Raw genomic sequence first — 45,378 nt, 5'->3', positions numbered from 1 at the left:
CTTGCCAAGCCAAGGAGCGAGTGTTCTGGGGGAGGACATAGAAAGGATTGTAGCACGGGAGAGTGCATGGAATCAACGATCCTCTGTATTTAGTCTGTCTAATATAAGAAAAGAAAGTGGATGCGTATGACAATGTGGGGTGTCTCGTTGTTAGAGGGTTTCGTGCTGATCAGGTTGACTCTCTGTAGAGTGGTGTCATTCTATTTTTGTGGCTTGTTACGGCATTATTTTTCCTCATCAATTATTTTCGCATCATCCCCTGCTAGAGGGTGAACTGTCTTGTGTGTTGGTGGATTCCTCTTGGTTATACGAGGGGAAAGGCCAGTGGGTGATGAATCCGCATTTTCAGCGCCTTTTGTTGGTGAAGGCTTCAGTGCTGGCGTATGTGGCGGAGTGGCAGTCGAGGGGGAGGGAGCTCAGCCGTGTAGCCGAGTTGGATGGGGTGCCTCACGATGCCTCTGAGCTTGTGGTTTGTCGGCTCTATGATGATTTGTTGGAGCGCGAGTTGTTGGAGTTTTGCGAGCGTCGAGATCTTGAGCTGCGATGGCTTGATTCACCTGGCTTTGTGACTCCCTATAATTGGGGGATGGAGTTTTTTTCTGACGGTAAGAAGCCTTTCATGAAGACGTTTTATGAGGCGCAGCGCAAGCGTATGGGGCTCTTGCTCGAAGCGGATGGCAGTCCAGTGGGTGGCAAGTGGAGCTTTGATGATGCGAATCGTAAAAAACTGCCGAAATCGGCTCTGGTGCCGCAGGAACCAAAGGCGATTCACGGGGTGGAGGAGCAGCGCTGGATCGAGAATGCGTGTCAGGAATTGCGAGCAAGAGGGCTGTGGGATAGAGGTTCTGAGGATTGTTTGGAGTTACGATACCCGATCACTCATGCAGGAGCGATAGAGTGGCTGGAGCAATTTTTAGAACAGCGGTTTTTGGGGTTTGGTACCTATGAGGATGCTCTCAGCACACGAGGTGACTTTCTCTATCATAGTGTTCTAACGCCAATCATGAATATTGGTTTGTTGGAGCCTGGTCAGGTGGTGGATCGAGCCATGACATTCGCCATGGATCGCGAGATCCCGCTCAATGACCTGGAGGGTTTTGTGCGCCAAGTGATTGGCTGGCGCGAGTTCACCGCATTAGTTTATGAGTGCCATGGACGCTGGATGCGCGCGCAAAATTTTTGGGGATTTGACGAAGAAATTCCGGAGTCGGTGTGGAAAGGTGAAACTGGTTTGGAACCGTTGGATTTGGTGATTCGTAAAGTGCAAGAGGAAGGCTATGCGCACCACATCGAGCGCCTGATGGTATTGGGAAGTTTTTTCATGATGATGCGGATTAAGCCAGACGCCGTTTATACTTGGTTTATGGAGATGTTTGTTGATGCCTATGATTGGGTGATGGTACCGAATGTCTATGGTATGAGCCAGTTTGCCAGCGGTGGCTTCATGGTGACAAAACCCTACCTATCAGGATCTAACTATTTGAAGAAGATGTCAGATTACGCGAATGGATCGTGGAATGCAGTTTGGGATGCATTGTTCTGGAGTTTTCTCGATGATCACCGTGACTTCTTTGCTGGTAATTTTAGGATGAAGATGATGTTGGGGCATCTGGATCGCATGGGGTCGGCGAAGCTTGCGGAGCATCATGAGCGGGCTCTGGCTTTTCGTGAGACGATGCGTCGTGGAGAACGCTGGGATGGAGGTTACTTATTGTAGAACAATTGGCGCGGCATGCATTTAGTTTGGTTTAAGAGGGACCTGCGGGTATGTGACCACCGTGTGCTGCACGAAGTGGCAGCGCGATGTGCGGCTGGCGAGCAGATGCTGGGCGTCTATGTGTATGAGCCTTTGGTGTACGAGGCGCCTGATTTTGATGTTTGTCACCTCAGATTCATCAATGAATGCCTTATAGAGTTGCGGCAGAATATTGAGGCGCTGGGGGGGACATTGTTGATTTTGCAGGGCGAAGTGCTGCGGGTGTTTGAGCAAATTCGTAAGCACTTCGGGGTGACTAAGCTCTGGGCGCATGAAGAGAATGGTAATGCGCTGACTTTTGCTAGAGATCTCAGGGTGGCAGAGTGGGCGGGTGCTCAGGGGGTAGAGTGGCAGGAGTTTTATCAAAATGGTGTGGTGCGGCGTTTGCGGAATCGCGATGGATGGGCGGATCAGTGGCGAGAGCGGATGGATGAGCCCGCCTACGCTGTCCCAGAGCGCTTGAGTTCGCCGACTACCAATTTCATGGGGGATGTTCTGAATCCGGAGGCTCTGGGGCTCAAGGCTCGTGAGATGACTGAACGTCAAGTGGGCGGTGAGTCACAGGCGCACGATTTGCTCGATAGTTTCCTGCATGAGAGGGGGATGGAGTATCGGACGGCGATGAGTAGTCCGGTGACGGGATATGATGCATGTAGTCGTATCAGCCCCTACCTGAGTTACGGTGCTATTTCTGTGAGGCATGCTTACCAGATTGGTAGAGCTCGTTATCGATCGATCAATAAGGAAACAGTGGCGAAGGGGACGGTGACACTTTGGAAGGGTAGTGTGCGTTCGTATCTTTCGCGTTTGCGCTGGCATTGCCATTTCATGCAGAAGATGGAGGATCAGTGGGATATTGATGTGGTGAATATCGCACGGGCCTATGATGGGTTGAGAGGCGATCATGTGGAGTGGTTAGAAGCTTGGGCAGAGGGCCGCACTGGCTACCCTATGGTGGATGCATGCATGAGGGCGTTGCGAGCTACGGGGTGGCTCAATTTTCGTATGCGGGCGATGGTGATGTCTTTCGCTAGTTACCATTTGTGGTTGGATTGGCGAGCCACAGGCATCGTTTTAGCACGCTACTTTGTGGACTATGAGCCGGGGATTCACTGGAGCCAGGTGCAGATGCAGAGCGGCACGACAGGAATCAATAGTGTGCGGGTGTACAGCCCGATCAAGCAGGTGGAAGATCAGGATCCCGAAGGTGTGTTTATTCGCAAGTGGGTGCCTGAGCTGGCCAATGTGCCCAGTACTTATTTGGCGCAGCCTGAGCTGATGCCGGAGCTTGAGCAGCAATTTTGTGGTTGCGTGATAGGGGTGGATTACCCTGCGCCGTTGGTAGTGCACGCGGAGGCATATAAAAAGGCGCAGCAGCAGATTCGTGCTGTGCGAGCAAATCCGGATGCTCGAGCTGAAGCGCAGCAGGTGTACCAAAAGCATGGCAGTCGATCAAAGCGACGCCGTTAAGGGATCTGAGTGATCACTTGTGGTTGATTCTATTGGTGGAGGTCGAGGAAGGTGCGTGCGGCCTGGAGGGTGTCGAGGCTGTTGGGGCTGTCAGAATGGACGCAGGCGGTGATATGGTCGTAGTCCCCAGAGAGTGGGAGTGCGGTGCCATCGATAGCTGTTAGCCTGTTGTGTTGGAGGATTTGTTCTAACCTTGCAGTGACCTGGGCTGGCTCGTGAATGATCGCCTCGGGGTGTTGTCTTGGGAGCAGTTGGCCGTTGGCAGCGTAATTACGATCGAGAAAGATTTCGGGAGTGACGGGGAGGTCGCGTGCGCTTGCTGCGGCTTCTACTGCGCCGCCGGCTTGGCAGACGATGGTGATGAGGAATTTACGCTTCACACATTCGAGGAAGGCGTGGCGGAACTGGGGATCGTTCTCTGTGAGGTGGTAGAGCGCGCCATGGAGTTTGATGTGATTGAGGTCGGCATTGGTGATGAAGCGATGCAGCTGGAGTTCCAGAAGCTGGGTGAACTGCTGGACTGTGAAGTCATCTGGTAGGCTACGACCACGATCGGGGCTAAGCTCGGGTGGGAGTCCGGGGTGGGCGCCGGTGCTGACGGCAATCGGGCGCTGGGTATTCGCGAGGTGCGAGCACCGAGCGATGGATGCAGCATCTCCGGCGTGGCCGCCGCAGGCGATGTTTGCCATATGTAGGAAGGGCATGAGAGCGGCGCTTTGTTCATGGGATTCCCATTCGCCGAGGTCGCAGTTGAGGAAGATTTCAGGCATGATTGAAGGTGATTTGTGTGTGTGCGTGGCGCTGGGTGAGCCAGCCAATGTCGTCTGGGTGGATGCGAGCAATGATCGGATAGCCGCCCACGGTGGGGCCGTCGTTGAGCGTGGTGATGAGTTGTCCGGTGCTGAGAACTTGCACGCTGCCGGTCAGGGTGGGTGTGCTGTGGATGCTGAGTGAGTGTTGCAGCGGGCTAGATTCTGATTCTAGCCTATACCCGCTGCGGTCTGAACGAGCAGAGATTCTCCAGGGGATGTCTTTTAATGCGTTCCAGGCTTGGTCTGAGAAGAGTTGGCGGTGTGGGCCGGGGAAGATCCGAATCGATGGTGGGCTTGTGTGGTCGCGTTGATCAGCTACAGGGGTGCGCCGTGGGAGTTTATTCAGGTTGGGTGATGGGTTTGCCACATGGATGGTGTCGCCAGCCTTGATTTCTTGTCCAACATTTGAGCGTTGGTGGTAGGAAGAGCTGCCGAATTGTTGGGCAGCAGCCCAGCCTCCGGTGACCGCGAGGTAGGACCATGCGCCATCCTTGTTAGGTGTGAAATGGATAGAGCTGCCAGCGCGGAACCAGCCTCCACAGTGCGGGGGTAGTGCCTCGCAGCGCAGGGTGCCGACATGGGCGAGGTAGCAATCATTCAGTACTTCTATCAGCGCGCCACCTAACATAACTTCCAATAGCGTATCATTGCATAGGTTATGGGCGAGCAGGTTTGCCTGCTTGGCACTGTATGGGTCGATGGATCCCGCGGGAGGTACGCCAAATTCTAACCAACTGTTGGGGTGAGTACGTCCTTGGTCTTGGAAGCTAATTGTCGCTCCTGTTTGGATGACTTGAATCATGAAATTGGGCGAAATTCGAGGGTGTCGCCAGGGTGGAGCGTGAAGGCTGAGTGGTCGTTGCGGTCGGGGTGGAAGAGTGGGTAGTCTGTATTGCCCAACCAATTCCAACCACCGGGGCTGGGGGTGGAGTAGATGCCGGCGTGTTTGCCTCCGATGGCTACGGCGCCAGGTTCCATTTTTGGGCGTGGAGTGCTACGGCGTGGGAGTTGGAGTGGCTCAGGTAGGCCGTCGAGGTAGGCGAAGCCTGCGCTAAAGCCGAGGAAGCGCACGCTATAGATGGCGCTGCTGTGGAGTGTGATGATTTCCTGAATACTCAGCTTGCTGGCGGTCGCGAGATCCTGCAGGTCTGGGCCGGTGTAGTGGACTTCGATCACATGGTGGCGCTGCTTGTTGTCTGGGCTAGTGTGCTTCTGGAGGGTGTCATGCACCAGGGCTTTGACTTGCGACTGGGTCAGAGGGCTGGAGGTGGTGAGCAAGAGGGAGTCATATGCGACCACGCATTCTTGGATATGCTGGAAGCTTGCCTTACGGAGGGTGTGGAGTGCTGCGATGTCGTCTGGATTGTCTAATTGTAGTAACCACGCATTCGGCCCGTAGGGCAGAATCTGGTAGCTGATGGACGAGGACCTTGGCACGTGACGAGGCTAGCGAAAGAATTCGGTTTTGACGAGTCGCGATGTGCGATTAGTATTGCCTGCTAGATGGCCCAAACTAGTGAATCAGAAACTCAACGCGTCCTTGTCACTGGTGGTCAGGGCGGGCTAGCGATGGCGTGCCGCGAGGCGTTTGAAGGACTCGGCTGGGAGGTCCTGGCCCCTACACGGTCTGAGATGGATGTGGCAGATAGCGACTCAGTGGATCGCTATATCAGTGGAAGTGGTGCGATTGATTTACTGGTTTGTGCGGCGGGTTCCATCGACGATGCCTTGTTGTTAAAGCTCAGCGAAGATGCTTGGGATGGGGTGTTGGATGCTCATTTGTCGGGGGCTTTCCGATGCGCTCGAGCGGTTTCGCGCGGGATGTTGCGGCAGCGTTCGGGTCATGTGGTGTTTATTGGGAGTTATTCTGGGTTTCACCCGCCAGTGGGGCAGGCGCATTACGCAGCGGCCAAGGCCGGATTGAGTGGGATGATGCGGTCACTGGCCCAAGAATGGGGGGGGCGCGGTGTGCGCTCGAATCTTGTGGTGCCTGGTTTTTTGGAGACAAAGATGACCTCGGGCTTACCGGCATCGGTGCAGCAGGCCTCTCTGTCTAAGCATGCGTTAGGGGCATTCAACACCCCAGAAAAGGTGGCGCAGTTTATTGCCTTTCTCCACGCGCAGATGACCGCCACCTCCGGGCAGACCTTCAATTTGGATAGTAGGATTCTCTGATATTTAAGAGGTTCGGACGTTTCAGAAAACTGGAAAAAAAGGGTTGCCATCGCCGAATATGCGGCGTAAGAGCCCGCCGCTCGATTGGCGAAGGCAGTGAATAACCTATTTAGCCTACGCCGATTGAATCTCCCGCATCCTAGTATTATGAAACTTTTTTCAGTATCCAAGACGAAGCAGCCAGCGGCTGTGCTCCTATTGACTGCATTGGCAGTTTTATCGATTCCAGCTGCCCACGCTGAGCTTCCCGCGAAGCCTTCGCAAAAAATTGTGGCAGATTCTCAAGGTCGCAAGACTGACAAGCATGGGATGGCGAGCTACGCAGACGGTGAGCACACCCGCCACGTCCGCACCACTGCATATTCGTGTATGGAAAATGAACCGGGAGCGCATGGGAACCTCAATGCTGCTGGCACGGTGCTGAAGTATGGTAAGACGATCCGAAGTGCGGCCGCTGATTGGTCGGTGTATCCGCTGGGTACGAAATTTAAGATTAAAGGTCTCCCGTACACCTATGTGGTGGAGGATTACGGTTCGGCCCTCACAGGTACCAATACCATTGATATCTACAAGCCGACTCTACGCAAGATGAACCATTGGGGGACACGCAAAGTCGAGATCACCGTGGTGAAGTGGGGGTGTTATGATAAGAGCCGCCGCATACTCAAGCATCGCACTGGTTATTGGCATTGTCGTAAGATGTACAATGAGATCAAGCGCAAGCTCAGCAGCGAGGCGCTTGCAAAACTCTAGATTGATCTGGGGTATCCATTTTCGAAGAAGCGAGCGGCTGGAGACAGCTTCTCGCTTTTTTTATTTGGGATTAGAGGGTGGATTGGCTGTTTCTGAGTGGGAGTGATCTGCGGATCGCATCGCTGGATTGTGTCTTGAGTTTGGGAGCTTGAGCGCTTAGTCCTAGGGGTATGTTGAAAGCGGAGCGAGCAGCCTATGTGATGGAGCGGTTGGAGGAATTGTACCCTGAAACACCCATTCCGCTAGACCACACAGACCCTTTCACCTTGCTGGTGGCGGTGCTGCTTTCGGCCCAGTGCACCGATGCGCGAGTCAATACCGTGACGCCAGAGTTGTTTGCGCTGGCCGACAACCCGCATGAAATGGCGCAGCAGCCAGTGGAGGCGATTCAGGCAATTATTCGACCTTGCGGGCTTTCGCCTCGGAAATCCAAAGCGATATCTGAGTTGTCAAAAATTCTGGTAGAGAAGTATGATGGTGTCGTTCCGAAGGAGCTGGAGTTGCTCGAGGAACTACCGGGGGTGGGACACAAGACCGCGTCTGTGGTAGTGGCTCAGGCATTTGGGGTTCCTGCATTTCCGGTAGATACGCATATTCATCGTCTGGCGCAGCGCTGGAAGCTAACTGATGGCAAGAATGTGGTGAAGACGGAGAATGACCTGAAGAGCTTGTTTCCGCCCGAGAAGTGGAACAAATTACACTTACAAATTATCTTTTACGGTCGAGACGCCTGCACAGCGCGTGGCTGTGATGGGCGTGTTTGTGAGATGTGCCGCACGATGTTTCCTAGAAGAAAATCGCCAGTTATTTGGAAAAAGTAGTGGTCATGACTGGGATGGCGTGGTCTAAGAGTGGGTGACACGGTTGTGTGTCACTGTCGGTCAGTGGATTGTGGGATTCATGTAAATGAAAATCATGAATTTCTTAAATTTGATCCTTTACTGATCGCAATCGATTCGCAGAATTACAGAATCTCAATTGTATACGAGCAATAAGCTACATGAAGCTCGTAGATGAAGATCCAACAAAACTATCACTATGAAATACCGTTCGACCCAAACGTTAAAATCAATCAGCCTCACCACACTTGGCTTCCTCGGCGCGAGTGCCAGTCTGATGGCGCAGGACACAGTATCTGAGTCCAGCGCATTAGAGAAATACCTTACAGATGGTGGCGCCTTGACCATTTTCATTGTGGGGGTTGGCCTTACCTCATTGATTGGTCTCAGCGTATACAACTTCATTAACTTGGCGAAAGCTAAGTTCTGCCCAGACGATCTCAAAGCTGCCTTGCTTGATCACATGCAGAACTGCCGAGTGCGTTCAGCGATTGAGCTTTCTGCATCACACCCAAGCTACCTTGGTCGTATGCTTGCCTACTCACTTCCCAACATCGACGCCACTCAGCCTGAGACACTTGGTCGTGATAGCGTGGAAGACGCGATCGCAGACTTCACAGTAAACGAGAACCGCAAGCAGATGCTCTGGATCAACCTCATTTCTTTAGTTGCTCAGTCCGCTCCGATGCTCGGTCTCTTCGGTACGGTTTTCGGTATGATTGCGGCATTCGCCACTTTGAAGGAAGCTGGTGCTGAGCCATCCAAGCTTGCGGGAGATATTTCCATCGCACTATTGACCACCATGTGGGGTCTTGTGGTAGCGATCCTTTCTGTGGTAGCCTACTTCTTCTTTAAGTCACGCTACAACAACCTCGTGGCTGAATGTCACGCAACTGCTGAAGCACTCGTAGACGCTTCCCTTGATACTGTGAATGGTGAGGGTCGCCTTGCTAAGATTCCAGAAGGTATCGCAGTTTAGTTGATACAAGCGCCGGAGCTCGTAGGAGCTCTCACATTTTGACTACTGCGCTCAGTTATGGGCGCAGTATTTTGACCTTCAGAACCCAATCTCACCCGAAATAGGATGTCTAAAAAACTAAGTAAGCTCAACGCCCAAGAAGACAAGGAGTTGCAGATGGACATGTCGCCGATGATCGACATGGTTTTCCTTCTCTTGGTGTTCTTCATTGTGGTGTCGACTCCGATGATCGTGAAGATGGATCCCGAGGTGAAGCCCGCTGTGGCGTACAACTCAAAAGATCCAGAGGATAAGCGCGGCCGCATTGTGGTAAACGTGCGCTCGGATGGCTCAATCTTCCCGGTGAACATCGAAGATGGTGAGATCACTGACGAAGATGACATCACAGCCTACGTGAAGTCACTACGCGATAAATACAAAAACCAAGGGATCGCCTCCCGCTTGCACCTACGTGGTGATAAAGACGCAGTGTTCAAGCACTCGCGCAAGGTGATCAAAGCCGCCGCTGATGCCGGTGTGAATGAAGTGCTTTTCTCAGCCTACAACTTCGAACAATAAACCAATCCTGCCCCACCCACTATGTCTAGACGTAAGAAAGCCCAAGCGCCTGAGGAGGATGAACCGTTATTGGATATCTCCTCATTGATTGACGTTTGTTTCCTATTGTTGATTTACTTCATGGTGACCGCGACGATTCAGCCACGCGAGAGTGATCTCGGGCTTAATCTCCCCACGACTGCATCAAATTCTGACAGCCAAACAGAGATTGACCCGATGTTTATCGAGGTGAAGGAAGATGGATCCATCGTGGTGAACCGCGAGGAGCAGATGGATCAGGGGGCCGTTGGTCGTCGTCGTAATCTACCAATGCTCGAGGACCGCCTATTGATCTACAAGGAAGGTGCTTCTGCAGCAAACACTGCACCTCTTGTGCAGGTGGCTGTGGACAGCGAAGCCCCACACGAATCAGTGGTCGATGTGCTCAACTGTTTGGTTGGACTTGAGATCACCAAGGTCACTTTTACCGATTTTGCGAACTATTAAGCGATAGCCACTTGGCTGCTGAATTGGGGGCGCTTTGAAGACCCCCACATTGAGGAAACTCAAACCCAATATCCACACTTTACAATGAAACACCAGGGATCGATTTACCCAGCAATGATGGCAGCAACTGCTGCATTGGTCTGTGTTGCCCCAACGCAGGTCTCCGCCCAGAGCATTCAGGAAGTAATGCCAAAAGGCTTGAAGGCGATGCGTGCCGGAAAATTCGCTGAGGCGAACCAAATCTTCGGCGATTTCACCAGTAATTTCGATAAGGAGCGTGGTACCCGTCTGTTTGGTGGGCACTTTGGTTCTGCTTATTACTACAAGGGCCGTTCAGAATTCAGCCTAGGCAATGAATTTAGCCGGCTCGGTGGTGAGAAGAATGCGGCTAAGGCCAAGGAGTTCTTCCAGTCTGCGAAAGAATCATTCTCCAATAGTTACAGCATCTCCGGTGAGGGAGGTAAGATAAATAAGCAACAGAAGATCTCGTTGTTCTATAAGGCCCAAGCCTGCCAAGCTCTCGGCGAATACCGCGAGGCCATCACGCTTTACGAAAAGTTTTTGGCGGAGCGTAACGATAGCGACAAGTTCAGCATTGGAATGTACCACGTGAACTTGGCGACGTGTAATTTCAAGCTTCCTAAGCCTGACCTCAAGGCGGGTATGACGGCTTTCGAGACGGCACTCAAGAATCGTGAGCGCTGGAAGATCAACGACATGGCGATTGTGAGCGCGTTCCAGGCGTTTTCCCAGGCAGTAATTGCAGCCAAGAGTGAGAGTTCCATGGTGGACTTCCTCAATCAGAATCGTGCGGTCCTCACGCTCAAGCCATACCAGATGGTAGAGTTTACTCCATTTTTCCAGAAGCTAGCCTCTGAGGCGATCAAGGCGGATATGCTGGAGGCTGGATTCAACCTCCTCGCTTTGGTGCCTAGCTCTGAAGTGGCGCTCGCGGATATCGAGCAACTGAGTAAGCGCATCAAGAATGTGCCCGTGAAGCAATTTCGGGACGGTGGTGACACGATCAACAAGCAACGTCTAGCAAGTTCTAAGGCGCTTTTAGAAAAGCGTATCGCCAAGGGGGATCCACCTGAGGTGTTGGCCCTCAACTCCGCAGCTGTGGTGCACGAGAAGGCTGGATATCTACGTGGAGCCTACGCGGTGTATCAGCAGCTTGAGAAGAATTACACTAAGTCGAGTCGCCGTGAGAACTACTTGTTCCAGTTGTTCCGCATTGGTTCTGAGCTCGGTCGTGCAGCTGAGAGCGAAGCCTACGGCCGTAGCTTCCTCAAGAATTTCCCGAAATCTGAGCGCGCTGAGACGGTGCGCGTGTTGATTCTATCAAGTATCTTCAAGGCTCGAGACTACGAGAAGGCTAAGGCGACTGCGTCGGAGTGGATCGATCAACTACCAAAGAATTCATTGCAGCACGATGTGTGTTTGCACGTCATTGGTGGTTCTCTCTTTTACCTTGGGGAGTATGAGAAGGCGAAGCCGTACCTGGAAGAGCATTGTAAGCTTTACCCAGAGAGTAAGTTTGCAGCGACAGCAGGCTACCTTCGTGCGGCGAACTACAGTCAGCTGGATGACTACGAAAATGCACAGAAGTATCTCGAAGGTTTCATCAAGCAATTCAGCGACCCGAGCAAGAACATCTACTTGTCATACGCGCTCTTCGATCTTGCCAATGTGCACTTTGTGCAGCAGGAGTTTGACCAATCATTGGTCTACCTCGACCGTATCGAAAAGGAATTTGGTACTGCGCCAATCGCTGGTGCAGCATTCAACCTCAAGGGTAGCATTCTTCAGTCACAGGAAGGTGGCGAGGAAAAGGCGCTTGCCTATTTCAAGAAGTCCTACGACATGGCGAAGAAGGGCGGGAGCTCTTCTTCTGAGTCCGAAGCATTGTTCTACCTCATTAGCCTCCTAGGTGACAAAAACGCGGCAAAAGCTGCGGGGGCCAAACAGGAGGATGTGTTGCCATACTTTGATGAGTTCTGGAAGAAGTACCAGAAGAGCCCTTACCTTGCCAATGTGGTGGTTTCATCCGCTGAAGCCCTGGCAAAGGCGGGTCGTTATGCCGTGCTCCTTCCAGCTCTGGAGAGCTCCATTGCATCTACAGCGAACAGCAAGAACACCATCGTGCTCGTGACCGCGATCGACAACTATTCCAAGTATTACATCGAGAACGAAATCAAGAATGGTGCCTCAGCTGAGGCTGCTGGCGAAAAGCTTAAGACGGTTTATTACAAGTTTCCGAATGTGGATACCAAGAACGCACGGACACAGGCTATGCTCCGTGTCGCGCTCATCGGTGTGTATGAAGAAACCTATCAGCACGCTAAGACTGAGGAGAATAAAGACCTGATGGCGAAAATGCAGGGTCGTATCACGACGACATTCAAGGATCTCAAGGCTCAGTACCCAGTGGAGCAGCTTTCCGACTTCGTCTTGATCAAGGTGGGTGATTATCTTCGCACCAAGTCCTCAGCACCGCGTCAGGCGCTCCCGTATTATCAAGAGCTGCTCAAGCGCAAGAAGGGCGACTACACGCTCGATGCTGAATTTGGTGTGGCTGACGTCTACGGTGTGGCTGGGTCTAAGGATGAAGCTGCAAAGGCGATCCAGTTGCTCTCCGATATCGAGAAGAGCAACCCGGAAGACACCAAAATCGGTGGCCAGGCAGTGGCTCGTATCGTGCAAATCTATGCGACTCAAAAGAACTGGCCTAAAGTGATCGAAGCGGGTCGTGATTACCTCAAGAAGTACCGCTCAGAGAAGCTCATGGTGCAGCTCTTGCTCGCTCAAGCATACGATCAGACGAAGGCATTCAACGACGCAATCGCCATCAATATGGGTATCTACAGTTCCAACACGAGCAACTGGGGTGTGTCAGTGCCAGCCATCAGTCGCGCTACTGAGTTGATGTGGGAACACGGTGCCGAGAAAGAAGGTAAAAGCCGTAAGCAATCAGCCTACGAGGTGGCCGCGCGCTACATCAAGAATTCCCGAGCTTCCTTTGATAAGTTCAAGGACAGCATGAGTGAGGACGTGCGCACCACGTGGCGCGCACTGGACCGCCGTGTTCAGCAATGGGAAGAAGGTGGTGAAATCAAGACCTTCAAGCAAATCGAAGCAGAGCAAGCCAACCAGTAAGGTTTAACAACAAGCATTTAGAAAGAGATGAAACTATTTACCGTATCAGCACTCATCGCATGTGGTCTCGCAGGTCTGGCTCACGCGCAGCAAGCATCCCGCACGGCCATGGAGGCCTTCTTGCTCCGTCCGAAGCAGAAGCCGGTGAAAATCTACGTGCTTAGCGGCACGCCCGCAAACTTCAGCTTTGTCAATACGCTGCAGTCTACTCAAACACGCAACGGCAAGGTGTCTGGTGGTGCAAGCCTGTACTTCATGCAGCCTAAGGAATTTGTGGCAGCCATGGATCTCTTTGAAGGTCGTAAGTACAGCGAGGCTGCTGCTGGTTTCGGAGCCTTCGCGCAAAAGTACGCTAGCTTCAAGGCATTCAAGGAGAACTATGCGACGCTTGCGAGTTACTATGAAATGGAGTCTCTACGGAAGCAATTCGATGTGGCGGGCCTCGTGGCTAAAGCCGCGAGCTTTAACTCGAAACCACTCGGTAATGCAGAGCAGGTGCAGCAAGTAGAGATCTACAAGTTCTGGGAGCTGCTTCATGCGAAGTCTTGGGATCAATTGGTGACACTCAGTGAGGAATGGCAAGCAAAGTCGATCCCTGACACCCACCGTGCACAGATTGCTTATTGTCATGCCGTGGCTTTGAAAGAACAAGGTAAGCTCGATGCTGCCATTGATGCATATAGTACCGCCTTCACCGTCGATACCTTTAAGTCTCATGAGCTGGTGAATCAGGCTGCGCTTGAAGCGCTTGACCTCTATCTCAACCAGAAGGAAGTAGCGGCTGCGATCAAGGCCTGGGGTACTGCCAAGCAAGACAAGGCGGGGCAGGGTTACAAGTGGTTGGTGGAAGCCAATGCACTTGCCCGGTTGTACAACACAACGGGAATGGGAGGCGGTGTCGATCTCGATGCACGCTTTGCTCCTATCCTGAAGTGCACTCCTTCGAATTAATTAACCTTGAGCCTTCTTATTTTCTGAACCTAGAGCCCCTGCATGGAGCTCTAGGTTTTTTTCTGGCTGTGAGCTTAGGATTCCGTCTGTTTTTCGTCCTTGTCACTTGGTGTGAATCTGTCGCATCCTAGCAGAAACCCACACACCCCGAAGAAATTGCGTAGTATTGATCCAAGACTGTCCGTCAATGTGGCACGGATGATGTATCTGCTTGTCTGTGAGATCGCAGGCAGCACGCTTGCGTTCAAGATGCTGGGGCCTGACAAATTATGGATTGGTGTGGTGGCTGGTTTTATGGTGGCGATCCTCTTTATCATGATCGACAATATCCTGAAGGAATTCACGATCCGCCACCTATCGACCGCGACGCTTGGGCTCTTATTAGGACTGGCCTGTGCTTGGCTGCTGCAGACGATCCAGCTGACACAATTGTTCACGGCAACTTTCGGCGATAGCTTTACAGAGATGGAGAATTTGGATCTCACTTTGCGCGTCTGTACATACGCGACGATGGGATTCATGGGAACGGTGATCGCTCTACGCAGTAGCCCGGATGACGTTGCATTGGTCATCCCTTACGTACAATTCCGTGCAGAATCACGGCCTGATAAGTCAACGGTGGTGGATGCTACGGTGCTGGTGGATCCTCGGCTTACTGGAATTGCGAATTCGGGCTTCTTTGGGAGTCGGTTTGTCATTCCGCGTTTTGTGCTTAATGAGCTTCAGGAGATGAGGAATTCGGACGTGAAGAGCCGCAGTCAGCGCGGTGAGCGAGGGCTGGAGCTCTTGAGGGAGTTTCAAACCAACCCTAAAGTGGATGTGCGTATTCATGATGGCTCGATGGATGTGGCGGAGGAAAATCGTATCCTGCATCTGTGTAGTTTTTTGCAGGCGAGGCTCTTGACCTGTGACGATGCGTTGTCGAAGCTGGCCAAGGTGCAAGAAATTGAGGTGATGCATTTGAATCAAATAGCTGAAGTGCTCCGTCCACAGGTTGAGGTTGGTTCGAGGATGCAGCTCTCGATTGTTCGCCCCGGAAAGGAAGATCACCAGGGGGTTGGTTATCTTGATGATGGGACGATGATTGTGGTCAATCATGCATACAACAAGATCGGGAGTGCCCTCGATGTGACAGTAATCTCGACGATCAATACGTCTGCGGGTACCATGGTCTTCGCTGAGGAGACGAAGTGATCGACATTGCGGTGTCACCTGAACGCGAAGGCTGCACAGTGATTTGGAGGAATAGAGGCCAATGCTGGCCGACCGATTCATGGGTTACTTAGTCCTGTGTATACTGGGTGTTTTGTTTTGTTCACAGTGTTACTGTGTTATACACCTTGGACATACAGGTGTTGTAAATGATGAAATTTGAGATGAAAAAATATGTTAAATTGGCGGCACTAGGGATCATGGCGTTATCAACGATGGTGTGTCACGCTGCTGGAGAATGGGTCAGTATCCAGGATGGCGGCAAGTCGATGTCGGTGCATGTGGAGGGAGTGGCCAGGTTTAATATGATTTCCTCCGCTGTCTTGAAGGTGGATGGCGAGGTTCGCCGCCTGAGGATGAATGGGATGGAGTTGAGTGCTCCAGTCGCTCACAGCGTGGCAAACACGCCATTCGGTAAGGCAGACATGAGTACGGTGACATTGGAGGCCGAGCCCTATGGATACACGGTTCGGTTGAAGCGTTTGCGCAATATGCAGGCATTCACGATACAGGCTGAATTCCACAACCGCAGCGAAAAGGATGTGAAGCTGCGCGCCTTTGACCTTATTGATGCGATGCACAACATGCCGAATGGTAAGATTGTGGAGGATCCATCAACGTTCTTGGTGACGCCGTTGATGCGGGATTTTCCAGCACAGCCATTGAGTGAGATGGAGAAGAATGCGACGGACGCAGCTATCATTTACAACCCAGAGGGGAAAGGGTTTCTTGTTGGACCGATTGGTCCAGCAGAGGCTTACACGACGGTCGAAATTAGAAAAGGTTCCTTTAAGTCCTTGGTTGGCATGGACGACGTGCTCGTGCGTGCTGGTGAAAGCCGCCGAAGTGAGGAGGTCATGGTTTCATTTGAGCCAGCCAAAGAATCAATCGATATTTGGACTCAATGGGTGGCGATCACTCATGGTGCCCGCCGTCACCGCGGTGCAGTATACGGTTGGTGTAGTTGGTATGATCGCACCACCAAAATCGATGCAGCGCACATTCTCGATGTGACGCAAACGATCAAAGATAACCTAAACACCTTCGGTAAAGGAATCATCCAGATCGACGATGGTTATCAGAAGATGGATGGTGACTGGAGCGGCAATGAGAAGTTCCCACAAGGGATGGCGACGATCGCCAAAGAAATCCGTGATGCGGGTTGTATTCCCGGGGTCTGGTTTGCACCACTCATGATTCACCCGGACCACCCGTGGGCGAAGGCGAACCCAGATGCGATCCAGAAGGATGCGGGGGGGCTTGAGCGCTTCAGTAACCCGAACCCATTCCACCCAGCTGGCGCGAAGTGGATTGTACCAGATCATCCAGAATCTAAGAAATTCCTCTTTAACATCATTCGAGACGCCCGTGAACGCGGTTATGGCTACATCAAGATCGACTTCAATGGCATTGGAAATAAATTTTACGATCCGACAAAGACAAGGCTGCAGATCTTCCGCGAGCTCTACACTTTGTACCGCGAAGCGGCAGGAGAGGAAATGTACATCCTATCGTGCCTGGGTAGTCCGACACGTGGCGTCATCGGCTATATCGATGCGGCGCGCGTGGGGCCTGATTCCCACCCAGCGGGCTTCAAGCATTGTTTGGATTCGGTGCTTCGTTTCCAGATATTCGATAATGTTTGGTGGCAAAACGATCCTGATGTGACTTACCTAGCTCCCAAGCTCAAGAGTCGCCGTGTTGGTCATACCCCTGAAGGTGAAGGTATGTGGAGGACCTGGCACGCCATCAATACCTTGGTTGGTGGCACCGCCATGATTTCGGAGCCAATCCAATTCCCAGATGTGAAAGAAAAGTGGCGCAACTACGAGATCATGCGCCCTGGGAGTGCCGAACCAGCACGCTTGCTTGAGCTAGGAAATTCTCCGCACAATACCACACTTGGCTTCTCCGCAAACCGTCCCTTTGGAGACTTTGCCGTCTATAATCTGTACAATGTCACAGAAGGGAAGAAGTCGCTCTCCATTGATTTTGAAGCGGCTGGTTTACCGGCTGGTGTGAAGTGTGCTGTGTACGACTATTGGGAGAATAAAGTGGTTGCTTATGCAAGCGATTCCTACACCACAAAGGACTTAGAATACCTCTCCTCAGCGTTGTTGCGCTTTACTCCGATCCAATCTGATCGCCCAACATTGGTTGGTTCTGACCTTCATTTGTCGATAGGTGCGACAGAGATTGAAAATATTTTGACTACGGATTCAGCGATTGAGGTGGTACTCACTGATGCTGGCGCTCAAGAAGGATCTCTGACCTTCGTGTGTGAGAAAGTTCTCCAGAAAGATAAGGCGGAAAACTGTACCATTCGCTCTGTGGAGAGCCTGGGGAATGATCTTTGGAGAGTGCACATTGCCGATCGAGTCTGGAATGCCGATCAGAAAATCTGCTTGAAACTAAAGTAAGCGAAGTTGCGGACTGTTTGAACCATTGGGAGGCTGTATGCTAAGCTTGTGTACCAGTTTGGTGGTTTCGAATGCAAATTTCGTTAGAAAATCTGATAGAAAGTACTGATTAGACTTCCATTCTAGAGGGTAGCTTTTGTAGTTTGTGTTTTCTATGCGCAGAGTACTTCACGCTCTGCTGGCGATTTTTTTGTTCATTGGTCCGCTCAACATGGGGTCATACTGGGGCAATTATCGTTGGCCCCTTTTGATTTTGGCAACCTTGTACGGGGTGCTTGCGATAGCTTTGCCTAGGCGGAGCCTGATGGGGCAGGATTCTAATGTGCGCCTCAATCGAGTCTGGTGGGTGCTGGCTGGTCTGTTAATAGCGCTCGGGGTGCAAGGTGGCTGGATGTGGTTCAATGCGAAGTCGACCTTTTATTTTAATGAAGTGCATGAAGGGGTGCATTATTGGTGGGAATTATTACCGAGAGAGGGGGTGCCATTCCCTGATTTTCCCGGAGCCCCTGATCGGGGAGAAGCCTGGGATCGACTGAGCTACCTGATTCCATGTGGTTTGGTTTTCTTGGGCACCTTGCGCTTGCTTCACCTGAAGGTCTTGAGCATGCGCTACATTGTAGCCTGTATTTTCTGGGCGGGGGTTGCTGTCGCTACCTTGGGGTTAGCTCAGCGAATGACCGGGGCGTCAGGCATTTATTGGAATCCTGAATTTAGCTGGTCGAATCGGCATTTGTTTTTCGCAACATTTCGGAGTCCAGCCATTGCTGCTGCATACCTGAACCTATGCTTTTCAGTGGGTTTTGGTTACCTCATCGCTACTGTGGATAGAGCGAGTAAATCTGAAAATGCCAGCCCATGGAGGACGGTTAGTGTCTTGATCGGATTGATTGTGGTGTTCGCAGGGGCGGTCGCAGCTGGTTCAAAGGCCGGAGTATTTTTTGCGGTGCTCTCACTCTTGTTGTGGATTGTCTTTGGGTGGCGGATGATACTAACTGCGTATCGTCGAGCTTCGAGCATTCTCCCAAGTGGTAGCCCTCATGAAAGGAATATCATTCTGTTGGCTACGGTGGGAGCGGGTTGCTTTGCTGCCTTGAGTTTTAGCAATATCGTGGCTGATCGATGGGGGCGTTCGATTCATAATGATTATGGGACGATGCAGATCAGAGTTGAGCTCAATAAGATTCAATGGAAGATGGTGCATGAACCTGATTTTGGTGCAGTGGGGTATGGGCCTGGGAGCTTTTATCCCATGTTTGAGATCCGTAAGAACCAGAATCTCGTCGATGGATTACAGCATCACTACTATGTTTACGCGCACAATGATCATTTCCAAACACTATTAGAATGGGGGTATTGGGGCTTTTTCATCTACTTGTCTTTTTTCATTGGAGCTCTTGTATTGTGTATTCGGGCATTGGCTCAAAGGCGCCGAAAGATGCGTACGACGAAGCAAGCAATCTACTTATCGGCAGCGATAGGAATAGGAATTATGTTTACGCATGCTTGGGTTGATTTTCCATTGCAGATAGAATCCATTGCTATTACCTTGGCGTGTGTCCTAGCTGTCACATGGTCATCATTACGAGTGGGATAGAAGACGGGTGCGGTCATCCCTAAGGAGGGTTTCTAGGGTTTATTATATCTAGGGGGTGTTCGTAATTTACTTGACTTAACTGTTGGAAATAGGTCACCTCACCAATACACTATACATTGAAATTATGAAAAATTCCCCAAGAAAACTATTAATAGCAAGCGCCTCAATGCTGGCAGCGACGTCGTTGATGGGGCAAGATTTGAACAGCGATAACGATCTGCAAGGTTCTTATGCCGCGTTTACCCGTTCGCAGATTGAGGCTGCTGCTTTTGACGCATTCGATCAGGGCTTTGAAGATGATGTTGCTGGTTCTGTGCTTGATTACTTTAAATTTGGCGTCCGGGTATCAACCGACTTCAATAGCAATATTTTCAACTCGAATACCAATGAAGTGGAGGATGTGATCATTCGCATGAGTATCCCTATTTCAGTGGAGAACGAAGAGTTTGCGAGGCACCACTGGGGGATTCATTACACCCCAAAGATTAATGCCTACATTGACAACTCAAGAGAGGATGGTGTGGATCATTTTTTGAATGGTAACTACACTGCGACACTCGAAAAAACCGTGATTGATGTGAATGCGGGCTTCTCTAAAACACGAGGAAGTGACCGATTTGCCTCAGGCAATATTGCCAAGAATACCTACACCCTAAGAGGTTCTATCTATCACCAGCTCACAGGTAAAACTCGTTTGGATCTAGATTTGGGTGCTTATGCTGATGATTTCAAGTCAGAGAGCTTGTTTGATCGCGAAAGGTACAATGCTCGATTGGCATGGCAATATCAGGTGACTGGCAAGACGACTCTCGGGCCGTATGTGGGATATGAATTTGTGAATGTTGAACAACAGCCAAACCATAAAGCCTATTCAGCTGGTGTTAAGGCGACTTATCAGGCATTGCAGAAGACGACCTTTAGTGGTTTTGCTGGTGTTGAAAACCGTCGCTACGAAGGAGGTGGAGTTGAAAATACGACGACCCCTACATTTGAGTTCGCAGCGAGTTATCAGTTGACTGGTAAGACAAATATCGTGGGTACTTTATACAACACGATACGTGCGTCATACAGTGACTTTGGTCGTTCCTACAAGGCTTTTGGTCTGAGCGCTCAGGCAAATTACAAAATGAGCCACCGTGTTCACTTCAATGCAGGCTTGAATCTGGAAAGAGATGATTATTTTAGTACCATCGCTGGTGCGACTGGTAATCCTGACTCTGATTATAGACGTGTTTATGTTGGAGGGAGCTATCGCACGCCAATCGGTTTGACTGTTGGTTCTAGGCTTAGTTACGCTAACAATGACGCTGGTGACAACACTCGAGATTACGACACCTGGGTCTTCAGTCTAGACGCTGGCTACGACTTCTAAGTTGCTGCTAGATTTAGAAACTTGTCTGATGTCTCACGATGAGGCATAATCCTCTCTAAATAAGTACTTAATTTATGAAAATATTGATCAAAGCGTGTGTCGCCTGCCTAGCCTTACTCATTGGTGTGAGCAACACTGTGGTAGCGCAAAACAATGCTGCGGCCGCGGCTAAAGCAAAGAAAGCACCATCATCCCTGTCAATCACCGCTCCAAAGGACGGTAGCCCAGTGAGCTACAGCTCTGGAGGGAAGACATTCACGGTCAAGCCTGGTGAGACTGTGACTCTGCCCGCTGGAGCCAAGGATATCAAGGTGCCTACTGGCGCTGTACTCCAAGCTGTGCATGTGAAGAAGAATAAGACCAAGACGGTTGCAAAGATGTCTGTCATGGAGAATGTGGTGCTACCACAACTCACCGCAAAAGACATCAAATCCAAGCTCAATGTTGCGAATTGTGTCATCGTCAGCTTACTCATGTTTGAGCCCAAGGGGAGCCTTAAAGAATACGAGTTCAAAAACCCTTTCAAGAAAAACCAGGTGATCCTGGCAACTGAGATTGATAAGAATGGAGTTAAAAAGCTCACCAAGATCTCAGGTGGTAAAGTGGTCGTGACGATCACAGACCTGAATGGCTCTGAAAGGAAGGAAGAGCTTCCTAGCGAATATGCGCTAGGTACGGGTACCGCTATTTCTGAAACAATCGCACTTACTGGTTTTCAAGCTGTCAATCAAGCTGTTGATCAAGTTCAACAAGATGCTCAAAATAATGATGGCCTCGCGGGCAGCAATGCAGTCACGGGCACGCAGGCCACAAGCGCAGCAACTGACGAATAATGCATTGAACTTCGATGCCTAACCACGCAAGAGTAGCACCTAAGCAGTACGTTCTAGGTGCTTTTCTTTATATTTAGGCAACCAATGAAAACTACCATGTTGAAAAATCTTTTAGCGGTATGCATCGCCATTACGGCTATGTTGTTTCCCTCACTGCTCAGTGCGGCTGATGCCAAAGAATACCAATTGCAGAAAGATGACACGGTCAAAATGATCGTTTTCCAAGAAGAAGAGTTGTCGCGCGAATCCCAGATCGGGAAGTCTGGGTTTGTATCATTCCCTTTGATCGGGAACGTTAAACTCATTGGTAAAACCCTCAAGGAGGCCGAAGCAGAGATTAAAGGCCTCTATGAAAAAGATTACTTGGTCAATGCTCAGGTCAATTTGTCAGTCGTTGGTTACGCTGACAAGTGGGTGATTGTGGGTGGAGATGTGCGATCGCCAGGTACCATTCGATATCCTGAAGAAGGCGCGCTAGACCTTCGAGGCGCAGTAGCCCAGGCCGGAGGTGTGACAGAAACAGCCGATACTTCGAGCATTGTCGTTCGGAGTAAAAGTGGGGCGATTGTGCGGTATAACCTTCAATCCTCAGGCAGCAAGGTTTTGAAGCATGGTGATTCGATCACTGTGCCCCGGAGTACACTGAAGCAATCCTCCATCACTGTGTCAGGAAATGTCAGGAACCCCGGTATCGTGAATTTCCCAAAGACTGGTAAGTTGGATATCCTAACTGCAATTGCGCAAGCTGGTGATTTTGACCGCATTGCAAACAAGAAGGATGTGATTGTGAGCCGCAGTGGTAGAAGGATCTTGGTAAGCCTTCGAGACATCAAAAGTTCAAAAGCGAAGATGTTTTATATGCAGCCTGGTGATATCGTAATCGTTCAGGAATCAAGATTTTGATCGCCCAAGATTAATACGAGCAGCCCTTACCGTATAGGTGTTATTATCTAAATTAGCAGATATTCCTCTACAGAAGTAATGTCACCTCATTAGTTTTCAACTAATCACCGAAAAAATAAAATTATCTATTATGTCAACAGACATCGAGCCATTTGCTGATCAAACGACTAGTGTAATCTCAGAAGAGAATCAGAGTAAAGATAACTTCATTACGAATAGATTGGGGATGAGTAATGTCCGACAAGCGCTTAGCCGTTGGTGGATGATGCTGATTTTTGGTGTGCTCGGCTATTGTGGTGCGTTGTATTACATGTCGATTGTTCCTCCCAGCAACGAGGCAGTCGCGATCATTGAGGTAAGCATGGAGAATAGCCAAATTTTGGGTAAGGGTGTGACGGTTGATCGTATGACACCAGCCATTGTCCTAGCGACTGAGGCCAGCAAATTGCTGGGGCCAGCAATATTGGCGGAAACAGCACGCAGCCCTGAAGTGCAGGCGTTACAAAATGCGATCCCCCCAAAGTCATCATGGAAGCCAAGGTACATGTTGACCGAAGAGGAGTTGGCTTTTAAGCCTGCTAGCTCTGTCGAAACATACAAGTTAGTGAATCGTATGGCGCGTGGTTGGTTATCCATTTCGGGTATTCGCGACACCTCATTGATTGAGGTGCGCTGTAAACACCCAGACCCTGAGACTGCTCGAGTGATTGCGGATACCTTGATTCGCGTTTATAGCGAAAAAGAAGAGGATTTGGCTCAGGTCGGCTCAAATGATGTCTTCAAAATTCTTAAAAAAGAAGGAGACGCAGCGAGGCAGGAGATGGAAGATGCTGAAAAGGCTCTCCAAGTGTATGTTTCAGCCCTAAAGTTGAGCGAGGATATTCAAGCTGATCGGGCCAATGTGATTGCCATCCGCCAGCGCTACTTAAGAAAGCACCCTGCTCGGATCCAATCTGAGGCAGTATTCAATGATTTATTAATGCGTTTTGCCCGAGAGATTAAACGTTCCTCAGCCAGAAAATCAGAAGCACCATACTGGATCGAGTATAAAGACCAATTGGATGCGTTAGAAAAAATCATAGACACCAATGACGATGAAGATGCGGTCATGGAGGCTGCTGACGAGTGGGTGTTGCTGGCACAAAGTGCTCTTGCAACCCGTGCTAGTTTGTTAAATACGACTATTGATCAATCAAGAGCTCAATACCAGCTGATCACTAAACGTATGACTGAGATTGATGTGGCTGATAATCGCCCTATGAGTAACATCAGAATTATCGAACCAGCCTTCATCGGATTAGCGAAAGATTCAGTGCGGTTGATGTATCTGGCAGCAGGCTCGATCATGGGGGCTGTAGCTGGATTTTGTATCGCATTTGCATTGGCTGTGATTGACTATAAAATTTATGATGTCCGCTCAGCTGAAGAGGCAAGTGGCTTGACATGCTTAGCTGCTATCCCGTCTTCTTCTACATTTAATAGGCACAGTAAGGGGAGTAATTGGTCTTCGGTGCTTCAAAATGACTCCAATTCACCTAATGCAGAATCAATAAGAAACCTGAGGGCATCGATCATATTGATGGGTAAGAAGGAACGCAACAAAGTTCTTCTAGTCACTTCGTCGATTCCTGGCGAAGGGAAAACAACGATCTCAGCAGAGATTGCTTCAGCCTTTGCAATGAACAAGGAAAATACCTTGCTTATCGATATGGATCTGAGAAGACCCAAGTTAACCGAACATTTTCCAAGTTTAAAAGATGCGCCAGGTATTACGGAGGTCTTAGCTGATCAAGTGTCATTAGATCACGCGATTCATACAAGTCCCATACCGAATCTCTCTATTATTGCTTCAGGTGGTAAGGCTCCCAACCCATCAGAATTGATGCATGACTCTGAGATGCATGATTTAATTGAAAACTTAAAAGGGCGTTTCGATCGTATTATCATTGATTCTGCACCGGTACTTCCGGTCGCAGACTCTAGACTGTTGTCGAAGCATGTGCATGGTGTGTTGTTAGTTGTTAGATCGAGAAAGACGCCTATCGGCGCGATGTTGCGTGCAAGGGATTTATTGAATTCTGCAGGAGCAACAATAGGTGGTGTCGTTGTTAATGGGATGAAACGCACAGGGGGAGGTAAGTATCATGGTTACAAAGGCTTTGGTGAATACGGACAAGAGGACTATGGCTACTACGGTAGCGATGAAAAATGATCGATATTTAGGTTGTTAACCTTCTGGAGTTATTTTGAGTGAATTAGCAAAAAAAACAGTATTGTTGACTGGTTGTGCAGGCTTTATTGGTGCGCGCACCACGGAACTTTTCATAGAGGCTGGATTTAACGTTGTTGGAATAGACAACATGAATGATTATTATGATCTACGCCTCAAAGAGTATAGATTGTCCCGTCTCAAAGAGCTTGGAGGGTTTACCTTCGAGCATGTGGATATAGAAGACCGTCAGACTCTCTCCGAGGTGTTTGAACGTTACCCTATTTGCTATGTGGTGAATTTGGCGGCGCGCGCAGGAGTGCGTGCTAGCATTGTTGATCCATATGTCTACTTATCCACAAATACCCTAGGGTCACTTAATTTACTCGATTTAATGAATAGGCATGGAGTCAAAAAATATGTGATGGCATCCACATCCTCACTGTATGCTGGAGTACCCATGCCTTTCCTAGAGACGGCCGACGTACGTAAACCGCTCTCTCCTTATGCTTCCAGTAAACTAGGAGCGGAGACCATGGCCTATTCGTACCACCACCTTCACGGCTTGGAGGTTTCGGTGCTGCGTTACTTCACCGTCTACGGGCCGGCGGGTAGACCAGACATGAGTCCCTTTCGATTTACCGAATGGGTCAACCGTGGCGAAGCGATCTGTCTCTATGGCGATGGCGAGCAGACCCGTGACTTCACCTACATCGACGACATCGCCTTAGGCACGATTGCAGCCACAGAAAAATGCGCTGGCTACGAGATCTACAACATCGGCGGGGGTAACCAGCCGATCAGCATCAACACCATGATTGGCGAGATCGAGAAACACACGCGCAAGAAGGCCCAGATCGATTACCAGCCACAGAACAATGCCGACATGCAAGACACCTCGGCCAATATCGACAAAGCGATTAAGAAGCTCCAGTGGTCCCCTAAGGTTCACCCACTCGACGGTCTAGAGCGTACTGTGAACTGGCACCTTGAAAACCAAGGGTGGCTTGCCGATGTGAGGCTCTAAAGAGAGCGTGTGTTGATGAAAAATTTAATAAGAGATCTGCTGCAGTTGTTCCCTGCGAAAGCAGTACGAAAGTTTAGCTTACTTTTGGTGTTAATCATGGCCGCTTCTTTGGTCGAGGCGCTAGGGGTTGGCATCATTCCTCTGTTTGTGTTGGTGGTAATGTCGCCTTCTAAGCTCGCTGAGCACGAGCACTTTGGTTTCCTCTTTCATAAACTACCGGCGCAAGCGAGCCTAGAGCTTATCATCTGGGCATCCGCCATTTTACTCATCTTCATTGTGCTCAAGGGGCTGTTCCTTGCCTTTGTGTATTATGTGCAGGCACGGGTGGTGAATTTTCAGCGCGTGAGCTTGCAGTCGCGGATGTTCCGTATCTACCAGAAAGCACCCTACGATTGGCATCTGCAGCGCGGTTCTTCAGAGATCTTGAACAATGTACAGCGCGACACGCAACAGGTGGTGAATGGTTTGGTTTTACCTATGCTAGATCTTGTGATGGGGCTGTCGATGTGCCTATTTGTGGCTGTGGCGATCCTCATCGGCACCCCACCGGTGGCGATGCTTGGAGTCGCCATCCTTGGGGTCGGACTGGCCACTACCTTAAGGTTTTTTAAGAAAAAACTGCGCGCCACAGGCGATGTTCTGCGCCGTGAGAACACGCGAATGATCCAGGCAATTCAGCAAGGTTTTGGCGCGCTGGTTGATGCGCGGATTGTTGGCTGTGAAGCCTACCTTGCCCAGAGCTTCGACAATTCTGCACGCAAACAAGCGCAGGCCGAGACTAGGCGCCTCACCGTGATGCGTGTTAGCCCAGTGATCATTGAAACTTTGGCGATTACTTGCCTCTTGCTGGTCTCGGTGTTGTTGTTCGCCTTTGCGGACGATCCCAGCGAGGTGGCAGCACCGCTCTCCTTGCTCGCTGTCGCAGTGGTTCGGCTCAAGGCGCAGGCTGGGAGAATTGCCACTGCCATCAATACCATCAATGGCTCGCGATCCTATTTGCCTGGCATCCTCGAAGACCTGCAGCAGATTGAGCGATTCCAAGCCCAGCGGTCACCGCAGCAGAACCTAGAATGGCCAGAATTTGAGGCGCTGGAACTGCAGCAAGTCAGCTACCAATACCCGAACACCGAAACCGCCGTGGTACAGCAGCTCTCGCTGAGCCTGAAGCAAGGGGAGTCGATCGCCTTTGTCGGCGAGACTGGTTGCGGTAAATCAACCCTTGTCAACGTCATCCTCGGCCTGCTGCAGCCGCAGTCTGGTAGCGTCAGCGTCAATGGTCAGGATATCTATGCGAACCTCCACGCTTGGCGCAAGATGCTCGGCTACATCCCCCAGACCATCTTCCTCATCGATGACAGTATTCGCGCCAACATCGCCTTCGGCGTCCCAGCCAAGGAGGTCAATCAGACGAAACTGCAGGAGGTAATCGAGGCCGCTTGTCTGGCCGATTTTGTTGCCAGCCAAAGCGAGGGGCTCGACACCGAAATCGGCGAACGTGGGGTCCGCCTCTCCGGCGGCCAGCGCCAGCGCATCGGCATCGCCCGCGCCCTCTATTTCGAGCCCCAGCTCTTGATCCTCGACGAAGCCACCTCTGCCCTCGACAATGCAACCGAAATAAAAGTAATGCAGGCCATCGAGAATGCCAAAAAAAACCGTACCCTCATCATGATTGCCCATCGACTGACCAGTATCGAGAATTGTGACCGGGTGATCACTTTGAACAATGGAAGGGTCGTAGGATAAAAAAGAAAATGATTTTTTTTTTCAAACTATTGCGTAAACTTGTAAAATGTGTGCTGGCAGAGGACGCAACGAAGAGCCTTGCTGAGTTGTATCCCAAAGATAGTTTTGGGCGAGGTACATACTGTCGTGGCCTTCCTAAATTACGTATATTACGTTGGGACCCAGATGAAAAATTGATTGTGGGGAATTTTTGTTCCATTGCTGTTGATACAAAGATTTTTTTAGGTGGTAATCATCGACCCGAATGGGTGACCACCTATCCGTTTAACAAGTTCTGGAAAGAGGCTTCACATATTGAGGGCTCCCCTTTTTCAAAGGGTGATGTCATCATTGGGAATGATGTCTGGATTGGAAATGGTGCTGTCATTTTGTCTGGTGTTAAAATCAACGATGGGGCGGTGATTGGAGCAAGTGCTGTTGTGAGTATGGATGTCCCGCCATATGCAATAGTGGTAGGTAATCCGGCAAGGGTCGTGAAATTCCGATTTGATGACGACACGATCTTGAAGTTACTGGATTTAAAGTGGTGGGATTGGTCAGATGATCGCATCCTTCAGAAGGTCGACCTGCTGCAGTCAGGGGATGTTGAGAAGTTTTTGGATGAGGCGACGAAGGAGTAAAATAAAGCTGATATGAGAATTCTATGGAACACCTTGGGTGATCAAAACAAGGCAAGCTCGAGAGTGCGCGCCTATTGGATTGCGGAAGAACTCGAGAGGCATGGCGTGGAGTCGACGCTGGTTCAGACGCATAGCCGATTCGACTTGCTATTGCTGGCGCTGCGGCTTTTGTTCTACCGTGTGGTGGTCTTCCAAAAGTGTTACTCGCGCTGGCATGTGTTGTTGGCGCGCTGGGCGCGATTATTGGGCAAGATCGTCGTGTTCGATATTGATGATGCGCCATCACGCAACGAGAGCCCGGTGACACTCAGGAATTGTGCTGAGATCATGAAGCTGAGCCACTTGGTCTTGGCGGGGTGTCAAAAGCTGGTGGAATATGCCGCGCCCTACCAAGCGAATGTCCTGCTCCTGCCATCGACGGTGAAGATGGAGAATTATCGTGCAGCGACTGAAGTGGAAGCTCAGACAGAGGGCTACACTCTGGGCTGGATTGGCAATGGGGCGCATTATTGCGATGACCTGGTCGGTATCTTGGCTGAGCCATTGGCCGCCGTGGCGCAAAAGCAGCCGATCAAATTGAAGATTGTGGGGGCTTGTGGCCAAGAACGCCTCGCAGAGACATTCGGCAAGATCGATGGGCTCGAGCTGGAATTGGTTGACCAGATCGATTGGGCCTCGCCCACCGCCACCGCAGACGCGATGCGTGGGGTCGATGTTGGTCTCTATCCCTTGTTGGAAAACAACTTCAATCCCTACAAATGTGGTTTCAAGGCATTAGAATACATGGCGTTGGGGATTCCCGTGCTTGCGAGCCCGGTCTCAGTGAGTGCCGATATCGTGCGCCATGGGTTCGATGGCTATGTCTGTGCCAGTTCAAGCGATTGGGAGCTGGGCGTGATGGCTCTCTTAAACGACTCCGATCTCCGCAGCAGCCTAGGAGAGCAGGCGCGGCACAGGGTGGAGGGCACTTATTCAAGTAAGAGTGCGGCGGAGACATTGATACAACAACTGAGGCTAATCACATGATCAAAGTAGCATTTGGCTCGGTGCCCAAGGATGGGGGGACCTTCACCTTCTACCGCAACCAGCGCCCGAAGCTCTTGAAGCTCGGAGTGGCGATGCGCTGTGTCAGCGTGGGGCGGCGCGAGGCGCGTCTCATCGAGCCGGCCTACGTGGATGACGGCTGCGTGTTGCTCGCTGAGACTGAACGCGACTTGAAGAAGCAGGTGATGGCCTTTGCTGAGTGGTGCGAAGACGAGCAGATTGATATTGTGATTGGGGTGAATTCCGAGGCGATTTTGGCGTCATTGCCGCATTTGCCACAGCGGATCCGGGTGGTGTCGCGCTGTGCCAATGCCTTTGATGAGGGTTACCGCTACGGGACGGTCTGCCAAGAACGCTATGCGGCAATGGTGGCGCTGACGCCGCGCTTGCAGAAGGATTTGGTTGAGAACTACGGCGCCAAGCCAGACTTGTTCCGACTGATCCCGAACGGCATCGACATCGACCGCTTCCGTGAGGCGGCGGCACAAGTGCGCGGTGGTGGCGCGGTGTTGGAGTTGGGCTTTCTCGGGCGTCTGGAGCACAAACAAAAGGGCGTTTTGTACCTGCCTAAGATCGTGCAGCACTTGCAGCAAATGCAGGTGGCCTTCCGCCTACGCATCGCTGGCAAGGGGGTGCACGAGCCCGAGCTGCGCAAGGCGCTGAGTCAAGAGATCGCCAGTGGCCAAGTCGAATTGTTGGGCCAGCTGAACCCTGAGCAGATCCCCGCATTTTTGGCTTCGGTGGATGTCTACCTGTTCACCTCGCATTTCGAAGGCTGCCCGAATGCCTTGCTCGAGGCGATGGTGGCTGGCTGTGTGCCAGTCTCATGGGTGATCGAAGGGATCACCGACTTCCTGATTGAGGATGGCAAAACCGGGGCGCTGGTTCCCAGTGGCGATTGCGAGGGCTTTGCGCAGAAGGTTCAGCAGCTCGCGCAGGACCGTGGCGCACTGCGCACACTGCAAGAACAATTAGTGGATGAAGCGCAGCGTCGATTTGCCTCGGCAAAGACGGCGCAAGCCTACGCGGAGATGTTCCATCAGCTGATGGCGCAGGCGCCGCCAGCGTGGAGCCCTCGACCCTGGACTGAATTTGCCGTGCCTCTAGGGTTTAGCAAAAAAGAGCCGAGTGATAGTGTTCAATGGATTAAAATAGCTTTGAAGAAGTTTCTAAATTAAAGAATGAAAAGGAATCAAATAATTGATGTGGCAAAGTTTGTTGCAGTTGCAGGTGTTGTCTTCATTCATGTGGCTCCTTCGGAGGGATTAGCAGTATGCTTGACTCAGATAACTCTTCAGTTTGCGGTCCCTTTTTTTGTGATCACTTCCTTGTATTTTACTCTTAAAGGCAAAGTCATCTCATTTAAGCGCATACACTTCAAGAGGCTTTTATTGCCATATGTTTTATGGTCCATTGTATATATTGCTCTTAGGTTGATGAAGCACTCTGTCATAGAAGATGACAGATCTTGGGATGTTCTCGGGGTTGTTTTTTTCGGTAAAGCAGCAACAGGTCTATATTTTATTCCGATGTTGATTAGTTACCAAATCATATGCGTTTCTGTTATGAATGTGTTGCGATGGAGATCTAATGCTCCGATGTTTAATTTATTTTGCTTCATACTTGTCATTTTTTTTGTGTTTTTGAGTATTTCTTTGAAAGGTACAGATTACTTGGGATTTAATAACCTTATAATTATCAATGCATTGCTGTACGGGTTTTCCGCGAAGGTTGTAGATGTTTTTATTACGAGTAAAGAATACGTGCTGAATAGAAGAGTGGCTATTTTTTTGGGGTTATTGGTGATAATACTGCTGTGTTTAGCGAACACTTATATGATGGGATTACGTCTTTTTACTATCCCTCTAATGGCATCTTTGCTCTTGTCTCTTTGCCTCATTGCTAAAGAGATAGAAGTTCCTCCGAAGCTGCAAAAAATTGCAGCTTGTAGCTTCGGGGTGTATTTGACCCACACATGCTTTGATCAATTTTATGAGTTGCTGTATGTGAAGTTTTTAGGTGGCGTTTTGCCATATATGATAGTAGCCAAGCTGGTGATGTGGTTAGTCATTTTAATCTCCTCGACTGTATTTATTTATGTTTTACGGCAATACGGATGGGTCCGGAAATTTTTTATTGGAGAGAGTAGGTAACATGGGCCGAGTTCACCACATCATCAATAGTTACTCCCTCCATGCGGGGGGGGCAGAGCGTCTCGTGCGTGGCCTCCATCTTGGCCTGCGTCGGCAAGGCTTAGATTCTCGCTTGCTGGGGATCGAGCACCAAGCGGACCATGAGGAGGAGGCGGCGGTCTCGCTCGGCTTGCCGTCGGCAAAATCCTACAAGGCATTTGCCGGGGTACGCGCGTACCTGAAGCGAGAATGTGGTCCGCAGGACATCGTTCACGCGCATTTGTTTCCCTCAAACCTCTATGCAGGCTTGTTGCGAAAGCATTGCGGAGCTGCCATGGTGACCACCGAGCATAATACCCACAACCGCCGTAGAGGCACGCTGCTGGGGAGCATTATTGATCGCTTGATTTACCCCAAGTGTGAGCAGATCGTGTGCATCAGTGAGGGAACCCAGGGGGCCATGCTCCAATGGATGCCGCAGCTTGCTGCTAGGACGACGGTGATCACCAATGGGGTGGATTTGCCCTTCGCCCAGTACCTCAAGCTGGATTCAAACAAAGAAAGACCACTGATCGTGTCGGTGGGAAATCTGAGGGAACAAAAGAATTACCCCAAGGCGCTGGAAGCAATCGCATTGCTGGGGGATCTAGACTTTGAGTACCACATTGCCGGTGAGGGGGCAGATCGTAAGGCATTGGAGGCCTACATCAGCGCCCATGGCTTAGCTGGAAAAGTGCGTCTTTTGGGACACACTCAGGATGTTCCGCAATTGCTGCAACACGCGGATCTGTTTTTCATGCCTTCGATGTGGGAAGGCTTCGGGATGGCGGCGGTGGAGGCAATGAATGCGGGCTTGCCAGTCGTCGCCTCCGATATTGATGGCCTGGGTGAGGTTGTGGATGCTTCTTGTGCCAGCCTTTGCGACCCCTCAGATGCCTCAAGCATGGCGGGTGCCATCAGAAACTACTTGGAAAATCCAGGCTTGCGCAGTGCCCATGGCCGCGCCGGATTCCAGCGCTCGCTGGAGTTTTCTGAACAAGCGATGGTGGATGGCTATGTCGAACTTTATAGTGAAATGATTAAGGAGGTCTCTAAGAAATGACAGATATTATGGATGCTAAGGAAGAGAGCAGTGCTGGAAATGTGATTTATGTGTTGGGATTGCCCTACTCGGGTTCGACCTTGTTCGGATTGGCCTTAGGGCAACATTCAGCCATCCATACGATCGGTGAAATGAATAATATTGAGAGTGATTATAACCCTAAGACTCAGTGCTCTTGTGGTGAAAAACTTCAGGACTGCACGTTTTGGAACGGTATGAGGTCTTCCCTACAAAAGGATTCTGAAACCAAAGATATACTCAATCGCTGGGATTCTAGTGGCAATGCAGCAAGGCACATTATCGATAGAAGAGGAGGCTTGAGAAAGATTCTAGTGGTTTTAGGGATTCCGCTGCAATGGATTTATGGAAGACAGAACTGCGAAGAATATGAGCGGACCAACCTCAAATACTTCCGAGGCTTTCAGTCGTATTTACCAAGTGGGGACTATTGCCTTGATTTGTCGAAGTCGCCAGAGCGCTTAGAATTACTCGATGAATCGTTAGGCGCTAAAGTTAAAGTGATCTACGTAAAAAGAAGATTAAGAGATGTGTACGCTTCTATCCTCAAACGTCCAAAGCGAACCAGAAAGTATTACGGGCCAAAGGCGCTGCGCGAGGCACTCTGGCTATTTCTGAGGGCTAGGCATTGTGATAGAGTATTTGCAAGGATTTCAGATTCCAATAAAGCGGTAGTCAACCTGAGTGAATTTATTGACGATCCTAAAAAAGTGCTAAGTAATTTGGATCAATGGATGGGGCTAGATCCGGTGTCTCGTGATGGATTCTCCCCCCGGCATGTTGAATTGCGATCACAGCACGTATTTGTTGGGAATACTTGGGTAAAGAGGTCTCAGACAGGATCGGTGGAGATTCGTGAAAGTAAGGCTCGTACAGAATTGACCCGCTTCCAAGCTACGGTCTTTAGGCTCGTTTTGGGAGCTAGAGCGGAACAATGGCACAAACGATGAAATTACATCATGATCGAAGCTTGACGATTGAATACTACAGAACTGATAGGGATGATCCGCCTATGACTAGATACAATTTTCACTTTTCTCTATCAGGGCTGTTCTGGTAAGCTGAAGAGTTCAATAGGGTTTGACATTTAAGCTTTTAAAACTATTTAGGGAAGGGGTATGGATAAGGCATTGAAATGGTTGGGGGTGGCTTTATTCCTCTTATTTGCGGCACCCCGGATGAGTTTACGCTTGGGGCCTATCCCGATGTATTTCATCGACGGCTTGTGGGTGCTCGCTTGGTTCTATGCTATGAAACTGCCGAAGCTGCCGCGGACATCGCCAATGAGCAAGTGGGTGCTGGGCTTGATGCTGGTGGCCTTTCTCAGTGAACTGCATGGGGCCATGTACATCCATGACATAGCCCGCCCAGTGTACACGATTTTTCGTACAATTCTAGCGATGTCATTGTTTTTCTTGGTGCCGCGGTTGGTGCGCAACAAAGAAGCGGCCATCTATCTGTTCAAGTGGATCGCGGCAGGGATGCTCGTAAGCGCTGTGCTGATGCTATTGTCCTCACTGCCTCCGACGCGAGGACTGGCTCGGATAGTTTTTGAATTGCCGCTGCTAGATCCAGCTGGTGAAGGGAGATACATGACAAGACAGATTGATGCTGAGAGCGCGATAAGAGGTAAGTCCTTGATCGGGGTGTCCATTTTAACGGGGTTCTTCGTGAATGCGGCATGGCCAATGGTGTTGTTTTTGCGTGAGAAATCGCGGGTGTCGCTGTCGCTGACTTGGCGCTTGGTGATCACGGCTGGTTGTGTACTCGCTCCCTTGGGAGTCCTTGCCTCCTACTCGCGAGGTGCGATTCTTGGCTGGCTGGCAGTGGTGGCTGGCGCCTTACTCTTCACCAAGTCCAAATCCCTCAAGTCGGGGGTGCTGGTGGGGGGGATGTTTTTGCTGGTTTTGGTGTGGGTGATGGGAACCGATTCCAAGATGTTCTTTTTCGATCGTCTGGAAAACCGCACTGCGGCGATGTTTGATGCCCCGCTGGACGATGCGCGTGAGGCGGGCAGAGTCTATGCCTACCTGCATCCATTTATCTACGTTGGCCAGCACCCGGTGACTGCATTCATTGGCACCGGCAATGCCAAAGACAGCATGGCATCGGTGCCGATGCACCCAATCTTTAAAACCGGGGCTGACCATGCAGTCTTTGCACAGGCCACTTACAGTTATGGTATGTTCTCCGCCGTTGCCTATTGTGCCCTGCTGGGGACGGCTTTGCTGCACGCCTTCAAGTACATCCGCCAGACGAGCTTCACTGGGATGTATGCTCAGACCTTATTTTTGTCCTTGGTGGGGGTGGTGCCTTGGTTCATGCTAGGCCACGCAGCGGTGTCCCAGCCGCGCGGGGCGATGCTGTTCTTCGTGTTGCTGGGTTTTGTCCACGTGCTCTCGGCCTGGGGGACCAGAGACGCCAAATCTTAAGAAACAAGCGCAAGGTGAAGAAAACGGTAGTCATCTTATTGTCCGACAAACGCTCGGGCTCGACCATGTTCGAGCGCGAGCTGTGCAAGCATTCGGCGATCCAGAATGTGGCGTATTGTCCGCATACCTTCAATGAAACCCACCACTGGCTCAAGGGAGCGGTGATCACCGAGATTCCGGGTACGCTGTTTGCTGGCGAAGAGGTCTATCGAAACTATGGATCGAAGCACAATGCACGGGCTTACCTAGAGGATGGAATCAAGGGCAATGTGCCTGATTTTGCGCTGCCTGAAGACGCCAAGCAATTGGTGTTTCGCGGATGGGATGCTCTATGTGAGAAGTATGCGCAGCCCGTGTTTTTTGAAAAGTCGCCGCAGCATCTGGCGCATTGGGCGGCACTTTCTTTGATGCTGGAATGGGCGCAACAGTGTGACTGTCAGGTGAAGTTCATTGGTCTGGTGCGCAACCCGCTGGGGGTAATGTATTCCGCCCAGCAATTGTTCGGTACTAATCCAGAAACACGCCAGTATGGTTGGCTGAACATCCAAAAGAACCTCTTGGCCTTCAGGCAGATGCTCGATCCAGGGCAATACCATGAAGTAGGCTACGAGGCATTGACCGAGCATCCGGTGGAGGAATTCACCAAGGTCTGCCAGTTCATCGGTATCGACTACGAGCCTGCCATCGGCGCGAGCGTGCACGGCAATTCCCTGAAGAAGGCGATCGAGGACCCCGCGTTTGGCCTGCAATTGGCGACACCCGTGCGCCAGATCGCCAAGCAATTCGGCTTCCGCGATGAGGACCTGCGCAATGACACCTTCGATCCAGATTGGGCACAGCAACATGTCGGCCCATCTGCTTTTGCTCAGCTCCTGCAGCGGCTCCGTAATAGAGTGCTGAAGCCAATCAAACTTAAATACTTTTCACGCTAGCATGGCTGAGACGAGAGCAACGAAAGCAAGCTTAGGCATTGTCGCCATCAGCTACAATGAAGAGAAGGATATGCCCGGGTTCTTGGCTAATTTTCTCCCTTGGGTGGACGAGATTGTCATTGTGGATGATGGATCGTCTGACCAGACGGAAGCCTTGGCTCTAGGTGGAGGTGAGAAGGTGAAGTTCCTTAGATCACCCAGGAAAGCTGGAGAATATTACGCAGACCAGCGCAATAAGGGAATCGATGCCTCTAGTGCCGATTGGATCTTGCATCTAGATATCGATGAACGAGCCACACCAGCATTCGCTCAGGAAGTTTTGAGGGCGATTTTCCGTGCAGAATGTGAAGCATTTTACTACCGACGTGAAAACTATTTTTTGAATCGTCCGATGCGCGGTGGTGGCTGGGCAGATTGGAACCAGGTGCATCTCGCCAAGCGTGAGGTCTTGAGGTTTTCAGGCATGTTCCACGAGAATGTGGAGCTACTTTGTGCCAGCGAAAAAGTGGGGCAATTGACGCAGAGAATTCTCCACATCAATGATGATGACTATGCAGAAAGGCTTCAAAAGAGTACGAACTACCAAACGGAAGTGGTGCAGGATGTTCGAAACAATGAAGGTCAGATGAATTCTTGGCTGATCCTGAGAGCATTTGTGCGTGAATTTCTAATCAAGTATTTTTATAAGCGTGGCTACAGAGATGGTACAGCGGGACTGATCTGGGCCTTCCATGCGGCTGCGGCCGCTTTCCGCGCTAGAGCATTGGTTTGGGATACACAAAATCGGATTTCCAGAGAGGCGCTAGAGGCGGAGATTCAAAGTCAATGGGAGGAGGTGGATTGTGAGTGATCGTGAAACTAAGCATATTTTATTTCACCGCAGCACACCGTGGCATGCAGCCATTGAGTGCAGTACCAAGATATACGCGAAAAAGTTCAGCCAGAGAGGCTATTCGGTGAGCTACCTACAAGATCTCACCAATATTTTCCATCGATTGATCCGAAAAGGGTACTATGAGGTGTTCCGTGAGGGATCACGAATGGATCATAAGGTTTGGGTGATGGCTCCCTTCTCGCTTTTACCGCGCTTGAAGTTCTTGAAGTTTATAAATGATTGGGTCTTGAGGAATTGTTATCTCATGTGCCTACCGAGTATCAAGAGCCTAGTACGGCTTGGTCATGGCCGCGATCCGGATGTGATATGGACGACTGCTCCAGGTAGTTCATCGTTAAAAACACTATTTCCTGATGCAAAGTTGATCTTCCATGTGGTCGACTACTATCCAGCATTTCGGGGCGACATCATCAAGCAGACGGAGAGAATAGACTATCAACGAGCAGATCACGTGTTTTCGATTGGGAATGCCGTGACAAAGTATCTCGTGGAAGAACTTGAGGTGCCTGAATCAAAAATCACCACATTGGGGCAAGGTGTGAGCCTAGAGAAGTATCAAGATTTTCCGGTGAGCCGCAGATTGAATCCGTCTAAGGGAATTACCGCTGTATACGTGGGGGTTGTCGATAAGTTAGATCAAGAGCTCTTAGCGGCAGTGGCTAATAAGCTATTGGGTTTTGGTGGAGAATTGGTAGTTGTTGGGCCTGAGGCCGAATGGGCTAGTCAATTTCGAGAGAAGCATCACAATGTCGAATTTGTGGGGGCGAAGCCACCCGAAGAAGTGCTGCATTACCTACGAGAGGCTGACTTAGGCATCATGGTCTATGATCGGAGCAAACAGCAGGTGTATCGAGGGCAAAACCCGCTTAAACTCTATGAATATGCGGCTGCTGGTTTACCTGTCGTCTCCACAGATCACGATGAATATGAGCAATTACAACCTCCCGTTGTTGTTGTGGAGAACTCGATGGAAGTAGAGCTTGCCATTGAAAAGATTGTGGAGAATTACGAAGAGATGAGTCGAGCGATGAAAGAATTTGCTAGCACCAGATCGTGGGATCGTTGTGTAGACTTGGCTGAGAGAGAATTTAAGAAAAAGGTGAGGCAGCCAAAGTGAATATCACCTACTTTTCAAACCAATTTGCCTCGAAGAATGGGCATGGGATCGCCCGCTACGCGCATGAGCTGTACGAGGCGATGGAGGAGCTGCCGAATGGCCCGCGCTTGGTGCCCGTGGCGGCCTGGAGCAACCGTGCCGCAGAGGACCTGCAGCAGCTGCAAGCCGAGACCTCACTAGAAATCTTGCCGCTGGGGCAAAAGCTCACCCCCTTGCTGTGGAATTTTCTCCATTGGCCGAGGATCGAGACCTGGTTGCAGCATCGCTCCGATCTCCTGCATGCAGTCTCTTTAGGTTACCCGATCGCCACCAAGCTACCCTACATTGTCACGGTGCACGACATCGGCCCACTCACCCACCCAGAATACTTTCAAGGATCACCACCGTGGATCATGCAGAATAGCCTCGATCAAGCGGTACAGCAGGCTGTGGCAATGATCTGTGTGTCGCAGGCCACCGCCGATGAGTTGCTGGACTACGGCCACAGCCACTACGGGGTCGATCTCTCGGATAGAATTCACGTGGTGCACGAAGGGGTGGGGCAAGAGTTTTTCGCTGCGCCAGATCCCGCTTGCTTGGAGTCGCTGCAGGGATTGCCCTCAGCCGAACTGCCGATCATCCTCAGTGCTGGGAAAATTAGCCCGCGCAAAAATGTCCAAGGGGTGCTGAAAGCACTGGCCGAACTCAAAGATGAAATCCCGCATCACCTCGTGACCGTGGGGGGGGACGGCTGGGACTTTGAGCAGGTGAAAGAGCTGGTCACCGAATATGGGCTGGAAGACCGAGTGCACTTCTTGGGCTTTGTCAGTGATGAACAGCTGCGGGCACTCTATCGAAGGGCCTCAGTCTATGTCCATGCTTCCTTGTTCGAAGGCTTTGGCTTGACCGTTCTGGAAGCAATGGCTTCGACCTGCCCGGTGGTCACTTCCAACATTTCATCCCTTCCCGAAGTCGCCGGTGACGCCGCAGCCTTGGTCGATCCTCACCAAGCGCATTCGATCGCCGAGGGGATCAGATCCCTTTGCCTCGACCTTAAGCTGTCCGAGGAGATGAAGCACATGGGGCTGCTGCGTGCTAAGCAATTCAGCTGGCGCAAGTGCGCCGAAGAAGTGGCAGATGTCTACCAATCCTGTAGCAATGGATAGCGCCACGCATTAGAGCATTTAGCAGAGCATGAGTCAGTCCAAGAAACACATCCTATTCTCCGTCAATTCCTCATGGAATGTCATCAACTTCCGCAGTGGTTTGATCCAAGGTTTTGTCGCTGCGGGTTACCGGGTGACGGTGGTGGCGCCGAAGGATGACTACAGCGCCCGCATCGAGCCATTGGGTGCCGACTATGTCGAGTTGCCGATGAGGCAACAGGGGACTTCGATGCTGCAGGATGGCATGCTGATGCTGCACTACCTGCAGGTGCTGCGCAAGCTGAAGCCAGACTTTTACCTAGGCTACACGATCAAGCCGAATATATACGGTTCACTTGCGGCGCATTGCTATGGTGTGCCAGTGCTGAATAATGTGGCCGGTCTGGGTAATGTCTTCGTGCGCGGCGGCTGGATCCAAAACCTCGCCAAATTCCTCTACAAACTGGCGCTGCGCCGCTCGCGGACGGTATTCTTTCAAAACCCAGACGATCGCCAGCTGTTTCTGGAGCAAGGAATGGTTTCTCATGCTCAAGCAGGACTCCTGCCGGGCTCAGGGGTGGACTTGAACAGGTTCCAACGCACCGCGTATTCGGCGCGAGATGGTGCCGAGATGGAGTTTCTTTTTGTCGGCCGCTTGCTCAAAGACAAAGGCTTGCTCGATCTGGTGGAGGCCACGCGCATGGTGAAACGTGAATACCCTAAGATCAGGGTCTCGCTCCTTGGCTTTGTGGGAGTGGCGAACCCTAGTGCGGTAAGCCTCGCGGAAGTCCAGCAATGGCAAAGTGAAGGGTTGCTGCACTATGAGGGATCAAGTGACGATGTGCGCCCCTTCCTGCGCCATGCCGATTGTCTGGTGCTACCCAGTGCCTACCGCGAGGGGACACCGCGCTCATTGATCGAAGCTGGAGCGATTGGCCTGCCACTCATCACCACCAACATGCCAGGCTGCCGAGAAATCGTCGATCACGGTTACAACGGTTTACTTTGTGAAGCTAAAAATCCACAGAGCCTTGCCGACGTCATGCTGGACATGATCCGTATGCCACTTACTGAGCGCAAGCAAATGGCAGCGAACAGTCGAGACAAAGTGGAACAAGAATACGACGAGAAGATTGTACTAAAAAAGTATTTGGAAGTGCTTCTAGGCCTTTAGCCCCCTCTTTGATGGGGCGTGATATTACGGTGATTACATGACGCTAGCATACAAGAAAGTCAGGAAGTTCTATTGGTTATGTTGTATAATTGGGCATGAAGATTGATGTATTTGACAAATACGCTGTTAACAAGTAGCCACCTTTTTATGAATAAACACGCCCTCGATGAGGATTTGCACCCTATATTGTTATTTGATGACGAATGCAATTTTTGCAATGCTTGGGTGAGGTTTGTCATTAAGAGTGAACAAAAACCGCTTATACGATTTGCTCCTCTCGGCTCGCAATTGGCGGTATCGTTAGTTCCTGCTCCTTTACGCGAGATTGATTCTATTATATTTATAGATCAAGACGGATCGATCTATCAAGAAGCTGATGCCGTCATCCAAATAGCTCAGTTTCTTAAGCGATCATACCGTTGGATCTATGGAATCAAATTGTTGCCGCGATCGCTGAGGGGGCTGGGGTATAGAATAATCGCCAAAGTTCGTCGTAAAATTCCAGTATCTAAGGATGTCTGTGCAATTCCTAGTATGGAGCTTAGGCAGCGTATGCTAGTAGATGCTGATACGAGCGAGTTTGCACCAGAAAATCATGATCAGTTAGAGAATCTGCCTAGGCCGAAGCGATACAACATGGTCATCGTAGTTTTATCCATTTTGGTGTTCCTCGGTTCAATCATTCCTGGTAGAGGGGTCTTGTATCCTTTTGTTAAATTTCCAATGTATGGATACTCGAAAGATTCTTCCGAAATGTTCAAGACGATATCCACATTTGAGATTCTTCTAGAAGGAGGTGAGGTAGTTCCTACCAAATTTACAAGTTATAACTTTGGCTACACCAATGATGTGTTTTCTAAAGAAATTTTAAGGCCGTCAATCAATGGTGATCAAGAAGCTTTAGAGGTTCTTGTTCCATTGCTTCAACAAAGAGTCAATGAAGTGGTTGTCGGTATTCGAGCTACGAGTACGCGGGTGGATTTAAACCATGTCCCTCCACGCATCGTGTTGGTTGATGTCACGGATAATAAACTGGAGGAGAGTAAATGAGCAACAAGACAAAATCTATACCTGCATCGATCAAGAGGCTATGGGATTGTATATGGTTTCAAGGGCAGAATGCTTATGACCTCGGTATTGCTCGTGCATTGGGCTGTCTTCTGATCCTGATGTTTGCCTTACCGCCATTGGAGCTCACCATCGCTCTGGATGCCGTGAATGGAACTGCCAGCACTGAGCGACCCGCAGTCTTTTTACTTAGAATGCTCGTGGGTGACTACGCAACGCACTCTAGTATTTGGTTGAGTGTCCATTGGATTACCGTCATTTCTGGCATCTTTTCAGTCCTTGGTTTAGGAACAAAAGTATCGATTCGTATTTTTGCGATTGGCTACCTGCTCCTGGTTTCACACATGTGGTCTTTCGGGGAACTTCATCACCCTAGGATTGCGCCAGTTTGGTTCCTTCTCGTACTATTCTTTGCTCCATGCGGTGATTGCTTCTCTCTTGATGCATTCATCAGAAACAGAGGGGCGAATTCTTCTAAGCAACTGTTATCCGAGCCACAATCGTACGCGTGGGCTGGAAACTTATTTCTGGCATTAATTGCATACGCTTATTCCTACTCCGGGTTATGGAAGCTCTTATATCAAGGTGGTGTCGAGTGGATGAATGGCTTAACTAGCCGATACTATTTGTTTGTTGACGATGTTTCCTATATGTGTTCGCCCGACAGGAACTCGATCTACTATTGGCTCTACGACTCCTTGCCCGCATTAAGGCTAACTGGTATCGTAACCATTGCTTTTGAAGTTTTTTTCCCCATTGCTCTGTTTTTCCGCCCACTACGGATGCCGTTTCTTTTCATAGCCTTTGCGTTTCACGCTGGTAATTACGCACTTCGTGGCGAAAATGGAATATTTTTACTCTACCCCATTTTGGCTATGTTACTGATTACTCGTTTTGATGTTTCGCCGTCAGCTGTCGTTAATAAAACTCGTAAGCACTCTAGCTCGTCTAATGAAAGCCTATAGTAACCAAGTTACTGCACTGTCATTAGTGTAAATAATCAAGCGACATTGAAGCGTCACACCAATAATCACCACCTCTGCTGTATTGGGCTGTAAGTTATTATAACTTTAGGTATTGGGAGTGGTCTCATAGAAGAACAGGAGTAAGTTATGGATCGATATCGAGTAGAGATTGATGGGTTAAGGGGGATTTCGGTACTTGCCGTGCTACTTTTTCATGTAGGCGGTATATTACCAGGGGGCTTTGTAGGTGTGGATATCTTTTTTGTGATTTCAGGGTATTTGATTATGTCGATTATTCTGAGGGATCTGCAGAATGGTACGTTTTCAATACAAGAGTTTTGGGTGAGAAGAATTAGACGCATCGCTCCTGCTGCGTTGGTTATGTGCTTAGTGACAGTTTTGATAGGCTATTTTATCCTTTTGCCTAAAGACTACTTTAGCCTTCTGCGGTCATTGACCTGCCATTCCGTGATGATGGCAAATTGGTATTTCAACCGGAATAGTGATTACTTTTCAGATGGTGCAGAATTGAAGCCTTTGTTGCATACATGGTCGCTATCGGTAGAAGAACAATTCTATGTGGTGCTCCCAGTCTTAATGATGCTTGTATATAGATATCGAGCCAATTGGATGCGACTGCTGTTAACGTTAGCCTTTGTGATCTCACTTTCACTGGCAGTTGTATGTGTCCATACCAAGACGTCGGATACGTTTTTTTTGTTGCCCTATAGGGCTTGGGAAATGCTGGCAGGTGCATTGCTGGCAGTGTATCCGATTTTCAAAAAGGAATTGCCCCGTGTGCTCGCAGAAGTGATGGGATGGGTTGGCATCGCAATGATTTTGATTCCAGTGTTGACCTATGACAAACAAACAAACTTCCCGGGAATGGCTGCGCTTCCACCAGTGTTCGGCGCATGCCTATTCATTTGGTCAAATAATCATTATCTGAACGGCGCTGGTAAAATACTGCAGAGGAAACCCTTGGTCTTTGTTGGCCTTATCTCATATTCATTGTATCTGTGGCATTGGCCTATTATATCTTATTGTAACCATCTTTTTGTGGCATATGAACCATGGTTGATGGCCATTCAAATCACACTTGCATTTATATTTGGTTACATCTCATGGAAGTACGTGGAAACTCCTTTTAGAGCAGGCTTTATATCAGGTAACAAACCTTTGATCTACTTCGGTACTCTGGCCACCGTGTTGATGTTGGTGATTTCAGTTGGGCTATGGAAGTGGACGCAGCCATATATTCTGAACAAACCTCGCTACAATGTGTTGATAGATGATGTAGTAGGTGGAGGATGGAGTTCTGATCCATATGGTTTGAGTGGGAGGCATATTGGGAGTAGCTTTGACAAAGTTGATTTCATTGTTTGGGGCGATAGTCACGCGATGGCTTTAGCTCCAAAGTTGAGCGATTGGGCAAAGAGTGCTTCAATTTCAGGCCGCCTCTATGCAAACAGTGGAAGGGTACCAGTGACTGGATTGTGGGCAAACCAAGATAGGTTGAAGCGAGACGAAGAGCTGAGGAGAAGCCATGTAGTATGTCAGGCAATTATCGATTCCGGATGCCAGCATCTTATGCTGATATCTAGATGGTCTAATAAAGTGCAAGGTTTTAATGAGATTGATCAGGATCGACATACTGCTGCCGAAGAGATAGAAAACTACTTGAGTGATTATCGAACCGATTCGTATACTAAAGAACAAAGTGGAGAGGTTTTACGACGCAATTTTGTATCCATGGTCGAGAAATTTCATAATGCAGGTGTGAAGGTGTGGATTCTGAAGCAGGTACCGGAAACCGAGTACCTCAATGGAGCCCGTGACTTTTTAAAGATGCAAGCATATCCGTGCCTTAACCCGATACAGCAACGTTTCGTGCAATCTGAGGCGGCTTACGATCAACGTCAGAATGCCGTAGAAAAAATCTATCAAAGTCTCCAGCCATACAATGTGGAATTGATTGACGTGAAACCCTTGTTCTATTCGTCTGGTGAACCTGCTTCTATTTTCGCTCAGCGCTCTTACTACCGTGATGATGACCACCTCACCAAGGCTGGGGTAGAGCGATTTTTAGAAGTCCCTCTGACCCGCTTTCTTGAGAGGGTTAAGTGTGACTCAAAACAAGGCAAGTAATTACTAATTTTGGAGCTTCACTCCCAAGTGTTGTGAATGAGTTAGCGCCTACAGAGAGTGGCTGGATGGATAGAAACCCGTTGGGATTTCTGCTCTCTACTGAAACAAGCGACGCTTATCGATTATTCCTCATACCACTTCGTGATTCAAAAGAGCCACTAGACGGAGATGCTCCCTGCAAAATAAAGGCTCGATAAAGGAGCAATGCTAGTATCGTGACTGCAGAGAAACGTCTATTTTGCAGGGAGCAACCCGTAGTTATTCTCCATCCGCGTAGCGCTTACTTAAAACATTAGAGAAAAATCTATTGTCTCTTTTGGAACTCGATTTGGTATTAGTTCCCTTTAAAGGATTCGAAGGTTTGGGCGGTGATATTCTCAAAAGTGAAGCCTATCCAGAGCTTTAGATGGCGTGTGATATTTGTGATAAGGAGCAACTGCTACGCTGTAGTGCTGGCGGAGATGTGATTATCAACTTAGCTGCTGAGCATAGGGACGCTGTCATTGTATTACGAGGTGAATGTGACTGGCTCTGAAGTCCAGCCGAGGCAAGCGTATCATGTTCACTAGTTCTGTTGCTATTTATGGGTTCCCTTGTAAGTGTAAGCTTCCCCTGAACTGAGACATTTCTAAAGTAGAGGTTTTCGTTCATAAAGAAGCAAAATGAAACGAAGCAAATACAGTGAGACTCAGATCGTCTCCATCTTAAAGGAAGCCGATGCAGGAATAAAAGTAAGCGACGTATGTCGCAAGCATGGGATTAGCCAGCCAACTTATTACAAGTGGAAGAGCAAATACGGAGGGTTAGGTGTCTCCGAGCTTAAGCGAATCAAGGAGCTAGAAGCTGAACATAGTCGTCTTAAGCGCATGTATGCTGATCTAGCTATGGTGAACAATGCGCTTAAATCGTTGATTGAAAAAAAGCTCTGAAGCCAGTCGAAAAGAAAGAAGCAGTCGACTGGCTTGTGCTTGAAGGAGGACTAACCAAGTCCAAAGCTTGCCAAGCTCTTCAGCTATCTCGTTCTAGTTTTTACCGAGGAGTTACAGATCGCTTACGACGTGATAAGCCAGTCATCGACAGGCTTAATAGTGTTGTAAGTAAACATAGCCGATGGGGATTCTGGAAGTGCTACCACTGGATGAGGCAGCATGGTGATAGCTACAACCACAAGAAGGTCTGGAGAGTCTATAAGGATCTAGGCCTCAATCTTCCAAGACGCAAAAAGAAGCGTCTTCCACAGAGAGTGCAGCAACCTTTGAATGTCTCGTCAGAGCCACATGTAATGTGGTCGATGGACTTCATGAGTGACAGCCTCTATCATGGAAGGAGATTTCGAACACTTAATGTGATAGATGAAGG

At 49.9% G+C, this 45,378-nt stretch carries 37 protein-coding genes and 1 pseudogene; 35 read left to right on the top strand and 3 right to left on the bottom strand.

The features are described 5' to 3' along the window. The first annotated feature begins 208 nt into the window (after nucleotides 1-208). Complete coding sequence (locus tag F454_RS15245) at nucleotides 209-1,717, top strand: cryptochrome/photolyase family protein (RefSeq protein WP_083913035.1); 1,509 nt, start codon at nucleotides 209-211, stop codon at nucleotides 1,715-1,717. Between the two features lie 15 nt (nucleotides 1,718-1,732). Then, nucleotides 1,733-3,226, top strand: coding sequence for a cryptochrome/deoxyribodipyrimidine photo-lyase family protein (locus tag F454_RS15240; protein WP_018971086.1), 1,494 nt, complete (start codon nucleotides 1,733-1,735; stop codon nucleotides 3,224-3,226). Nucleotides 3,227-3,255: 29 nt separating this feature from the next. Here the strand turns inward: F454_RS15240 and F454_RS0112945 are convergent, their stop codons facing one another. From F454_RS0112945 to F454_RS15985, 3 genes are read right to left on the bottom strand one after another with little or no spacing between them, the layout of a single operon-like run. Beyond that, nucleotides 3,256-3,996 carry a LamB/YcsF family protein gene (locus F454_RS0112945; RefSeq protein ID WP_018971085.1) on the bottom strand — a complete coding sequence of 247 codons (741 nt, stop codon included), beginning with the start codon at nucleotides 3,994-3,996 and terminating at the stop codon, nucleotides 3,256-3,258. Next, the gene (locus tag F454_RS0112940; RefSeq protein ID WP_018971084.1) at nucleotides 3,989-4,840 is read right to left on the bottom strand and encodes a 5-oxoprolinase subunit C family protein; all 852 of its coding nucleotides are present in this window, start codon (nucleotides 4,838-4,840) and stop codon (nucleotides 3,989-3,991) included. The genes F454_RS0112945 and F454_RS0112940 overlap by 8 nt, the downstream gene beginning before the upstream one ends. Then, nucleotides 4,837-5,475 carry a 5-oxoprolinase subunit B family protein gene (locus tag F454_RS15985; RefSeq protein WP_018971083.1) on the bottom strand — a complete coding sequence of 213 codons (639 nt, stop codon included), beginning with the start codon at nucleotides 5,473-5,475 and terminating at the stop codon, nucleotides 4,837-4,839. Before F454_RS15985 ends, F454_RS0112940 begins: the two co-directional genes overlap by 4 nt. A gap of 66 nt (nucleotides 5,476-5,541) precedes the next feature. Here F454_RS15985 and F454_RS0112930 point away from each other — a divergent pair, with 66 nt between their 5' ends. From F454_RS0112930 to F454_RS16680, 33 genes and pseudogenes are all read left to right on the top strand, one after another. Next, nucleotides 5,542-6,213 carry an SDR family oxidoreductase gene (locus F454_RS0112930; RefSeq protein WP_018971082.1) on the top strand — a complete coding sequence of 224 codons (672 nt, stop codon included), beginning with the start codon at nucleotides 5,542-5,544 and terminating at the stop codon, nucleotides 6,211-6,213. Nucleotides 6,214-6,360: 147 nt separating this feature from the next. After that, a complete protein-coding gene (locus F454_RS15980; RefSeq protein WP_018971081.1) occupies nucleotides 6,361-6,966 on the top strand; it encodes a 3D domain-containing protein in 606 nt (201 codons plus the stop codon). 170 nt (nucleotides 6,967-7,136) lie between these two features. Then, nucleotides 7,137-7,787: an endonuclease III gene (gene nth, locus F454_RS0112920; RefSeq protein WP_018971080.1), complete on the top strand. Its 651-nt coding sequence runs from the start codon at nucleotides 7,137-7,139 to the stop codon at nucleotides 7,785-7,787. A 217-nt stretch (nucleotides 7,788-8,004) separates the two neighbouring features. Then, nucleotides 8,005-8,784: a MotA/TolQ/ExbB proton channel family protein gene (locus F454_RS0112915; protein ID WP_018971079.1), complete on the top strand. Its 780-nt coding sequence runs from the start codon at nucleotides 8,005-8,007 to the stop codon at nucleotides 8,782-8,784. A 105-nt stretch (nucleotides 8,785-8,889) separates the two neighbouring features. Further along, nucleotides 8,890-9,342, top strand: a complete 453-nt coding sequence (locus F454_RS0112910; RefSeq protein ID WP_018971078.1) for an ExbD/TolR family protein — start codon at nucleotides 8,890-8,892, stop codon at nucleotides 9,340-9,342. 21 nt (nucleotides 9,343-9,363) lie between these two features. Continuing rightward, entirely contained in the window at nucleotides 9,364-9,828 is a 465-nt protein-coding gene (locus F454_RS0112905) for an ExbD/TolR family protein (RefSeq protein ID WP_018971077.1), read from the top strand. Between the two features lie 84 nt (nucleotides 9,829-9,912). Next, a complete protein-coding gene (locus F454_RS0112900; RefSeq protein ID WP_018971076.1) occupies nucleotides 9,913-12,984 on the top strand; it encodes a tetratricopeptide repeat protein in 3,072 nt (1,023 codons plus the stop codon). Nucleotides 12,985-13,011: 27 nt separating this feature from the next. Next, on the top strand, nucleotides 13,012-13,935 hold the full coding sequence (locus F454_RS0112895) for a Mul1B family putative transporter subunit (RefSeq protein WP_018971075.1): 924 nt from the start codon (nucleotides 13,012-13,014) through the stop codon (nucleotides 13,933-13,935). Between the two features lie 198 nt (nucleotides 13,936-14,133). After that, entirely contained in the window at nucleotides 14,134-15,129 is a 996-nt protein-coding gene (locus F454_RS0112890; protein ID WP_018971074.1) for a hypothetical protein, read from the top strand. Between the two features lie 218 nt (nucleotides 15,130-15,347). Continuing rightward, nucleotides 15,348-17,567, top strand: a complete 2,220-nt coding sequence (locus F454_RS0112885; protein WP_169334405.1) for a glycoside hydrolase family 36 protein — start codon at nucleotides 15,348-15,350, stop codon at nucleotides 17,565-17,567. A 154-nt stretch (nucleotides 17,568-17,721) separates the two neighbouring features. Beyond that, on the top strand, nucleotides 17,722-19,161 hold the full coding sequence (locus tag F454_RS0112880) for an O-antigen ligase family protein (protein WP_018971072.1): 1,440 nt from the start codon (nucleotides 17,722-17,724) through the stop codon (nucleotides 19,159-19,161). Between the two features lie 82 nt (nucleotides 19,162-19,243). After that, nucleotides 19,244-20,533: a hypothetical protein gene (locus F454_RS0112875; RefSeq protein WP_156817285.1), complete on the top strand. Its 1,290-nt coding sequence runs from the start codon at nucleotides 19,244-19,246 to the stop codon at nucleotides 20,531-20,533. A 74-nt stretch (nucleotides 20,534-20,607) separates the two neighbouring features. Then, nucleotides 20,608-21,366 carry a hypothetical protein gene (locus F454_RS0112870; RefSeq protein ID WP_018971070.1) on the top strand — a complete coding sequence of 253 codons (759 nt, stop codon included), beginning with the start codon at nucleotides 20,608-20,610 and terminating at the stop codon, nucleotides 21,364-21,366. Between the two features lie 96 nt (nucleotides 21,367-21,462). Then, nucleotides 21,463-22,269 carry a polysaccharide biosynthesis/export family protein gene (locus F454_RS0112865; RefSeq protein ID WP_169334404.1) on the top strand — a complete coding sequence of 269 codons (807 nt, stop codon included), beginning with the start codon at nucleotides 21,463-21,465 and terminating at the stop codon, nucleotides 22,267-22,269. 130 nt (nucleotides 22,270-22,399) lie between these two features. Continuing rightward, nucleotides 22,400-24,481 carry a polysaccharide biosynthesis tyrosine autokinase gene (locus tag F454_RS0112860; RefSeq protein WP_018971068.1) on the top strand — a complete coding sequence of 694 codons (2,082 nt, stop codon included), beginning with the start codon at nucleotides 22,400-22,402 and terminating at the stop codon, nucleotides 24,479-24,481. 34 nt (nucleotides 24,482-24,515) lie between these two features. Further along, entirely contained in the window at nucleotides 24,516-25,505 is a 990-nt protein-coding gene (locus F454_RS0112855) for an NAD-dependent epimerase/dehydratase family protein (RefSeq protein ID WP_026292898.1), read from the top strand. A 15-nt stretch (nucleotides 25,506-25,520) separates the two neighbouring features. Beyond that, nucleotides 25,521-27,248 (top strand): ABC transporter ATP-binding protein, encoded by a 1,728-nt coding sequence (locus F454_RS0112850; RefSeq protein ID WP_083913033.1) that lies wholly within the window; start codon nucleotides 25,521-25,523, stop codon nucleotides 27,246-27,248. An 8-nt stretch (nucleotides 27,249-27,256) separates the two neighbouring features. Then, on the top strand, nucleotides 27,257-27,868 hold the full coding sequence (locus F454_RS16715; protein WP_018971065.1) for a CatB-related O-acetyltransferase: 612 nt from the start codon (nucleotides 27,257-27,259) through the stop codon (nucleotides 27,866-27,868). A 12-nt stretch (nucleotides 27,869-27,880) separates the two neighbouring features. Continuing rightward, the gene (locus F454_RS0112840) at nucleotides 27,881-28,894 is read left to right on the top strand and encodes a glycosyltransferase (RefSeq protein WP_018971064.1); all 1,014 of its coding nucleotides are present in this window, start codon (nucleotides 27,881-27,883) and stop codon (nucleotides 28,892-28,894) included. After that, nucleotides 28,891-30,090 (top strand): glycosyltransferase family 4 protein, encoded by a 1,200-nt coding sequence (locus F454_RS0112835; RefSeq protein ID WP_018971063.1) that lies wholly within the window; start codon nucleotides 28,891-28,893, stop codon nucleotides 30,088-30,090. The genes F454_RS0112840 and F454_RS0112835 overlap by 4 nt, the downstream gene beginning before the upstream one ends. Before the next feature lie 3 nt (nucleotides 30,091-30,093). Next, entirely contained in the window at nucleotides 30,094-31,065 is a 972-nt protein-coding gene (locus F454_RS0112830; protein WP_018971062.1) for an acyltransferase family protein, read from the top strand. Nucleotide 31,066: 1 nt separating this feature from the next. Next, nucleotides 31,067-32,146: a glycosyltransferase family 4 protein gene (locus tag F454_RS0112825; protein ID WP_018971061.1), complete on the top strand. Its 1,080-nt coding sequence runs from the start codon at nucleotides 31,067-31,069 to the stop codon at nucleotides 32,144-32,146. Nucleotides 32,147-32,154: 8 nt separating this feature from the next. Then, nucleotides 32,155-33,114 carry a sulfotransferase gene (locus F454_RS0112820; protein ID WP_156817284.1) on the top strand — a complete coding sequence of 320 codons (960 nt, stop codon included), beginning with the start codon at nucleotides 32,155-32,157 and terminating at the stop codon, nucleotides 33,112-33,114. A 168-nt stretch (nucleotides 33,115-33,282) separates the two neighbouring features. Beyond that, a complete protein-coding gene (locus tag F454_RS0112815) occupies nucleotides 33,283-34,596 on the top strand; it encodes an O-antigen ligase family protein (protein ID WP_018971059.1) in 1,314 nt (437 codons plus the stop codon). 14 nt (nucleotides 34,597-34,610) lie between these two features. Further along, a complete protein-coding gene (locus F454_RS0112810; protein ID WP_018971058.1) occupies nucleotides 34,611-35,528 on the top strand; it encodes a sulfotransferase family protein in 918 nt (305 codons plus the stop codon). Nucleotide 35,529: 1 nt separating this feature from the next. Next, nucleotides 35,530-36,378 carry a glycosyltransferase family 2 protein gene (locus F454_RS0112805; protein WP_018971057.1) on the top strand — a complete coding sequence of 283 codons (849 nt, stop codon included), beginning with the start codon at nucleotides 35,530-35,532 and terminating at the stop codon, nucleotides 36,376-36,378. Then, nucleotides 36,371-37,540: a glycosyltransferase family 4 protein gene (locus F454_RS0112800; protein ID WP_018971056.1), complete on the top strand. Its 1,170-nt coding sequence runs from the start codon at nucleotides 36,371-36,373 to the stop codon at nucleotides 37,538-37,540. Before F454_RS0112805 ends, F454_RS0112800 begins: the two co-directional genes overlap by 8 nt. Next, a complete protein-coding gene (locus F454_RS15975) occupies nucleotides 37,537-38,685 on the top strand; it encodes a glycosyltransferase family 4 protein (protein ID WP_018971055.1) in 1,149 nt (382 codons plus the stop codon). The genes F454_RS0112800 and F454_RS15975 overlap by 4 nt, the downstream gene beginning before the upstream one ends. A gap of 28 nt (nucleotides 38,686-38,713) precedes the next feature. After that, the gene (locus F454_RS0112790; RefSeq protein ID WP_018971054.1) at nucleotides 38,714-39,838 is read left to right on the top strand and encodes a glycosyltransferase family 4 protein; all 1,125 of its coding nucleotides are present in this window, start codon (nucleotides 38,714-38,716) and stop codon (nucleotides 39,836-39,838) included. A gap of 147 nt (nucleotides 39,839-39,985) precedes the next feature. Then, nucleotides 39,986-40,888 carry a thiol-disulfide oxidoreductase DCC family protein gene (locus F454_RS0112785; protein WP_018971053.1) on the top strand — a complete coding sequence of 301 codons (903 nt, stop codon included), beginning with the start codon at nucleotides 39,986-39,988 and terminating at the stop codon, nucleotides 40,886-40,888. Continuing rightward, complete coding sequence (locus F454_RS0112780) at nucleotides 40,885-41,871, top strand: HTTM domain-containing protein (protein ID WP_018971052.1); 987 nt, start codon at nucleotides 40,885-40,887, stop codon at nucleotides 41,869-41,871. Before F454_RS0112785 ends, F454_RS0112780 begins: the two co-directional genes overlap by 4 nt. A gap of 147 nt (nucleotides 41,872-42,018) precedes the next feature. Further along, the gene (locus F454_RS15215) at nucleotides 42,019-44,019 is read left to right on the top strand and encodes an acyltransferase family protein (RefSeq protein ID WP_018971051.1); all 2,001 of its coding nucleotides are present in this window, start codon (nucleotides 42,019-42,021) and stop codon (nucleotides 44,017-44,019) included. A gap of 662 nt (nucleotides 44,020-44,681) precedes the next feature. Continuing rightward, a pseudogene (locus F454_RS16680) lies at nucleotides 44,682-45,378 on the top strand (transposase); the annotation flags it as partial.

Source organism: Rubritalea marina DSM 17716 (assembly GCF_000378105.1).
GTDB lineage: Bacteria > Verrucomicrobiota > Verrucomicrobiia > Verrucomicrobiales > Akkermansiaceae > Rubritalea > Rubritalea marina.
This window is presented reverse-complemented; position numbering and strand designations above follow the sequence as displayed.

What these genes read in the sequence shown, in the direction of transcription:
- F454_RS15240 (WP_018971086.1), top strand. Translation starts at nt 1,733, where the DNA reads ATGCATTTAGTTTGGTTTAAGAGGGACCTGCGGGTATGTGACCACCGT.
- F454_RS0112945 (WP_018971085.1), bottom strand. Translation starts at nt 3,996, where the DNA reads ATGCCTGAAATCTTCCTCAACTGCGACCTCGGCGAATGGGAATCCCAT.
- F454_RS0112940 (WP_018971084.1), bottom strand. Translation starts at nt 4,840, where the DNA reads ATGATTCAAGTCATCCAAACAGGAGCGACAATTAGCTTCCAAGACCAA.
- F454_RS0112930 (WP_018971082.1), top strand. Translation starts at nt 5,542, where the DNA reads ATGGCCCAAACTAGTGAATCAGAAACTCAACGCGTCCTTGTCACTGGT.
- F454_RS15980 (WP_018971081.1), top strand. Translation starts at nt 6,361, where the DNA reads ATGAAACTTTTTTCAGTATCCAAGACGAAGCAGCCAGCGGCTGTGCTC.
- nth (WP_018971080.1), top strand. Translation starts at nt 7,137, where the DNA reads ATGTTGAAAGCGGAGCGAGCAGCCTATGTGATGGAGCGGTTGGAGGAA.
- F454_RS0112915 (WP_018971079.1), top strand. Translation starts at nt 8,005, where the DNA reads ATGAAATACCGTTCGACCCAAACGTTAAAATCAATCAGCCTCACCACA.
- F454_RS0112910 (WP_018971078.1), top strand. Translation starts at nt 8,890, where the DNA reads ATGTCTAAAAAACTAAGTAAGCTCAACGCCCAAGAAGACAAGGAGTTG.
- F454_RS0112905 (WP_018971077.1), top strand. Translation starts at nt 9,364, where the DNA reads ATGTCTAGACGTAAGAAAGCCCAAGCGCCTGAGGAGGATGAACCGTTA.
- F454_RS0112900 (WP_018971076.1), top strand. Translation starts at nt 9,913, where the DNA reads ATGAAACACCAGGGATCGATTTACCCAGCAATGATGGCAGCAACTGCT.
- F454_RS0112895 (WP_018971075.1), top strand. Translation starts at nt 13,012, where the DNA reads ATGAAACTATTTACCGTATCAGCACTCATCGCATGTGGTCTCGCAGGT.
- F454_RS0112890 (WP_018971074.1), top strand. Translation starts at nt 14,134, where the DNA reads ATGATGTATCTGCTTGTCTGTGAGATCGCAGGCAGCACGCTTGCGTTC.
- F454_RS0112885 (WP_169334405.1), top strand. Translation starts at nt 15,348, where the DNA reads ATGGCGTTATCAACGATGGTGTGTCACGCTGCTGGAGAATGGGTCAGT.
- F454_RS0112880 (WP_018971072.1), top strand. Translation starts at nt 17,722, where the DNA reads ATGCGCAGAGTACTTCACGCTCTGCTGGCGATTTTTTTGTTCATTGGT.
- F454_RS0112870 (WP_018971070.1), top strand. Translation starts at nt 20,608, where the DNA reads ATGAAAATATTGATCAAAGCGTGTGTCGCCTGCCTAGCCTTACTCATT.
- F454_RS0112865 (WP_169334404.1), top strand. Translation starts at nt 21,463, where the DNA reads ATGTTGAAAAATCTTTTAGCGGTATGCATCGCCATTACGGCTATGTTG.
- F454_RS0112860 (WP_018971068.1), top strand. Translation starts at nt 22,400, where the DNA reads ATGTCAACAGACATCGAGCCATTTGCTGATCAAACGACTAGTGTAATC.
- F454_RS0112850 (WP_083913033.1), top strand. Translation starts at nt 25,521, where the DNA reads ATGAAAAATTTAATAAGAGATCTGCTGCAGTTGTTCCCTGCGAAAGCA.
- F454_RS16715 (WP_018971065.1), top strand. Translation starts at nt 27,257, where the DNA reads ATGATTTTTTTTTTCAAACTATTGCGTAAACTTGTAAAATGTGTGCTG.
- F454_RS0112840 (WP_018971064.1), top strand. Translation starts at nt 27,881, where the DNA reads ATGAGAATTCTATGGAACACCTTGGGTGATCAAAACAAGGCAAGCTCG.
- F454_RS0112835 (WP_018971063.1), top strand. Translation starts at nt 28,891, where the DNA reads ATGATCAAAGTAGCATTTGGCTCGGTGCCCAAGGATGGGGGGACCTTC.
- F454_RS0112830 (WP_018971062.1), top strand. Translation starts at nt 30,094, where the DNA reads ATGAAAAGGAATCAAATAATTGATGTGGCAAAGTTTGTTGCAGTTGCA.
- F454_RS0112825 (WP_018971061.1), top strand. Translation starts at nt 31,067, where the DNA reads ATGGGCCGAGTTCACCACATCATCAATAGTTACTCCCTCCATGCGGGG.
- F454_RS0112820 (WP_156817284.1), top strand. Translation starts at nt 32,155, where the DNA reads ATGGATGCTAAGGAAGAGAGCAGTGCTGGAAATGTGATTTATGTGTTG.
- F454_RS0112815 (WP_018971059.1), top strand. Translation starts at nt 33,283, where the DNA reads ATGGATAAGGCATTGAAATGGTTGGGGGTGGCTTTATTCCTCTTATTT.
- F454_RS0112805 (WP_018971057.1), top strand. Translation starts at nt 35,530, where the DNA reads ATGGCTGAGACGAGAGCAACGAAAGCAAGCTTAGGCATTGTCGCCATC.
- F454_RS0112790 (WP_018971054.1), top strand. Translation starts at nt 38,714, where the DNA reads ATGAGTCAGTCCAAGAAACACATCCTATTCTCCGTCAATTCCTCATGG.
- F454_RS0112785 (WP_018971053.1), top strand. Translation starts at nt 39,986, where the DNA reads ATGAATAAACACGCCCTCGATGAGGATTTGCACCCTATATTGTTATTT.
- F454_RS0112780 (WP_018971052.1), top strand. Translation starts at nt 40,885, where the DNA reads ATGAGCAACAAGACAAAATCTATACCTGCATCGATCAAGAGGCTATGG.
- F454_RS15215 (WP_018971051.1), top strand. Translation starts at nt 42,019, where the DNA reads ATGGATCGATATCGAGTAGAGATTGATGGGTTAAGGGGGATTTCGGTA.